Below are 54,876 nucleotides of genomic sequence, written 5' to 3'. Positions count from 1 at the left end.
ACATCTGCTGCATCATGCTGGACAGGAAGGTCGCCTCGAACTTCTGGGCGGTCTCCCTGATCTGGCCGCGCTTGGCGAGCTCGGCGACGCTGGCGGCCGGGGACTGGCCGCTCAGCAGCTGCGGATCGACGAGGACGGGGTTGAAGCCTGCGACGTTCATCACATCACCTCGATGTCGGCCTGGAGGGCGCCGGCCGCCTTGATGGTCTGCAGAATGGAGATCATGTCGCGCGGCGTGACGCCGAGGGCGTTCAGGCCCTGCACCAGGGTGGAGAGCGCAGCCCCGCTGCTCAGGGTGACGAACTGGCGGCCCTTTTCCTCGTCCACCGAGACCGTGCTCTGCGGGACGACGGTGGTCTGCCCGCCCCTGGAGAAGGGCGACGGCTGGCTGACCGCCGGGCTCTCCTGGACGGTGATCGTTAGGTTGCCCTGTTGGATGGCGACGGTGGAGACGCGCACGTTCTCGCCCATCACGATCACGCCGGCGACCTCGTCGATCACCACCTTGGCGGGCGCGTCGGGGTCAACGGCGAGGTTCTCCACCTGGGCCACGAAGCTCATCATGTCCTGGCCGGCGCCCGGGCGGATGGCGACGATGGTCGGGTTTTCGGCCAGGGCCGAGCCCGGATAGCGGGTGTTGATCACGTCGGCGATCCGCCGCGCCGTGGTGAAGTCCGGATTGCGCAGCGTCAGGCGCAGCTTGTCCATGCTGGCCAGCCGGAACTCGATCTCCCGCTCGACCAGGGCGCCGGAGGCGATCCGGCCGGAGGTCGGCACGCCTTTCGAGATCGTGCTGCCCGAAGCGCCGCTGGCGCTGACCGAGCCGGTCTGCACCGTGCCCTGGGCCACCGCATAGGCCTGGCCATCGGCGCCGAGCAGGGGGGTGACCAGCAGGGTGCCGCCCAGCAGGCTCTTGGCGTCGCCCAGGGCCGAGACCGTCACGTCCATCTGCGAGCCGGCCGCGGCGAAGGCGGGCAGGCGGGCGGTGACCATCACCGCGGCCACGTTCTTGGTGTTGAGGTTGGCGTCGCGGGTGTTGACGCCGAGCCGCTCGAGCATGCCCTCGAGGCTCTGCTTCGTCATCGGCGCGTTACGCAGGGCGTCGCCGGTGCCGTTCAGGCCGACGACGATGCCGTAGCCGACCAGCATGTTGTCGCGCACGCCCTCGAATTCGACGATGTCCTTGATACGCGACTTGGCGACGGCCGGCGTCACCGCGAGGCTGGCCCCGAAGCTGGCGATGACGACGGTGGCGGCGAAGAGGCGAAGGACGCGAAGCATGGTTAACCGCAAAGCTGTTCGGGGCTCGCTATGCGACAGCCGTGCCAACTCGCTGCGGGCAGGAAAGATAAGTAAAAACAGTAGGGGTGGGGCGGGGTCGGCCCGGTCTTCGGCGCCCTCGGCAGAAATTGCCCGGCATTAACCATACCGCAAGCGCGCCAGCCGAACCTGCAGCCCTTAGAGTGTGTGGGGGAGTGTGAGTCGCCACATGAAGATCACCGGACCCAACGGAACAGGATCCGCCACCGGCCCCAAGGGGACGCGTGCGGGCGCCAGCGGCGGCTTCAAGCTGCCGGGGATGGACGACGCCGGCGCGGCTGCGCCGACGGGGGGCGTCAACCGCGCGAGCAGCGTGATGGGCGTGGACGCATTGCTGGCCCTGCAGGACGTGGGCGGGCCTTTGGAGCGCAAGCGCCGGGCCGTGCGGCGTGCGAGCCGCATTCTCGACGTTCTCGACGAGGTGAAGCTCGCTCTGCTCGACGGACAGCTCAGCGCAGGGCAGCTCGACCGGCTGCGCCGGGCGGTGCGCGCCGAGCGGGATCTGACCGAGGATCCGATGCTCGAAGGGCTTCTGGACGAAATCGAATTGCGTGCGGCGGTGGAAGTCGCAAAACTGGAGCAAGCCGCGCATGCGGCATAAAAGTACGAATGGGGAGAGCGCCGATTGAAAGCGTTATGCGTTTCGTTGTACACGCAGCACGTGTTTCTAGGCGTCCAGGGGGCGTGAGGTTTTCATGAGCACAGCCACGGTTATGGCTGAGAAGGCCGAGTATCGTCCGACTGAGGACGAAGAGTTTATGAATGAGAGGCAGCTTGAGTATTTCAAGCAGAAGCTTCTCGACTGGAAGGAAGAGATCCTCCGCGAGTCGCGGGAGACGCTCACCCACCTGCAGAGCGAGACCGAGAATCATCCAGATCTGGCCGATCGCGCCTCGTCTGAGACCGATCGGGCTCTGGAGCTCCGCACTCGCGATCGCCAGCGCAAGCTGATCTCCAAGATCGACGAGGCGATCCGGCGAATCGAGGACGGCAGCTACGGCTACTGCGAAGAGACAGGCGAGCCGATCGGCATCGCCCGGCTCGAAGCGCGGCCCATAGCGACGCTGAGCCTCGAGGCCCAGGAGCGGCACGAGCGCCGCGAGCGGGTCCACCGCGACGACTGAGACCCGACGGCCCCGCGAGGGGCCGTTTTGGTTTCGGGGTCGGCGAGGCGGACAAGCCGTTGAACGGCGACGCCCGTGGTCGATGGCGGCGTAGCTTCAGCGTGTCTTCATCCTTTGCCCTTAGAATTCCCGCGGAGTTCGAGCAGGGCGCGTGGGATTGCAGAGAGAGACCTCTGAGTATCGCAGTGTCGCGGCGCTCTTCTGCATCGCCATTCTGCTGATCGTCGTCAGCGGCGCCGCGCTGATCGGCTTTTCCTGGCGCGCTCTGGACCAACAGGAGGCGTCTCGCGAGACGCTGGTCGCGCACCGTTACGTTCAACGGACCCTGCGGCGGATCGGCGCCGAGGTGCTCTCGGGCACGCAGTGGGACGAGGCCTGGCTGCATACGCGCAACGGTCTCGAACCGAAGTGGATCGATGATCATCTCGTGGCCGCCTACTACCAGGGCTCGTTCGGGCACAACCTCGGTCTCATGTGGGATTCGCACGGCAGTCTGGCCTACGCCGCCCGCGAGCGGCGACGCGCGCCGGTCGCTTCCGTCGCAGCCTGCGCGAGCGCGCTTCGTCCGATGGTGCTGCAACTCCAGCGCCAGGAACTGGCCAGGCGCCGCGGGCTCGACGCCTCGGCCTCACCGGCGCCGGCCGTCGGCTACACCAGCTGGCGCACGACCGCCTTGTCGTGCGGGGATGAGGTCTATCTACTGGCGCTTTCGACCCTCGGGCCGTCCGATGGCCGGACCTCCGGCGCTCAGCCCGCCAGCGTGGTGGCCAGCGGCTTGCGGATTGACCGCGAACTGCTGCGGCAGTTCGACGACGATCTCGGCGTGTCCGGGGCGAGGCTTCTCCACGGCGGCGAGCCAGGCATGGGGCGGGTCGTGCTCGTCGACGCCGCGCCGGGACCGTCGCCGGCGATCGCCTGGCGCGTCGCCCGGCCCGGACCGGAGGCGCTTTGGCGGGCGCGGGGATATGTCCTGGCGGCGCTCGTCCTGCTGACCTGCACCTTCGACCTGCTCAGGCGACGAATTCGCCGACTTTTGCGGGCCAGCGAAGCGTACGATCGCGCCCGACGCGTGGCGCTGGCGGAGGCGCAGGCGGCGAGCAAGATGAAGTCGGAGTTCATCGCCAACGTCAGCCACGAAATCCGCACGCCCCTGAACGGCGTGCTCGGCATGGCGCAAGCGCTCGAACGTGAGCCGCTCACCCCAAGGCAGCTCGCCCGGGTCCAGACCATTCGGCGGTCCGGAGAGGTCCTCCTCGACCTTCTCAACGACGTGCTCGACCTGTCAAAGATCGAGGCTGGCCGCCTCGAGATCGAGACGGCCGCTTTCGATGTCGAAAGCATGGTCGCGGATCTGATCACGCTTCATCAGGAGGTCGCGCGGACCAAGGGCGTGCGCCTGAGCGCGAAGGTCGGCGAGGCGGCCGTCGGCCAATGGCGGGGCGACCGGGCGCGGTTGCGACAGATCCTGCAGAACCTGCTTTCGAATGCGGTGAAGTTCACCGCCCACGGCGAGGTCTCCGTCGAGGTGTTCAAGGCGCCTGGCGGCCTCGGCTTCGCCGTCGTTGACCAGGGAATCGGCATTGCGCCGGACCAGCTCGACCGCCTGTTCCAGAAGTTCAGCCAGGCGGACGGGTCGATCACGCGCCGCTACGGCGGCACGGGGCTCGGGCTCGCGATCTCGCGGGAGCTGGCGCAGAGGATGGGCGGGGACATCCAGGTCACCAGCGAGCTGGGTCGAGGCTCCCGTTTCGAAGTGGTCCTGCCGCTGGCGCCGGCGTCGGAGCCGGTTCCGGCGACCGAGGACGAGGCGCCCTTCGAGTTGCGGCCGCGGGATTCCGCCCCCGTGCGCGTGCTGGCGGCCGAAGACAACCCGGTGAACCAGCTGGTCCTCAAGGCCTTGCTCGAGCCTCTGGAGATCGAGCTGACGATGGTCGCCGACGGGCTCGAGGCTGTCGAGGCGGCCAGGCAGGCGCCGTTCGACCTCATTCTCATGGACATGCAGATGCCGGTGATGGACGGCCTCGAGGCCACCCGCCAGATCCGGGCCGACGAAAAGGGCGGCGGCAGGCGCACCCCGATCATCGCGCTGACGGCGGACGCCATGGCGCATCAGATCGAGGCGGCGACGGCCGCGGGCGTGGATGGGCACGTCCCCAAGCCGATCGAAAGTCAGGTCCTTTACGCGGCGCTCGATCTTGCCCTGCGCCTGGGCTCGGGCTCGGCGGACGCCGAATCGACGGTCAGACGGGCGTGACCCAGAGGCAGGCGGGACGCAGGCCTTTTGCGCCGGAGCCGGGGTTCCTCTATATATGCTCAGAGTGAGCATATTTCCGGGCCGGCGGCGCCGCCTGGGCGCCCGGTGAGTTGGGTGATCAAAAGCCGACGGAGCCCGAGCGCGTGACCAGCCCGTTCTACGCCATCCACACTCAAGGCTTCGTCCGCACGGCGGTCTGCACGCCGCGCGTGGCGGTGGGGGATCCCGGGTTCAACGCCGCCGAGACCCTGGCCCTGGCCAAGCAGGGACACGCCCAGGGCGTCGATCTGATGCTGTTCCCGGAGCTCGGGATCTCGGCCTACGCCATCGACGACCTGCTGCTGCAGGACGCCCTGCTGCGCAGGGTGGACGCGGAGCTCGCGGGCCTGGCCGCCGCCAGCGTCCGGCTCGATCCCGTGCTGGTGGTCGGCGCGCCGCTGGAGCATGGCGGGCGGCTCTACAATTGCGCGGTGGCGATCGCCAAGGGCAGGGTGCTGGGCGTCGTCCCCAAGAGCTTCCCGCCCAACTACCGTGAATATTACGAGCTGCGCTGGTTTACCCCGGGCTGGGGGGTGCAGGGCCAGGAGATCGAGGTCGCGGGCCAGCGCGTCCCCTTCGGGACCGACCTGATCTTCGAAGCCGCCGACCTGAAGGACTTCAGCTTCGCCGCCGAGATCTGCGAGGACTTCTGGGCGCCGCAGCCGCCCTCGACCCGGGCCGCGCTCGCCGGCGCCCTGATCCTGTTGAACCTGTCGGCCTCCAACATCGTGGTGGGCAAGGCCGACGAGCGCGAGATCCTCTGCGCCTCCCAGTCGGCCCGCTGCCATGCCGCCTATCTCTATTCCGCCGCCGGTCCCGGCGAGAGCACCACCGATCTCGCCTGGGACGGCCAGGCCAGCATCCACGAGCTGGGCAAGCGGCTGGCGCAGACCGAGCGCTTCCCGACAAAGGGCCAGATGGCGATCGCCGACATCGACGTCGAGCGGCTGCGGCTGGAGCGGATGCGCACGCCGACCTTCAACGCCGCGGCGATGGCGGCGGGCTATCCGGAGAAGGCCTTCCGCTGCGTCCGCTTCGAGCATCGGCCGCACGGCCGCGACGTCGGCCTGACGCGGGCGGTCGAGCGCTTCCCCTTCGTGCCGAGCGACCCGGCCCGCCTCGACAAGGACTGCTACGAGGCCTTCAACATCCAGGTCCAGGGGCTGTCCAAGCGGCTGCAATCGACCGACGCCCAGAAGGTCGTCATCGGGGTCTCGGGCGGGCTCGACTCGACTCACGCCCTGATCGTCGCCTGCCGGGCGTTCGACGCGCTGGGACTGCCGCGCGCCAACATCCTGGGCTTCACCCTGCCGGGCTTCGCCACCAGCGAGGGGACCAAGTCCGCCGCCTGGGGCCTGATGCGGGCGCTGGGCGTCACGGGCCGGGAGATCGACATCCGACCGGCGGCGGAGCGGATGCTGGAGGACATCGGCCACCCGTTCGCCGACGGCAAGCCGGTCTATGACGTGACGTTCGAGAACGTGCAGGCCGGTCTGCGCACCGACTATCTGTTCCGCCTGGCCAACCAGAACAACGGCTTCGTGCTCGGCACCGGCGACCTCTCGGAGCTGGCGCTGGGCTGGTGCACCTATGGCGTCGGCGACCAGATGAGCCACTACAATGTCAACGGCTCGATCTCGAAGACCCTGATCCAGCACCTGATCCGCTGGGTGGCGGAGGGCGGCCATTTCGATCCAGCGGCGGCGAAGATCCTGCTGGAGGTCCTGGACACGGAGATTTCCCCCGAACTGGTGCCGGCCGACGCGACCGGCGCGATCCAGAGCACCCAGGCCATCGTCGGTCCCTACGAGCTGCAGGACTTCAGCCTCTACTACATCACCCGCTACGGCCTGCGGCCCTCGAAGGTCGCCTTCCTCGCCTGGCACGCCTGGAAGGACGCCGGCCGCGAACCCTGGCCGCCGCACTTCCCGGCCGAGGCGCGCCACGCCTACGACCTGGCGACCATCAAGCGCTGGATGGGCGTCTTCCTGTTCCGGTTCTTCCAGACCAGCCAGTACAAGCGCTCGGCCATGCCCAATGGGCCGAAGGTCGTCTCCGGCGGCAGTCTCTCGCCGCGTGGCGACTGGCGCGCGCCCTCGGACGGGACGGCGAAGGTGTGGCTGGAGGAGCTGGACGCCAACGTTCCCTGAGCCGCGGTCGACGCGGCCTTCGCCGGAGCGTTGTCTGCGACGGTACGGCTTGCCCGTATCGGCCTGCGGAATTAAGCCCTGTTATCGATCATGGCCGGCCCGTCGCAAGGATGGAGCCGAGCGATGCGACCCCTGATCAGGCTGGGTTCAACAGCCGAACGTCGGGGCGTCGGTGATCAGCGCGACTTGGAGGAGACGAGCATGGCGAAGACAGCATTGGTGACGGGCGCGGCGGCTGGGATCGGGCGGGCGTGCGCCCTGCGCCTGGCGCAGGACGGGATCGCGATCGGCGTGCTCGACCTCAACATCGAGGACTGCGAGCGCACCGTCGCCGAGATCAAGGCGGCGGGCGGCCAGGCCGTCGCGCTGAAGGCCGACATCACCCAGCGCGGCGAGGTCGTCGCGGCGGTGACGAAGCTGCGCGAGGCGTTCGGCCCGGTGACCATCGTGGTGAACAACGCCGGGATGACGGGCTTCGTCCCGTTCAAGGAGATCACCGACCAGCAGTGGGACCGGATGATGGAGGTCAACCTCAAAGGCACCTTCATCGTCACCCAGGTCGTCCTGCCCGACATGGAGGCGGCCAAGTGGGGCCGCATCATCAACCTCTCGTCCTCCAGCGCCCAGACCGGCGCGATCAATATGGCGGCCTATTCGTCGTCGAAGGGCGCGATCGTCACCCTGACCCGTTCGCTGGCTCAGGAACTGGGTCCGCTGGGCATCACGGTCAACAACATCCCGCCCGGCTCGGTGATGAACACCATCATGTCCGAGGCCAACAAGCAGCGCTTCCAGATCCCGGAAGAGGTTCTGCTGCAGACCATCCCCGTCCGCCGCATGGGCGAGCCGGAAGACATCGCCAACGCCTGCGCCTGGCTGGCGTCGGAAGCCAGCAGCTACGTCACCGGCCAGACCATCGGGGTCAACGGCGGGCGGGTCGTTTCGTAAGACCGCTGGGATCAGCGATGGAAGGCGAGGGGGCGGACGGACGGTCCGCTCGCCGCCGGATCGCTCTCCGACGTCGGGCCCTCGAGCCTCAGTCCGACGCCGGCAGAGTCTTCGGTGTCATCACCTCGAGCGGGACGCCGTCGAGCGCGAGCCGACCGTCGCCCTGGCGCAGGCATAGCAGCTGCAGCCGGCCGTCGGGCGAGCGGTAGCGCTTCCCAAGCAGGGTCCCGCAGGCTTGGCCGCCGGCCGGGGTCGACGCGGCGGCCTCCGACGCCCCGGACGCGGGCGCCATCGGCTTCCCGCCGCAGGTCAGGACGCCCGCGCCGGGCGCGACCACCAGCACCTCGGTCGTGCAGGTCGCGCTGCGAAGCCGCCGCCCCGGCGTCAGAGCCGTCATCAGATGACGTCCCGCTGGCGCAGCGAGGCGACCTCGTCCCAGTCCAGGCCGAGCAGGTCGATGAGGATCTCCTCCGTATGCTCGCCGAACTCGGGCGCCCGGCGCTGGATGCGGGCTGGCGTCTCCGACAGGTCGATGGGGAAGCCCGGGACGCGCACCTGTCCCCACGCCGGATGGTCGAAGTCGGTGATGTAGCCGTTGGCGATCGCCTGCGGGTCGGACGCGGCGTCGGCGGTGGTGTTGATGGCGCAGACCGGCAGGTCGCCCTTGGTCGTGAGCCGCTGGAGCCACGCTTCGCGCGGCCGTGCCGCGAAGATCTCCTCGAGGATGGGGACGCAGGCCTTGGCGTTCTCGCAGCGTCGCAGGTGGTCGACGAAACGTTCGTCCTTGGCCAGGGAGTCGGGGTTCCCCAGCGCCTCCAGCACCGTCGGCCAGTGCGGATCCGACTGCAGGATGGCCAGCGCGATCCATTTTCCGTCGGCGCACTTGTAGGTGTTCCAGAGCGGATTGCCCGGATCGAGCCGGGTCGGCCGCTTCGAGGTGATGTGCTTGGAGAATTGCGAGGAGGCCGCCGCGCCCTTGTGCCTCATGAGCTCCACCGCAACGGGCAGGCCGCGCAGCCAGAGCATGCTGCCGAGCAGCGAGGTGTCCACCTTCTGGCCGACGCCGTGGCGTTCGCGGGCCACCACCGCGGCCAGCACGCCATAGGCCAGCATGATCGCGCCCATCTGGTCGGCCATGCCGCCGTCCGGGATCGCCGGTTCGTCCTCGTGTCCTGGCCGAAGCAGGAGGCCGGATCGCGCCTGGCCCAGCAGGTCATAGGCGCGGGCGGTGCGGTCGGGGCCGCGAGCGCCGAAGGCGCTCGCCGAGGCGTAGATGAGCCGCGGGTTCAGCGCCCGCAGGGTCTCGTAGTCGAGGCCCACCTTCTCCGCGACCGAGGGCCGGAAATTCTGGATGAAGACGTCCGACTGGGCGATGACCTTGCGCACCAGATCGGCGCCCTCCGGCTTCTTCAGGTCGATGGCGAGGCTGCGCTTGTTGCGGTTGTTGACCTCGAAATAGGGCGAGGCCCCGGTCTCGGGGAATACGAAGATCGCCCGGCCGGAATCCCCGCCTTCGCGCTCCTCGATCTTGATCACGTCGGCCCCCAGGTCCCCCAGCATGGCGCCCGCGACCGGCCCCTGCTGCCAGATGGTCCAGTCGACCACGCGGATTCCCTCAAGCGGTCCGGGAAGGGCCGTGCCGGCGGCCGGTTCCATCGTGTCCATGGCTGCGTCGTTCATCTGGAGCCTCCGCCCGGGTTCAGTCGCGCGACCAGATGCCCTGGCGACGGTATTCGTCGGCCAGGGCGGCGATCCCTCGCGGGCCCTCGATGTAGGTCGTCGCCCGCCGTGCGATGTGCTTCGGATTGTCCAGCTCGATCCGGGAGTGAACCTTGGCGGGAACGCCGAGGGCGAAGCTGTAGGGGGGCAGTTCCGCGCCATCCATGAGCACGCTTCCCGCGGCCAGCGTCGAATGGGCGCCCAGCCGGGACATCGGCATCATCGAAGCGGTGTTGCCGAGCATCGAGTCGTGGCCGATGAAGCCCTCGATGCAGCAGCCATGACCGATCATCACATTGTCCTCGATATGGGTCGAGGTGTGGAGAATTGAGTTTTCCTCGATGTGGACATTGGCGCCGATGCGAATTGGCGTGGTGTCTGAACGGATGACGACGCCGGGCCAGATCGAACAGTTCTCGCCGATTTCGACGTCGCCGATGATGATGACATTGTCCGCGATCAGCGCCGACCTGGCGATACGCGGGGTTTTCTCATGGAAGGCGTAGATCTTCATGTGGAGACCTTTCAGGCGATCGGGATGTTGTAGACGCGGGCCGCATTGGTGCTCAGCACCTTGTCCCGCTCCGGCAGGGTGAGGCCGCTCAAGCGGGCGTCGAGGTCGTCGATCGGGAAGAGGCAGGTCGGGTGCGGAAAGTCCGTCTCGAAGAGGACGTTGTCGACGCCGACCTTGCGGATCATCTGGGAGATGTCGTCCTTCTCGAACCAGAAGCAGGCGTAGAAGTTGCGCTTGAAATACTCCGACGGCCGCATCTCGAACCTGCGGTTTCCGGCCATGCCGTCGAGCTGGTGGTCGAGCGACTCCAGCAGGAACGGCACCCAGCCGATGCCGCTCTCCACCGAGACGAACTTGAGCTGCGGATAGCGGTCGAGCGCGCGGCTGTAGATGATGTTGGCCATGACGCGGCCGTTGTTGAAGAACAGCATCGAGCCGCTCAGCGCGCCGCGCAGGGAGGTGTCCAGCGAAGGCCAACCCTGGCCGCCGACCCAGTCCATCGACTGCTCGCTGGCGCCGATGTGGAAGTTGATCGGCATGTCGAGCGCCTGGCAGACTTCCCAGAGGGGATCCCAGCGCGGCGAGCCGAGGTCGGGGATCGGCTGGCCGTCTTCGTCCTTGTGGGTGTGTGGATCGGAGTTGATGTTGACGCCGCGCAGGCCAAGCGTCTTGGCGCGCTCGGTCTCCTTCACCGCCGCCGCGAGGTCCCACCAGGGCAGCAGCGCCATCGGGAACAGCCGCAGGCCGGACTCCGCCTGCATCTCCGCCGTGGCGTCGTTGTAGATCTGGACGCAGGCGAGCCGCAGCGCCGGATCGACCTTGGCGGCGCCCTGGCCGCCGAAGCCCAGGATGTTGGGATAGACGATCTGCGCCCAAACCCCGCACCGGTCCATCTCCGCCAGGCGCGGCTTCACCGCGTAGGAGCCCGGGTGAACGTCGGCATAGGTGAGGGGGCCGAAATCTTCGACGTCCATGACCTTGCCGCCGTCCTTCAGGACCGCGCTGTAGGGGTTGGCGCCCAGGCCGATCGGCTTGTCGCCGTCGATCACCCAGGAGGTCCGGCCGTTGTACTGCTTGATCTGCGGCACCCGGTCGCGCAGCGCCGCCGGCGCATGCTTCAGCCAAAGGTCCGGCGGCTCGGACAGGTGGGTGTCGGCGTCGATGATCTTCAGCCGGGTCTTGCTGTCGCCGTGCTCGAGCGTGGCGGTCGTCATCAGGGCCATCCAGGTCAGCGCCGTCTCGGCAGGCGAGGGGCTTGGGATCGCCCGCCTGCACGGCTTGTCGTTGGCGCTGACTATGTTGATGGCGCGCGGCGGTTACGCGCGCTGTTCGGCCAAAGCCTCGCTCTGAGCGGCCAAACCGGGCGGACTCGGACCGCGCCAGGCGATCATCGGTCGACCGGCGTCCCCGTGACCCGGTTGCGATAGGCGCTCGGGACTTCGCCCATCGCCACGCGGAACGCCTTGGCGAAGGCGGACGGGCTTTCGAAGCCGCAGGTCGCCGCGATCTGGACGATGGTGCCGTCGGTCTCGCTGAGCAGGGAAACCGCCTGCAGCAGACGGCTGCGCTGGCGGTAGGCCTCCCAGGTCATGCCGGTCTCGGCCTTCAGGTGCCGGCGCAGGGAGCGCTCCGACATGCCGGCGTGGCGGCTGACGTCCGAAAGCTTCAGGTCGGCGCGCCTGGCCGTGACGTCGAGCGCACGGGTCAGGCGCGGGTCGTTGCTGGTCGGCAGGAAGAGGTCGGCTTCGCGCTCGATCCACTCGCTGCAGAGCCCGGCCATGGTCTTGAAGAAGCTGGTGCGCAGCGGGCCGTCAGGGCCCTGCAGCGGCCAGCGCATGGCTTCCCGCATCATCTCGCGCATCAGGGCCGAGACGGTCACGGTGCGAATGCGCGTCTCCGGATCGCGGACCATGTCGACGGTGAAGAAGATCGAGCCCGAGCGGACGCGATGGATGCTCGCGCGATGCGGCGCGCCGGCCGGGATCCAGGCGGCGACCTGCCGGGGGATCAGATGCCGGCCACGGTCGCCTTCGAGCTCGACCGCTCCCTCGAACGCGAACAGGAGTTGATGCATGTCGTGGAAATGCCAGTGCGAATCCACGTCCAGTTCGTCGCTGCAGACCGCGCCCGGCCGCGGACGGGCGCCCGGCGCATACATCTGCAGCAAGGCGGCGCTCTGCTGGCAGCCGAAGGCTGGCGTCTGCGGTGGCCCCGGACTGAGCAGATCCCTGAGAGCGGTCAGCTCCTGGGGTTCAAACAGGCTCGGCATGCCCACGTCTCATCCGGTTCCTCCCTGATGAGAGACGTTGCGCCGTCTCCTCGATCTTCCGAACGCAATCTAGTTTGCGGGGGAGGCGGTGGCCAGCGGAAGCCTCAGCCCGTGCGGGCGACCTTGAGGGAGGCGTCGTCGGGTTGGGGCTCGGCGGCGCGCAGCGCCGGGACGACGTCCTCGATGTGGTCGACGGCGGTCCAGGCGTTCATGAATCCGGCCGGGGTGAGGCGGGCGTCGACTGTATGCTGGAACAGGTCGAACAGCGGCTGCCAGAAGCCGTCCGGGTTGTAGAAGATCACCGGCTTGGCGTGCAGGTCGAGACGGCGCCAGGAGAGCAGCTCGACGACCTCCTCCAGCGTGCCGATGCCGCCGGGCAGGACGACGAAGGCGTCGGAGCGATCGAACATCAGCATCTTGCGCTCGTGCATATTGGCCACGACCACGTGCTCGACGCTTTCCAGGGCCTGTTCGCGTCCGACCAGGAAGTCGGGAATGATCCCCAGCACCCGGCCGCCGGCCTCGTGCGCGGCGCGCGCGCAGGCGCCCATCAGGCCCACCCCGCCGCCGCCGTAGACCAGCTTCAGGTCCGCCGCCGCCAGGTCCCGGCCGAGGCTTGCGGCGGCGCGGAGGTAGGCGGGATCGGCGGCGTCCGAAGAACCGCAGAAGACGCACACCGAATCCACGCTATCTGTCGCATGCCTCATAAACCTACTCCGTCAGGCCCAGCTTGCAGCTGCGGGCCGAAGTCATCATTACCTATAGCTAGGGTTTAGGAGTTTGGTTCGCCACGTGTCGTTGGGAAAGGCGCAAATCGCCGCTGCAGTGCTCATCTGCTTAGGCGGCTGCCAGGCGCCGTCGCCGCGCGCCTCGGGCCAGGTCGCGGAGGGCGACGCCGGCTATATTTCGCCGCCGGCTGTGGTCGAGGCGACGCCCTCGGCAGGCCTTGTCCTGTTGCGCGGCCAGGCGGCGGCGGGGGCGGAGGTGCGGCTGGCCACGCCTGGCGGCCCGACGGCGACCACCCGGGCCGACGGCAAGGGCGCGTGGCGGCTGCAGGTGGCGACCGGCGTGGCGGCGCAGATCTTCGGCCTCTCGGCGCAGGACGGCGCGCGGCGCGTGCAGGCCGAGGGCTATGTCCTGGTGGGGCCGCGCGGCGAGACCGCGCTGCTGCGCGCTGGCGCGGCTGCGCTCAGGCTCGACCGGCCGGCCGGCTCGCGGATCGCCGCGCTTGATTTCGACGCCGAGGGGGGAGCGCTGCTCTCCGGCTGGGCGGCCGCCGGCACGGACGTCGCCGTGCGGCTGGACGGCCGGGCGCTGGGCGATGCGCGGACCGATCCGGACGGCCGGTTCAGCTTCGCCATCTCCCGGCTTTCGCCCGGGCCTCACCAGGTCGAAGCGACCGGCGTAGGGTTCACCGATGCCATTGGCCTGGACGCCACCCCAGCGGCGCCCCTTGTCGAGGGACCGCTGCGTAGCCAGTTGACCGGGCGCGGCTTGCGCGCCGACTGGTTGACGCCGGGGGGCGGGGTGCAATCCACCCTTCTCGCCGGTTAGCGGAGCCCTACTTGGCCTTTTTGCACGCACAGGCGGCCCGCCGGTTCGGCGAGACCGACGCGGTTGCGCCGAAGGGCGTCAAGTTCGACTTCTGGACCTCGATGGCCGACCTCGGCCGGCTGGTGCTGCGGTCCGGCGCGCCGAACCTGCGCCTGCGCATCGGGGCCGCCCTGGCCCTGGTCGTCGTCGGCAAGCTGGCCAGCGTCTGGAGCCCGGTGGTGCTGGGCGACGCGGTCAACACCCTGACGCCCCAGGCTGGCGGGATTCTGCCAGGCGGAACCTTGGGAAGCGGCTTCGTCGCCGGCGCCCTGATCTTCGCGGCCCTGAGCTTCATCGCGGCGGGCGCGCCCTACGTTCGGGACGTGATCTTCACCCGCGTGGCGCAGTCGACCATGGCGCGGGCCGCCGTCGAGACCTTCCAGCACGCGCTTAGCCTCTCCCTGGACTTCCACCAGTCCAAGCAGATGGGCTCGCTGTCGCGGATCATCGATCGCGGTTCGCGCTCCACCGACTTCCTGATCCGCAGCGTGGTGTTCAGCATCGGCCCGACGCTGATAGAACTGGTCCTGGGCATGGTGGTGATGATCACCCGGCTCGACTGGCGCTTCGCCCTGACCGCCTTCGTCAGCATCGCCATCTATGTGGTGGTCACCTTCCGCATCACCGATTGGCGGCTGTCGCATCGGCGCGCGCTGAACGATGCGGACAGCCGCACGGCCGGGCTCTCGGTCGACGCCCTGATCAACTATGAGACGGTGAAGACCTTCGGCGCCGAGCGCCGGGTGGTCGGGGCCTATGCCGAGGCGATGGACGCCTATGTCGACGCCAGCGTCCAGGCCAACACCTCGCTCAACCTGCTGAACGCCGCCCAGTCGGTGATCCTCAACCTGGGCCTCGCCGTGATGACGGTGATGGCGGGGCTGGCGGTGATGCACGGCGAGATGCGGGTGGGCCAGGTGGTCACCGCCGTCCTCTTGCTGCGCGGCCTCTACCAGCCGCTCGGCGTCCTGGGCTTCAACTACCGCGAGATCCGCCAGGCCTTCATCGACATGGAGCAGATGGTCGACCTCACCAAGGTCGCGCCGGAGATCGTCGATTCCCCCGACGCGCGCGACCTGCCGCCGGCGAGCGGGCAGGGGGCGGCGGTGGCCTTCGAGCACGTCGGATTCCGTCACGACGCCCGTTCGCTGGGGCTGAACGACGTCAGCTTCGAGGCCCGGCCCGGCCAGACGGTGGCGCTCGTGGGCCCCTCCGGCGCCGGCAAGACCACGGCGGTGCGGCTGGCCATGCGGCTGATCGATCCGCAGGAGGGCCGCATGCGGATCGACGGCGTCGACATGCGCCAGGTGAAGCTGGACGCCCTGCGCGGGGCGGTCGCCCTGGTGCCGCAGGACGTCGCCCTGTTCAACGACACCCTCTACCGCAACATCGCCTTCGCCCGGCCGGACGCCAACCCGCAGGACGTCCGCGCCGCCGCTGACGCCGCCGAGCTGGGCGCCTTCATCGACAGCCTGCCGCAGGGCATGTCGACCCGGGTCGGCGAGCGCGGGCTCAAGCTGTCCGGAGGCGAGCGCCAGCGGGTCGGCATCGCCCGCGCCCTGCTGGCCAATCCGCGGCTGCTGATCCTCGACGAGGCGACGAGCGCGCTTGACGGCCCGACCGAGGCGGCGATCCAGGACACCCTGCGCAAGGCCCGCGCCGGGCGCACCACCCTGGTCATCGCCCACCGGCTCTCGACCATCGTCGACGCCGACCAGATCCTGGTCCTGCGCCGCGGCAAGATCGTCGAGCGCGGCGCCCACGCCGAGCTGCTGGCCAAGGGCGGCGAATACGCCGCCCTGTGGCGGCGTCAGACGCGGGCGGCCTAAGCCTCGCGGTTCCGGACCGCGGCTTCCGGAATCCGCGTCTGCGTCTCGCCGAGGGTGCGGTAGATCAGGACGCCGCGACGCCGGCCCAGGGTGTCCACGCGATTGACAAGGTCCGCAGGCGCATCGGGACCGATCCGCACGCGGATGCGGCCGTCGGCGTCGGCTCTGGCGCTGAGGTCGTGCGTCCCGGCGCTGGGCAGGGACTCGCACCAGTGATTGTAGGCGTGGAGCGACCAGTAGCCCGTCACGGCCGGCGGCATCAGCGCCTCCAGCCATTCGCCGGGCGCCAGGTCGTAATAGGCGAAATAGTAGCCGGTGTCGGGGTCGCCCTGGACCTCCTCGGCGATCCGTTCCGGCGGGGTGATGAAACGGTTGCGGGCCTCGCCGATCAGCGCGCTCCACACCAGGAACTGGCGGACGCTGGCCAGCAGAGTCCGCCCGGCGAGGGTCAGGGCGCCGGCGGTGGTTCCCGTGGCGGGCGTCAGCGGTGGCGGGGCTGCGCCGCCGGAGAAGCTGAGGCAGCAGGGCGCTCCTGCGCTCCGGTGCAGCAGGCGGACGATCAGCACCCGGCCGTTCGGCGGTATCGCCAGGCCCCCGGGGCCCTCGGCGTCGGCGGCGAGGTCGAGGCGAAAGCCGCCGTCGGCGTCGACCTTGCTGCGGTCGAAGGCGGCGTAGCCGGCCAGCAGGACCTTGCCGTCCGCGCCCACGGCGTAGAGGCCCACGCCGGCGCGCTCGCTGTCGTTGAGCCGGCCTTCGAGCCGGTAGCGACGGGCGGGGTCGATGGCCGCGTGCCCCATGATGTAGTCGGGGTTGGGCCCGCCGCGGGTGGGGATGGCGCGGGTCAGGCCGCCGGACCGAAAATGGTCGCCGAGGAAGCCGTCGCCGAGCGCGCTGGCCGCCACCCGCATCAGATAGGCCTCGGCCTCGATGGCGGTCCCGGCGTCAGGGGCGGCGGCCATCAGCTCCGCGCGCGCGGCGGCGATCGCGCCATTGAAGGCCTCCCAGGCTGCAGCGTCCTCGGACTCGGCGGCGGGACTATCGAGCATCGAACCCTCCCGGATGGTCTCTGTCGCGGCGCTGGAGGCCATGCGGCCTTGCGCGGCAGGTTAGGCCGGCGGTCGAAAGGCGGTCGAGCCTATTCCGCCGCGCGCGGAAGATCCTGCGCCACGGTCTCCACGGGCGCCGGGCGGCGGCGCAGCTTGCGCCAAAGCGCGCCGGTCCGCTCCGCCACCACCTTCGGCGCGGCCAGCATGACCGGGGTCAGGACCAGGGTCAGCACGGTGGAGAAGCTCAGTCCCCAGACCACCGCGCCGGAGAGTTGCACCCACCATTCGGAGCCGGGCGCCTTGTACTCGAAGTGGCCGCCGCGGAAGTTGGGGTGGATCTGGAACATCAGCGGCAAGAGACCGGCGATGGTGACCAGCGTCGTCAGCATCACTGGCCGGAACCGCTGGGCGGCGGCGCGCACCGCCGCCTCGTCGGCCGCATGGCCCTGGCGGCGCAGCTGGTAGAAGGTGTCGACCAGCACGATGTTGTGGCCGACGACCACGCCGGCGAGGGCGACCACGCCGGTGCCGAGGAACAGCACCGAGACATAGTCGAAGGTGTGGGCCAGGTTTACCTGCACGCCCAGCAGCACGCCGACGGTCGAGAGCAAGACCGCCGAGAGCGTCACCAGCACCCCGTAGAAGCTGTTGAACTGCCACAGCAGGATCAGCCCCATCAGGAACAGCGAGACCAGCATGGCGATGGCGAAGAAGCCCATCGCCTTCTGGCCCTCCTCGTCGGCGCCGCGGAAATGCACGCGCACCGACGGGTCGATGCCGGCCTTCTGCATCCAGGGCTTCAGCTCGGCGATCTTCTGGTTGGCGGCGACGCCGGGCGCAGCGTTGGCCTGCAGGATGACCACCCGGGCGCTGTCGCGGCGCTGGATGGAGGTGACCTGGGGGGCGGGGGTGCGCGTGATGAAGTAGCTGGCGGGCACCGGGCCCGCGGCGGTCGGGATCTTCAGCTCGTCGAAGGCCGCGACGTTGCGGGCGCTCGCCGGGAACCGGACGCGGATGTCGAGCTCGTCGTCGGAATCGTCGGGCCGGAATCGGCCGGCCAGCACGCCTTCGGTGACGAATTGGATCGCCTGGCCGACGCTCAGCACGTCGACGCCGTAGCGGCCGGCGGCCTCGCGGTCGACGGTCAGGTTCAACTCGATGCCCGGCGAGGTGCGGTTGTCCTCGACGTCTCGCAGTTGCGGATCGGCAGCGAGCCTGGCCTTGATCCTCGAGGCGGCGGCGTCGAGGACGGCGGGGTCGCGCCCGCGCAGCTCGATCTGGATGTCCTTGCCGACTGGCGGCCCGGCCTGGGGCTTGCGCACCTCGGCCTGCAGCCCCGGCAGGCTTTCGACCCGCTTGCGGATCACGCCGACGATGTCCTCGCCGGTGACGCCGAGCGCCCGGCGCGCCTCATAGTCGACGAACTCGACCTGGATCCTGCCGATGGTGTCGTTCGGCGCGCCGTTGAAGCCGCCCGGGCTCATCGGCCCCGAGCGGACATAGATCGCCTCGACGCCGGTGATCGCCCGCAGGCGCCGCTCGACCATGGCGACCAAGAGGTCGTCGGACTGCGGCGTGAGATTGCCGCGAGCCTTCACATAGACGGCGACCTGGTCCGGATCGCTGCGCAGAATGAATTCGGTGGCGTGCGGAGTCTTGGCGAACCAGATGAAGATGGCGACCGTCACCACCAAGGCCGCGCCCAGGCAGGCGAACGGCCGTTTCGCCAGATGGGACAGGGTGCGGGCGTAGCGGCCCATGAAGCCGCTCATGCTGCGCGGATCGCCGTGCTCGGACTTCTCGATCTCGGCCAGCTGTTCGGCGTCGATCGCCGCGGCGCGCCCGAACACCGATCCGATCGCCGGCGTGAAGACCAGCGCCACGAAGATCGAGGTGCCCAGCACGAAGAACAGGGTCAGCGGCACGAAGCTCATGAACTTGCCGACGATCGAGTTCCAGAACAGAAAGGGCAGGAAGGCGCAGAGCGTCGTCAGGGTGCCGTTGACCACCGGCCAGAACATCCGCTTGCCGGCCATGGCGAAGGCCTCGGCCTTGGGGGCGCCTTCGGCCATCTTCCGATCGGCGAATTCGACGACGACGATGCCGCCGTCGACCAGGATGCCCACCGCCAGGATCAGGCCGAACATCACCATCTGGTTCAGGGTCACGCCCTTGGCCTGCAGCATCAGGAAGGCGATCATGAAGCAGACGGGGATGGCGGCGCCGACGATCAGCCCCTGGCGGACGCCCAGGCTGGCGACGACGATCAGCATCACCAGCAGGGTGGCGGTGATCAGGCCGGACTCCAGCACGATCAGGGTGCGGCCGATGAATTCGGAATCGTCGAAGGTGTAGTCGACCTTGATGGTGTTCGGCCAACGCGCCTGCTCGGCCTTCACCATCGCCCGCACCTGGCGGTTGGTCTCGATCACGTTGGCGCCGCTGCGCTTTTGCACCTCGATGGTGAAGGCGGGCTCGCCGTTGAAGCGCGTGATCGAGCCCGCCTCCTTGAAGGCGCGCCGCACCTCGCCGACGTCGCCGATCGTGATCAGCCGGTCGCCGTTCTTCTTCACCGGGAGCGACAGGATGTCGGCGGGCTCGCCGATCACCCCCGGCACCTTGACGGCGAAACGTGCGCCGCCGGACTGCAGGGCGCCGGCCGGGACCAGCTGGTTGTTGCGCGCGATGACGCTCTGCAGGTCGCCGACGGTGACGTTGTAGGCCTCCATCCGGATCGGATCGACCGTCACCTCCATCATCTCGTCGCGGGCGCCGTTGACCTCTGCGCCCAGCACCCCGGGCAGGGTCTCCAGGCGTTCCTTGAGGTCGCGGCTGATGCGGAACAGTTCGCGCTCGGGGGCCGGTCCGTGCAGGACGATGCCGATCACCGGATTGAGCGAGGTGTCGGCCTCCTCGATGATCGGTTGCTCGGCGTCGGGCGGGAAGCGGGCCCGGGCCAGGTCGACCTTGGCGCGGACGTCCGCCAGCGCCTTGTCGCGGTTGAACTCGGGGACGAACTCCAGGTTGACGATCGCCACGTTCTCGCGGGCGACCGCGTTCATCTCCTTGAGGCCTTCGAGGTTCTGCAGCTGCAGCTCGAGCGGCTTGACCAGCAGGCGCTCGGCGTCCTCCGGGCTGACGCCGGGGAAGGGGACCACGACCGAGACGAAGGGAAAGGCGACCTCGGGGTCGGCTTCGCGCGGCATGGCCAGATAGGCGAAGAAGCCGAAGATGGTGGCGATCAGCGCCACTCCCAGGACCACCTTGCGCCGGCGGATGGCGCCGTCGATGAGGGCGTCGATCATCCGCTCAGCCGCCGGTCCGGCCGATCAGGACCTTCTGGCCTTCGCTGACGTAGGACTGGCCGACGGTGATCAGCTGGACTGGACCGTGCAGGCCGCTCACCCAGGCGCCGTCCGCGGTCTGCTCAACCACCTGGACCGGGGCGAAGGCCACCCGGCCGTCGGCCAGGACGTAGCGCACCCCCTGGCGGCCGGCGGCGTCCAGCACCAGGGCCGAGACCGGGGTCAGGTGGGCCGGGCCGACGCCCGCGCCGATCCGCACTTCGGCGGAGAGACCGGAGCGGATGTCCATCCGCGGATTGGCCGCGGCGATCTCCAGGTGATAGGTGCGGGTCTGCGGGTCGGCGTCGCGGGAGATGTAGCGCACCCGGCCCTGGATCACCTCGCCCGACACCAGCCTCGCGCTGGCCGCGGCTCCCACCTTGATCTTCGATGCCTCGGTCTCCGGCAGGTCGCCGACCACCAGCAGGGGGTCGAGCTCGATCATTGTCCCGCACGGGTCGCCGGTCGCCAGATAGGTGCCGATTTCGGCGTCGCGATGGTCGAAGACGCCGGTGAAGGGCGCGCGGATGTCCACCTGGGCGCGGGCGATCTCCGCCTGACGCACCGAGGCCTGGGCGGAATCCAGCGACGCCTGGCTCTCCAGCACCTGGGTCGGCGACCGAAAGCCCTTCTTGCCGAGCTCCACGGCGGCCTGGTGCTGCAGCTGGGCCGAGCGCAGGGCGGCGCGGGCCTGGTCGAGGCTGGCCTGCCGGGCGTCGACCGCCAGGCGGCAGAGCACGGCCCCCTGGGCGACGACCGCGCCCTGCATCACCGGCGCCTGGGCGACCACGCCCGCCGTCTCGGAGCGCACCACCACGGTGCGGGTCGACTGGGTCCGGCCACGCAAGGTCACGTCGTGGGGGCGCAGAACCTCGGGCGTCAGCCGGACCTGGACGCTCGCCGGCGCCGGTCCTGTCGGCAGGGCGTGCGCCGTGCTCGCCGAGGCGCCGCCGACCAGGGTGCGTACGAGGAAATAGAGCATCACCACCGCCACCACGGCGATGACGAAAACGTACCGGGATTTCATACGCATGACATTTCCCCCGAGCCCGCGGCTCGCGGGATCAGCGTCCTCCCTTGTCCTCGTTCCCTTACTTTGGGTTCAGGATTCGCATTTTTGCCACCGCAGCGCGACGGGCAACTTAATTCGGTGTTATGTGGCGTTCGCCTCGGTGTCGTCGCGGCCTTGGGTTGCTATCTCCGCAGTCGGGCCGGGTTTTCGCTGATTTTCCGGTCCCTCAGGAATGGAGAGACCCCTTGCGATACCTCCACACCATGGTCCGCGTCGCCGATCTCGACGCCTCGCTCGACTTCTACTGCGGCAAGCTGGGGCTCGTGGAGATCGCGCGCCACGAGCATTCCCAGGGCCGCTTCACCCTGGTCTTCCTGGCCGCGCCGCAGGACGCGGAGGCGGCGCGGACGAAGCAGGCGCCCACCGTCGAACTGACCTACAACTGGGACCCCGAGGACTACGGCGGCGGCCGCAATTTCGGGCACCTGGCCTATGCGGTCGACGACATCTATGCCGCCTGCCGACGGCTGATGGACGGGGGCGTCGTGATCAACCGCCCGCCGCGCGACGGCCGCATGGCCTTCGTCCGCTCGCCGGACAATATCTCGGTGGAGTTGCTGCAGGCCGGCGAGGCCCTGGCCCCGGCCGAGCCGTGGGTCTCAATGCCCAACATCGGCGTTTGGTGATCATCGTCCTTCAAGGAGAGGCCGCATGTCCGCTTCGTCCGTCCAGAGTCCGCCCAAGCTGGCGTCGCCCGTGGTGACGCTCAACGACGGCCGAGCCATGCCGCAGGTCGGCCTGGGCGTGTGGCGGACGCCGCCGGCCGTCACCGCCGAGGTGGTTTGCACCGCCCTTGAAGCCGGCTATCGCACGATCGACACGGCGGCGGCCTACGTCAACGAGGCCGGCGTGGGCGAGGGGGTGCGCGCCTCCGGCGCGCCGCGCGACGCGGTCTTCGTCATCACCAAGCTGTGGAACCGCGACCACGGCTATGACGAGACCCTGGCCGCCTTCGACAAGAGCCTGGAGCGGCTCGGCCTGGGCTATCTCGACCTCTACATGATCCACTGGCCCGTCCCGTCCCAGGGCCGCTACATCGACAGCTGGCGGGCGATGGTGCGGCTGCAGGAGGAGGGGCGGGTCGGTTCGATCGGGGTCTCCAACTTCATGGTCGAGCACCTTCGGCGGATCATCGGCGAGACCGGGGCGATCCCCGCGGTCAACCAGATCGAGCTGCACCCGAAATTCCAGCAGACCGACCTTCGGGCCTTCCATGCCGGCCAGGGAATCGTCACCCAATCCTGGAGCCCGCTCGGCCAGGGCCAGCTCCTGAAGCACCCGGAGATCGCGCGAATCGCTGCGCGCCACGGCAAGACCCCGGCCCAGGCGGTCATCCGCTGGCACATCGATTCGGGCCTGGCGGTGATTCCCAAGTCGGTCCACGCCGAACGGATCGCCGAAAATTTCGAGGTCTTCGACTTCCGGCTCGACGCAGAGGACATGGCCGCCGTCGCGGCCCTCGACGATCCGACCGGGCGGATCGGCTTCGATCCGCTGACCTTCAGCTGAAACGCGTCTCGGGTCTTGCATTCCGCCCATTGACTTAGAGCGCGCTCGAACTCCTAGGCTCGGGGGCGTCGTGGCGAAGAAGGCGGCTCATGAAGATTGGCGAACTGGCGAAGCGTTCGGGATTGTCGGCCCATACGATCCGCTATTACGAGCGGATCGGGTTGCTTCCCTATGCCGACCGGGACCCGTCGAGCCAACGTGACTACGACGCGTCAATCCTGGTCTGGATCGCGTTTCTCGCTCGTCTGAAGACGACCGGCATGCCGATCCGGGAGATGCTGCGCTACGCAGCCTTGCGGGAGCGCGGCGTCGACACCCAGGCGGAGCGTCGCGAACTGCTGGAACAGCATCGCGAGCGCGTCCGCGCCCATGCGGCCGAACTGACGGCCAGCCTTCTCGTCCTCGACGCCAAGATCGCCGGATACTCCGGCGCGAAACAGGGGACGAAGGATCATGACGCAGCCTTGCCAGAACGACGGCGAAAGTCGGCTGGAGCGCGGCCGGCGGGCGCTCGCTGAGATCGACGGAGAGGCCGGCGAAAATGTCGTCGCCGCCTTGGCCGACATCGCGCCGGATTTCGCCCGCTACGTGTTCGAGTTTCCGTTCGGCGACATCTATTGCCGCCCAGGTCTCGATCTGCGGGCCCGCGAGATCGCGACCATCGCCGCGCTGACGGCGCTCGCCAACGCCGGCCCGCAATTGAAGGTTCACATCGAGGCCGGGCTCAATGTCGGCCTCAGTCGGGAAGAGATCATCGAGGTTATCATGCAGATGGCCGTCTATGCGGGCTTCCCCGCCGCGCTCAACGGACTGTTCGCCGCCAAGGAGGTCTTCGCCCGCCGCTTCCCCATGGCGCCGGCGCAGGCGGAATGACGGAATTACGCCGCGCGGGCCTGTCGCGACGCGGCGTCAGCTTCCACAAAATTTAAGGAGGCGCCCCCAGATTGGGGACGGCTCCCCAATCCAATCAACGCTCTATGGCTCCCCGGGCAGGACTCGAACCTGCGACAAGTCGGTTAACAGCCGACTGCTCTACCAACTGAGCTACCGGGGACCAGAGCCGTTGAGGGCCGGGGCTATACGATACGACCCGCGGCCACGCAAGCGGCTGTGGGCTAACTTTCCCCAGCCATCTGATCGGGCCGCCTGCAGGTCGCTGACGGGATGGAAAAAAAGAGCCCGGCGCGAACGCCGGGCCAAGAAAGTGGTGATGGTGGGTGTCTTCAAGGAAGACAGCTTGAGCCTCCGGCGCGTCGGTGAATCCATCGTTAATCTTGTGCGTCGCCTCCAACTCCGGGTTTACCGAGATGGCCAAAACCCTAACCGCGCCATCCGGGGCCATTCAGCTGGCGTTCAGGCGGAAAGGCCGATTTCAACGGCCGCCTGTCCGATGGCCTATGTTTGGTCGCGTAGTCCGCCAGGCCGCGCGCCCGGTCTCGCGAGGGGCATTTCTCGCGTAGGCCGGGCGCGTGTGACATCTGCGTGTTCCGGAGCGTTTCGCCCAGACGCGCCGTCGCCGCCCCGTTAGGATTGGGCATGCGCGATTATCGGATCTATCCATTGACCCCGTCGGGTCAGATCGACGCCCCGGTGGACGCCGCATGCGCCGACGACGCCGCAGCTCTTCTCGCCGCGCGGGCGCTCGCCGAGCAGGTGCGCAACGGCTGCGAGGTGTGGGAGCTCACGCGTTTCCTGGGCCGCTTCCATTTCCCGGCCCCGCAAGGGGGTTGAACAGGCGCGGCGGCGCACGCTCTTGCCCCTGAGCGGGGCTGGCCCTTGCCGCTGGCCGGGGCAGGGCCCAGATTGGCCGCATGCCGCAGGAGCGACCGCCGATCACCGACGCCGAGTACCGCGTCGTCCATGGCCCCTGGCCGCGCTGGGCGCTGCATCTCGGCCTGATCAAGCTGATCGCCTGGGGCGCGAGCTGCGTCGGCGTGACCATCCTGATCGCGCTCGCGCTGATCGCGGCGATCTTCGGCTAGGTCCGGTCCGGACGTCCGGTGAAGACGCAGAAGCCCTGGGTCTCGGCGATGGCCAGCATTTCGCGATCGCCGGCGGTGTCGCCGTAGGCGGCGGCGAGCCGCAGTCCCTGACCGAAGCGGGCTTCCAGGCGGGCGACCTTTTCCCGCCCGCGGCAATTCGCCGTCGCGAAGCCGCCGCTGACGCGATCTTGGCTGTCATAGGCCATTTCGGTGCCGATCAGCTCGTCGGCCTGCAGCCGCTCGGCGAACGGCCGCACCACCACGGCGGGCGAGGCGGTGACGATCACCCGCCGCGCGCCGCGCTCCCCCCAATCGCGCCAGGTCGCCAGGGCGTCCGGCCGGAACAGGGCCTGGGCCTGCTGGGCCGCGAACTCGGCGGCGAGACCCTCCAGCTCGCGCCGGGGCAGGCCGGCGAGAAATTCCCGGGCGGCCGCCGCCTTGATCCGGCCGCGATCTCTGTCGATCAAATAGCGGATCGCGGCGGGAATGAGACTCGCCATGCCGAGCGCGTAGCGGGTCGGCCCTGCGCGCCACTGCAGAAAGGCCGTGAAACTGTCGCGAACCGTCAGGGTGCCGTCGAAATCGAAGGCCGCGATCGGCCGTTCATCCACAGCTACGCGGCCAACTGTCCCGCTCTGGGGCGCCGAGGGGCCTCTATCTTGTCCCATTTCAGCCCGTCCCCATGTAAGAAGACGGCGCCTGGAGCTTCGGCGCCGTGTCGCCAAATGTCGCTTCGGCGTTCGAAGGCTTGTGATCCCGTCGCGGATCGGGGAATGTCAAGACTTAGACAACCCGCGGCGCATAATCTGCATTGAAGGCGCAGACGCCCGCAGGGGCGGCGAACGCCGGGCCCGACCCGGCCGCCTAGAGAGTGAGAAACGACCATGACCAAGGCCGCCAGCGGAGACTCGAAGAGCACGCTCTATTGCTCTTTCTGCGGCAAGAGCCAGCACGAGGTCCGCAAGCTCATCGCTGGGCCGACCGTGTTCATCTGCGACGAATGCGTCGAGCTGTGCATGGATATCATCCGCGAAGAGCACAAGATCTCGTTCGTGAAGTCCAAGGACGGCGTTCCAACGCCGAAGGAGATCCGTGAGGTCCTCGACGACTACGTCATCGGTCAGGACCACGCGAAGAAGGTCCTCTCGGTCGCCGTCCACAACCACTACAAGCGCCTGAACCACGCGACGAAGAACAACGACGTCGAGCTGGGCAAGGCCAACATTCTGCTGATCGGCCCGACCGGCACCGGCAAGACGCTGCTCGCCCAGACCCTGGCGCGCATCATCGACGTGCCGTTCACCGTGGCCGACGCGACGACCCTGACCGAAGCCGGCTACGTCGGCGAGGACGTCGAGAACATCATCCTGAAGCTGCTGCAGTCGGCCGACTACAACGTCGAGCGGGCCCAGCGCGGCATCGTCTACATCGACGAAGTCGACAAGATCAGCCGTAAGTCGGACAATCCCTCCATCACCCGCGACGTGTCGGGGGAGGGCGTCCAGCAGGCGCTGCTGAAGATCATGGAAGGCACCGTCGCCTCCGTGCCGCCGCAGGGCGGGCGCAAGCATCCGCAGCAGGAATTCCTGCAGGTCGACACGACCAACATCCTGTTCATCTGCGGCGGCGCCTTCGCCGGCCTGGAGAAGATCATCTCCGCGCGCGGCCAGGGCACCTCGATCGGCTTCGGCGCCAAGGTGTCGGACCCGGACGAGCGGCGCACCGGCGAGGTTTTCCGCCAGGTGGAGCCGGACGACCTGCTGCGCTTCGGCCTGATCCCGGAGTTCATCGGCCGTCTGCCGGTGATCGCCACTCTGGACGACCTGGACGAGAAGGCCCTGGTGAAAATTCTCACCGAGCCGAAGAACGCCTTCGTGAAGCAGTACGTCCGCCTGTTCGACATGGAGAACATCGGCCTGACCTTCACCGAGGACGCGCTGAACGCGGTGGCGCGCAAGGCCATCCAGCGCAAGACCGGCGCGCGCGGCCTGCGTTCGATCCTCGAGGCCATCTTGCTCGAAACGATGTACGAGCTGCCGACCTACGACGGCGTCGAGGAAGTGGTGGTCAACGCCGAGGTCGTCGAGGGCCGGGCGCAGCCTCTGCTCATCTACGCCGAGCGCCGCGACAAGGGCGGCGCGGCCTAGAGCTCCGTCGACCGACGAAAAGAGGCCCTGCAGCATGTCTGCGGGGCCTTTTCCTTGGGGGTAGATTCTGCCCCGGACCTGCGGCTGCGCGGCTTGCCAAATGATAAGCGGCTTCCCAGATACCTGGCGTGAACGGGGTAAAACCTTGCGCGGTTGCGTAGCTTCGGACGGTGTGTGTCAAGAATGGACCACGCTGAGACCGAGTGTCGCGCAAGCGTCTTGCTTAGCTTGAACCCCGCGTGAAACCGTCCACATTTAATCAGAACCAGCCGCCGTCCGCCGGCGGGACGGGTCGTCCGACTCAGGCGCATCGTCTGAGTGACCGCGATCCGGCCGTCGAGCCCGTCGCCCAAGCGGGCCGGCAAGGAGTTGAAGCATCATGTCAGAGATAAAGATCCTGCCGATCCTCCCCCTGCGGGACATCGTGGTCTTTCCGCACCAGCCGGTGCCGCTGTTCGTGGGGCGTGAGAAGTCGGTGCGCGCGCTGGAAGAAGCGATGCGCAATGAGGGCAAGGAGATCCTCCTGGCCACGCAGAAGGACAAGGACGACGACGATCCGGCGCCGGCCGCCATCTACGACGTCGGCGTCGTGGCCACCGTCCTGCAGCTCCTGAAGCTGCCGGACGGCACGGTGAAGGTGCTGGTCGAGGGCCGCGCCCGCGCCGGCGTCACCCGCTTCACCGAGCAGAGCGAATATTACGAGGCCGAGATCGCCTATGTGCAGGAAGACGGTTCGGGCTCGCCCGAGGCCGAGGCCCTGTCGCGCGCGGTCGTCGAGCAGTTCGAAAACTATGTGAAGCTGAACAAGAAGGTCCCGCCGGAAGCGCTGGCGGCCATCCCGCAGATCGAGAACCCGGGCGAGCTGGCCGACCGCATCGCCAGCCACCTGTCGGTCAAGATCTCCGAGAAGCAGCAGCTGCTCGAGGTCTTCAACGTCGTGAAGCGCCTGGAGAAGGTCTACGCCCTGATGGAGGGCGAGATCAGCGTCATGCAGACGGAAAAGAAGATCCGTAACCGCGTGAAGCGCCAGATGGAGAAGACCCAGCGCGAGTACTACCTGAACGAGCAGATGAAGGCGATCCAGCGCGAGCTGGGCGAACAGGACGACTCCCGCGACGAGCTGATCGAGCTCGAGAAGCGCATCAAGAAGACCAAGCTCTCCAAGGAGGCCCGCACCAAGGCCGATGCGGAGCTGAAGAAGCTGCGCAACATGAGCCCGATGTCGGCGGAATCCACCGTCGTGCGGAACTACCTCGACTGGCTGCTGTCGATCCCGTGGGGCAAGACCAAGCAGAAGCCGATCGACCTGCAGAAGGCCGAGGACATCCTCAACGAGGACCACTACGGCCTGGAGAAGGTCAAGGAGCGGATCCTGGAGTACCTGGCGGTGCAGAGCCGCGTGGGTTCGCTGAAGGGGCCGATCCTGTGCCTGGTGGGTCCCCCCGGCGTCGGCAAGACCTCGCTCGGCAAGTCGATCGCCAAGGCGACGGCGCGCGAGTTCGTCCGGGTCTCCCTGGGCGGCGTGCGCGACGAGGCCGAGATCCGCGGCCACCGCCGGACCTACATCGGCTCCATGCCCGGCAAGATCATCCAGTCGATGAAGAAGGCCAAGTCGACCAACGCCTTCTTCCTGCTCGATGAGATCGACAAGATGGGCTCGGACTGGCGGGGCGACCCGTCCTCGGCCCTGCTCGAGGTGCTGGATCCGTCGCAGAACTCGACCTTCGCCGACCACTATCTGGAGGTCGACTACGACCTGTCGCCGGTGATGTTCGTCACTACGGCCAACAGCCTGAATATGCCCCAGCCGCTGCTGGACCGCATGGAGATCATCCGCATCCCCGGCTACACCGAGGACGAGAAGCTGGAGATCGCCAAGCGTCACGTCCTGCCGAAGCTGACCAAGGACCATGGGCTGAAGCCGGAGGAGTTCATCGTTCCGGAGGGCGCGATCCGCGACCTGATCCGCTACTACACGCGGGAAGCCGGCGTCCGCTCGCTCGAGCGGGAGCTGGGCAACCTGGCGCGCAAGACGGTGCGCGACCTCGCGCGTGAGAACGTGCTCTCGATCACCATCGACGAGGAGCGGCTGGCCAAGTACGCGGGCGTCAAGAAGCACCGCTACGGGGAGACAGACGAGGAGGATCAGGTCGGCATCATCACCGGCCTGGCCTACACCGAGTTCGGCGGCGACATCCTGACCATCGAAGCGGTCAAGATGCCGGGCAAGGGCCGCATGACGGTGACCGGCAACCTGAAGGACGTGATGAAGGAATCGATCTCGGCGGCGAACTCCTACGTTCGCAGCCGGGCGACGAAGTTCGGGCTCGAGCCGCCGCAGTTCGAGAAGACCGACGTCCACATCCACGTGCCGGACGGCGCGACGCCCAAGGACGGTCCGTCCGCCGGCGCGGCCATGGCCACCGCCATCGTCTCGGTCCTGACCGGGATCCCGATCCGCAAGGAAATCGCCATGACCGGCGAGGTCACCCTGCGCGGCCGGGTCACCGCCATCGGCGGCCTGAAGGAGAAGCTGCTCGCGGCGCTCCGCTCGGGCGTCAAGACGGTGCTGATCCCGGCCGAGAACGAGAAGGACCTGGCGGACATTCCGGCCAAGGTGCGGGAAGGCCTGGAGATCATCCCGGTCTCCACCATGGACGAGGTGCTGGCCAAGGCGCTGACGCATCTGCCGACGGCGATCGAATGGTCTGAAGCCGACCAGCCGGCGGTCGTGGCGGCGGAAGATCCCGACGTCGAGACGGTGGTCACCCACTAGGGACCCTGTCCGATCACATCGTGTGACAGCGGAGCGGCGCGGGAGAGATCCCGCGCCGCTCTCGTTTGACGGGTCCCGCAAGTGGGACATAATCCCCGCAGGCGTGGGGGGCGTCTGCGAACGGCTCCCCCTGCGTCAACAACACGGCGGTGGGAGACAGATGCATGACCAAATCCGAATTGGTCGCGGCGATCGCCGATCGGGCGGGCCTCAATAAGGTGCAGGCCAGGGACGCGCTGGAGGCGTTCATCAGCTCGGTGTCGCACTCGCTGAAGGCCGGCCGGGAGGTGCGTCTGGTCGGCTTCGGCAGCTTCACGCCGGTCTGCCGCCCCGCGGGCGCCGCGCGCAATCCGCGAACCGGCGAGACGGTTCCGCGTCCGGCCTCGCGCACCTGCCGTTTTCGGGCGGGCGAAGCGCTGAAGAACGCGCTGAACGCCTGAAGAGCCCCGGATATGGGAGAAGGGCGGCCGCGCGCGGCCGCTTTTTCATTGCGCCCTTTTTCATTGTGCGGGGGATGAGCGCCGGCTAATCAGCGCTCATCTCGGGGAGTAGCCGTTCGCAAGAGAGCGAAGCCCGCGTCAACAGACTTGCCCGCTTCGGCGGGCATGGCGCGGCGACGGATCCAGGGGCTTTAGGCCCTCGGCCATCCGGATTGGTGAGACCGACGATGCAGACCACGGCGGCGGGCCGGCGTGGGACTGGATCGTCGTGTGTTCGCCTGGCCCGGGAAAGACTGCAGTTCCATGATCCTCGAACCCCTGCTGATCTCCACCGGCGTCGTCGCCGTCGCGGAGATCGGCGACAAGACCCAACTCCTGGCCATCGTGCTGGCCGCCAGGTTCCGCAAGCCGGCGCCGATCATCCTGGGCATCCTCGCCGCGACCCTGCTCAACCATGCCCTGGCTGCGACCCTGGGCTATCTGGTCGCGCAATGGCTGAGCGGCCGGTTCTTCCAGATCCTCGTCGGCGTCGCCTTCGTCGCCATGGCCGCCTGGGCGCTGGTCCCCGACAAGGAGGACGATGGCGCGCTGAACCGCTCGCGCGGCGGCGTCTTCCTGACCACGCTCGTGGCCTTCTTCTTCGTCGAGATCGGCGACAAGACCCAGATCGCCACCTCGCTCCTGGCCGCGCGCTTCCACCAGATCGTCTTGGTCACCGTCGGCACCACCCTGGGCATGATGCTGGCCAATGCGCCGGCGGTGCTGTTGGGCGAGGCGGCCACCCGCATCGTGCCGCTGCACATCGTGCGCAGGGTGGCGGCCGGCATCTTCGCCCTGATCGGCGTCTGGGTGCTGTTGAGCGCCTTCGGCGTCGTCTAGGACCCAGCGCCGCCGCGCTCGGGCGGGGAAGGGGCAAAGCTTGCCTCCCGGCCATTGGTCGAGAAGAGCTCGCTTCCGGGCCTGACCGGTCTCTGGATTTCGGTTAGAAGGCTCGCGCGGGCGGCTAGCTCAGCTGGTCAGAGCACCTGGTTTACACCCAGGGGGTCGGCGGTTCGAACCCGTCGCCGCCCACCATGCCTCTCCTCGAGGGGCGTCGCGATGCGCCCGCAGGCGCTAGTCTTCGTTCCAGGGCGGCGGCAGCTGCCCCGCCTTGAACAGGATCACCGGGTTCTCGTCGTAGTCGCCCATCTCGACGTCGGCGGTCGCGGCGAAGGCGACGACGCCCAGGCGGAGCGGGGCGAGCCGCTCGGCCTTGCGCCGGGCTTCCTCGGCCGTCTTGCAGCCGACCTGCTGCTCCGCCTTCAGCGATTTCCCGCGCCCCTGGACGTAGGTCTGGAGGATGTAGACGGTCTCGATGGCCATGCCTCGGCATAGGGCATGCCAGGCGGCCGCTGGCTATCTCTATCGCGAACAACCCGCGGCCTCGGGAGGTGCGGCCGCCTCGTTGCCAAGACGATCTCCTCCGGCGAAAGTCGGCCTCTTGCGGGAGCTGCCATGGGCGCGATCGGCGCGGATCAAAGGCTGATGTTCGGCGCACCCGTCACGTGACCGAGGTCATCGTCATTGGCGCCGGCCACAACGGCCTGACCTGCGCCGCCTATCTGGCCGCCGCCGGCCTCAAGGTGACCGTCCTGGAGCGGCGCGAGGTCGTTGGTGGGGCGGCGGTGACCGAGGCGTTTCACCCAGGCTTTCGCAACTCGGTGGCCAGCTACACGGTGAGCCTGCTCAATCCGAAGGTCATCAGCGACCTGCAGCTTGCGCGCCATGGCCTGAAGATCGTGGAACGGCGGATGTCCAACTTCCTGCCCCTGGACGGAGACTATCTCGCGGTAGGCGAGGGGCGGACGAAGGCCGAGGTGGCCCGTTTCTCAGCGGCGGACGCCGAGCGGCTGGACGCCTACGGGCGGCGCCTGGAGGCGATCGCCGCGCTGCTGCGCGACCTCGTGCTGCAGACGCCGCCGAACCTCTCGGAGGGCGGCCAGGCCGAGGTCATCCCCGAGCTCCTGAAGAGCGTCAGCGTTGGCCGCCGGCTCGGGAAGCTGGACCTCACCGCCAAACGCGACCTGCTGGCCCTGTTCTCCCAGTCAGCCGGCGACTGGCTCGACGGCTGGTTCGAGAGCGACCCGATCAAGGCGGCGTACGGCTTCGACGGCGTGGTGGGCAACTACGCCAGCCCCTATACGCCGGGCTCGGCCTATGTGCTGCTGCACCACGTCTTCGGCGAGGTGAACGGCAAGAAGGGCGCCTGGGGTCATGCGATCGGCGGCATGGGGGCGATCACCCAGGCGATGGCCGCCTGCTGCCGCGAGCGCGGGGTGGAGATCCGCACCGGCTGCGGCGTCGTCGAAGTCATCACTGAAAAGGGGCGGGCCACCGCAGTGGTCACCGAGGGCGGCGAGCGCCTGCCGGCGCGGATGGTGGTCTCGAACCTCCACCCGCAGCGGCTGTTCGGGAATCTGGTCGATCCCGCCGTACAACCGGCCGACTTCGCTGAGCGCATCCGCCGCTACCGCTCGGGCTCCGGGACCTTCCGGATGAATGTGGCTCTGTCCGAGCTCCCGCGCTTCACCTGCCTGCCGGCGCCGGGCGACCATCTGACGGCCGGCATCATCATCGCCCCGAGCCTCGCCTATATGGAGCGGGCCTATATGGACGCGCGGGCTCATGGGTGGTCGCGCGAGCCCATCGTGGAGATGATGATCCCGTCGACCCTCGACGATAGCCTGGCCCCGCCCGGCCGGCACGTGGCGAGCCTGTTCTGCCAGCACGTGGCGCCGACGCTGCCGGACGGCCGCGCCTGGGACGACCATCGTGACGAGGTGGCCGACCTGATGATCGCCACGGTCGACCGCCATGCGCCGGGCTTCGCCGCCTCGGTGATCGGCCGCCAGCTGCTGTCGCCGCTCGACCTGGAGCGCACCTTCGGCCTGGTGGCGGGCGACATCTTCCACGGCCGCCTGTCGCTCGATCAGCTGTTTTCGGCGCGGCCGGTGCTGGGCGCCGGCGACTACCGCACGCCGATCCGGGGGCTCTACCAGTGCGGCGCGGGCACGCATCCGGGCGGCGGGGTCACCGGCGCGCCTGGCCACAACGCCGCCCGCGAGGTGCTGCGCGACGCCCGCCGGCGCAGGGTATGAGAGCAGCCGTACAGTTGTGGAGCGCGGCCCTGGGTTATAGATCGGCGCGCGCAGGCAAGGATGAGCTGAACATAGATGAGTCTCCACCGCGTCCCTGAGCCGGTCCTGGTGCTGGGCGCGACCAGCCTGATCGGGCGCTATCTGTTGCCGAGGCTCGCGGACATGCGCTCGGTGACCGCCGCGGTCAGCCGGCGCGACCAGGGCGAAGGTCCTGGCGGCGTGCGCTGGATCCGGGGCGACCTGACCGCCCCGGAGACGATCGCCTTTCCCTATGCCGAGATGGTGTTCGGGCTTTGCCCGATCTGGACGCTGACGGCGGCCCTGCCGGCGCTGAAGGCGGCGGGGGTGAAGCGGCTGGTGGCTTTCTCCTCCACCAGCGTCTCGGTGAAGGCCTCGTCCTCCGATAGGGACGAGCGGCGCGTGGCGGCCCAACTCGCCGAGGCCGAGGCGGCGGTGCGCCGCTTCTGCGAGGCGAACGACGTCGCCTGGACCCTGCTGCGCCCGACCCTGATCTATTCCGAAGGCCTGGACGGCAATGTCAGCCGGCTCGCCCGGATGGCCGAGCGCTTCGGCGTGCTGCCGCTGGCCGGCAAGGGGCGGGGGCTTCGCCAGCCGGTCCATGCCGAGGATCTCGCCTGGGCGGCGACGGCCGCCGCCGCCTCGCCGCTGGCGGCCGGCCGCGCCTACGACCTGCCGGGCGGGGAGACCCTGACCTACAAGCAGATGGTGGAGCGGATCTTCTTCGGGATGGATCGTACGCCGCGGATCCTCTGCGCGCCGCTGCCGCTCTGGCGGCTGGGGTTCCGGCTGGCCGGAGACCGCCTGCCGGGCGCGACGGCGGCCATGGGCGAACGGATGAACCAGGACCTGACCTTCGATGGGGCTCCCGCTGCGCGGGACTTTGGCTGGGCGCCGCGGATGTTCAAGCCGGTCTTCCCTCACGTCGAAACCGCGCCGGCCGGCTGAGGGTTGATCCGCCGAGCGGGCTGGATGGCCCGCGAGCACGACAACCAGGGGCAAAGACGAAATCATGCGCCGAGCCGGTCTCGTCCTGTTGCTCCTCCTGGGGGCGTGCGAGCGCCCCGGAGACCCCGCCTCCGCCGCGCCGCCGAAGGCGCCCGCGGTCGCCGCGCCGGTGAACCCCGATCCCGGCGTGCGCACCTATCGCTGCGACGACGGCCGCAGCGTGCAGGCCGGCTATCCGGACCGTGACACCGCCGTGGTCGACGTCGACGGCCACGCCTACACCCTGAAGGCCCAGGCGGCGGCGAGCGGCGTCCGCTATGTGGGCTTCGGCCTGCAGTGGTGGACCAAGGGGATGGACGAGGCGCGGCTCTCGCGGCTCAAGGACGGCGAGACGGTGGCCAGCGAGGCTGGAGTCGTCTGTCGGACCGGTCCCGAGGTTCCCGTTCAGCCGCCGTCGCCAGGCGCGCCCGGCGGCCTGGCCGACGACCGGACGCCGCTGGCCGAAGGAACGATCGCGCCGACCAGCGCCCAGGGCGCAGCGCAGGTCGTCCAGAGCTACTACGCCCTGCTGGAGGCCGGCCGGCGTGCGGAGGCGTGGCGGCTCTGGTCCGAGGGCTCCCCGGACCGCGCGGCGAATGCTGCGGCCTTCGCCCATCAGTTCGACCGCTACGCGGACTACCACGCCCAGGTCGGCGCGCCCGGGGCGATCGAGGGGGCGGCCGGCTCGCTCTACGTCGAGGTCCCGGTGGTGATCTACGGCCGGCGGACCTCCGGCGGTGAACTGCATCAGTCGGGCAAGGTCACGCTGCGGCGCGTCAACGACGTGCCGGGATCGACGCCGGACCAGCGGCGCTGGCGGATCCACCGGATCGAGCTGAAGGGGTAAGGACGGGTTCGGCGTGCCAAAGGGGGCGAGCGCTGGGCGCTCCGGCCATCTCGACGAGATGGCGCGAGTGACGGGACTCGAACCCGCGACCTCCGGCGTGACAGGCCGGCGCTCTAACCAACTGAGCTACACCCGCTTGCGAGGCCCCGTGGGGCCGTGCGAGGGGCGCCTGATACGTCCCCCCCGGAATCGTGTCAACGCCTGAGTGCGTCGGAGCCGCGGAGTCTGTGGATAGTGCGCGTTCGCGCCGCGCTCTACGAGATCACCCGGCCGGTGCGCGTCCGTCGATCGACCGCCTCGCTGAAGGCGCCCGCGGCTCCGACCCCTTGCACCTCCGCACCGAGTTCATCACCTTGATGGGCGCGGCCGCCGAAGCCCGCCCGTTGAACGACACTGGCGACTAGGCCGCTGCAGCTCACAGGCGATCTTGCGCCGCAAAAATGGCATCGAGCCGGCGCCGGCGGCCATGGCCGGCGTCAGGATCAAAGCGCTGTTTGAATCGGCGAGAGCGCTGGTCTAGAAGGGCCCGCGACTCCCTCCGAGGACTCCATGAACGCCTTCCTTCTGCAGTACCTGCCCATCGTGATCTTTCTCGGGATCGCGGCGGCGCTGGGTATCGCCTTCATCCTGGCCGCGGCGGTGCTCGCACCGAAGGCGCCGGACCCTGAGAAGCTCTCCTCCTACGAGTGCGGCTTCAACGCCTTCGACGACGCCCGCATGAAGTTCGACGTCAGGTTCTACCTGGTGTCGATTCTCTTCATCATTTTCGACCTTGAAGTGGCCTTCCTGTTTCCCTGGGCGGTGACCCTGATGAAGCTGCCGCCGGCCGTGTCCCACTTCGCCTTCTGGTCGATGATGTCCTTCCTGGGCGTGCTCACCGTCGGTTTCATCTACGAATGGAAAAAGGGAGCCCTGGAATGGGAGTGATCGTTCCTGCGGGCGCTGGCGGCCGGACCACGGTCGAAGGTTACGACCCCAAGAAGCACGACCCCTATTTCGACGGCGTCTCTCAGCAGCTGGCGGACAAGGGCTTCGTCACCGCCGCGGCCGACGACCTGATCACCTGGGCGCGCACCGGCTCGCTGATGTGGATGACCTTCGGCCTCGCATGTTGCGCGGTGGAGATGATTCAGGCGGCCATGCCGCGCTATGACGTCGAGCGCTTCGGCTTCGCCCCGCGCGCCAGTCCGCGGCAGTCGGACGTGATGATCGTCGCCGGCACCCTAGTGAACAAGATGGCCCCGGCGCTACGCAAGGTCTACGACCAGATGCCGGAGCCGCGTTACGTCATCTCCATGGGCAGCTGCGCCAACGGCGGCGGCTACTACTACTTCAGCTATTCGACCGTCCGCGGCTGCGACCGCGTGCTGCCGGTGGACATCTATGTCCCGGGCTGCCCGCCGACCGCCGAGTCGCTGGTCTACGGGATCCTGCAGCTGCAGAAGAAGATCCGCCGCACCGGGACCATCGTGCGATGAGCTGGCCGACCCCCCACGCCGAGCTGGAGCAGTTCGGCCAGACCCTGGTCGCCAACAGCGCCGGCGTCTTCACCGCCTATGAGGTGGCGTTCGGCGACCTCTCGGTCACCGCCCAGCTGCCGCAGATCGTCGGGGCCATGCGCCTGTTGCGCGACGCCGAGGGCTTCCAGCAGCTGATCGACCTCTGCGGGGCGGACTATCCGGAGCGCGAGCGGCGCTTCGACGTGGTCTACCACCTGCTGTCGATGACCCGGAACCTGCGGATCCGGGTGAAGATCCAGGTCGACGAGGACACCGCCGTGCCCTCGATCACGCCGGTCTATCCGAACGCCGACTGGTACGAGCGCGAGGCGTTCGACATGTACGGCGTCTTCTTCGACGGCCACCCGGACCTGCGCCGGATCCTCACCGATTACGGCTTCCACGGCCACCCACTCCGCAAGGACTTCCCGATGACGGGCCATGTGGAGGTCCGCTACGACGACGAGCTCAAGCGCGTCGTCTACGAGCCGGTGAAGTCAGTGGAGTGGCGCAACTGGGACTTCCAGTCGCCCTGGGAAGGCGTGGAGCGGGGCTTCGGTCCGCTGCTGCCGGGCGACGAGAAGGCCACGCCGGACGCCGCCAAGGGGGCCAAGTGATGGCCCCTGCCGAACGGCTGCGGCAGCTGCCCGGCTATCTCGCCTTCAACTCGGGCGTGATGTTCTTCATCGGCCTGGCCAGCAAGCTGACCAGCGAAGGCGAGGGCGCCACCCTGGGCGCCGGCCAGCTGCGGGTGATGGGCTTTGCCGTGCTGCTGGCGGTGCTGGCCATGGCCGCAGGCTTCGCCTCGGTGGCGCGGGTCGAGTTCGCCAAGCGCGAAGGCAAGCGCTTCTCGCTCGTCTGGATCGCGCCCTCGGTGGCCATCGGCCTGCCGCTGGGTCGCGCCGTCGGCGCCGGCGGGCTGACCCAGGCCGCGCTCATCGCCGCCGGCGCGGGCGCGCTGGCGGCGCTTCTTGGCATGACGTGGCTGGCGTTGCGCGCCCGCCAGGAGATCAAGGCATGACCGGCGCAACCACGCCTGCCGTTCCGCTCGACGAAAGCGTCGAAGGCGGCGAGACCAAGATCCGCAGGTTCAACATCAACTTCGGCCCGCAGCACCCGGCGGCCCACGGCGTGCTGCGCCTGGTCCTGGAGCTGGACGGCGAGGTGGTCGAGCGGGTCGACCCGCACATCGGCCTCCTGCACCGCGGCACCGAGAAGTTGATGGAAGCGCGGCCCTACGCCCAGTGCATCCCCTATTTCGACCGGCTGGACTACGTCGCGCCGATGAACCAGGAGCACGCCTTCGTGCTCGCCATCGAGCGGATGATCGGCATCGAGGCCCCGATCCGCGGCCAGCTGATCCGGGTGCTCTATTCCGAGATGGGCCGGATCCTCAGCCACCTGCTGAACGTCACCACCCAGGCGATGGACGTGGGCGCGCTGACCCCGCCGCTGTGGGGCTTCGAGCAGCGCGAGAAGCTGATGGTCTTCTACGAGCGCGCCTCGGGCGCGCGCCTGCACGCCAACTACTTCCGCGTCGGCGGCGTGCGCCAGGACCTGCCGCCGGAACTGGTGCAGGACATCTCCGACTGGTGCGACCAATTTCCGAAGATCCTCGACGACATCGAGGGTCTGATCACCGACAACCGCATCTTCAAGCAGCGCAACGTCGACATCGGCGTGGTGACCAAGGACGAGGCCCTGGCCTGGGGCTTCTCCGGCGTGATGGTGCGCGGCTCGGGCGTCCCCTGGGACCTGCGCCGCAGCCAGCCGTACGAGTGCTACTCGGACTTCGAATTCGACGTGCCGCTGGGCCTGAACGGCGACTGCTACGACCGCTACCTCTGCCGGATGGAAGAGATGCGGCAATCGACCAAGATCATGAAGGAAGCCTGCCTGCGCCTGCAGAAGACGCCTGGCCTGGTGCTGTCCGACGATCACAAGGTCTCCCCGCCCAGGCGGGGCGAGATGAAGCGCTCGATGGAGGCGCTCATCCACCACTTCAAGCTCTATACCGAGGGCTACCGCACGCCGGCCGGCGAGATCTACGCCGCCGTCGAGGCGCCCAAGGGCGAGTTCGGCGTCTATCTGGTCAGCGACGGCACCAATAAGCCGTACCGCTGCAAGATCCGCGCGCCGGGCTATCCGCACCTGCAGGCGATGGACTGGATGAACCGCGGCCACATGCTGGCTGACGTCTCCGCCATCCTCGGTTCGCTCGATATCGTGTTCGGGGAGATCGACCGTTGACCGCTGCCGGCAAGCTTTCCAACGTCGACCTGATCCAGGCGCAGCTCGAAGCCTACAACGCTCAGGATCTGGACGCCTACTGCGCCTACTTCGCCGACGACATCCAGGTCGGCGACCTGAACCGGCCGCCGCACACCTCGGACATCGAGACCTACCGGAAGAACTACGCGGGCGTGTTCGCGAAATTCCCGGAGAACAAGGCCGAGCTGCTGAACCGCATCGCCGTGGGCTCGACCGTGATCGACCACGAGAAGGTCATCCGCAGCCCCGGCGGCGAGACCTTCGAGGTGATCGCCATCTACACCATCGCGGACGGCAAGGTCGCCCGCGTCGACTTCGTGAAGTGAGGCCGAGTTGAGCGTCCGACGCCTTTCGCCGAACCAGCCGGAAAGCTTCGCCTTCAGCGCCGAGACGCTGAAGCAGGTGAAGAGCTGGATCGCCAACTATCCGCCCGGCAAGCAGCAGTCGGCGGTGATCCCGCTGTTGTGGCTGGTCCAGAAGCAGGAGGGCTGGGTCTCCGAGCCGGCGATCCGCGTGGTCGCCGAGACGCTCGGCATGCCGGTCATCCGGGTGCTGGAGAACGCCACCTTCTACACCATGTTCATGCTGGAGCCGGTCGGCGACGTCGCGCTCGTTCAAGTCTGTGGAACGACGCCCTGCATGCTCCGCGGCGCGGGCGACCTCATCAAGGTCTGCAAGTCGAAGATCGGCCCGCACGACCACCGCTCGGCGGACGGCAAGTTCTACTGGCAGGAAGTGGAGTGCCTGGGCGCCTGCTCGAGCGCGCCCATGGCGGCCATCAACGACTACTACTACGAGGACCTGACGGCGGAGAGCTTCGGGAAGATCCTCGACGACTTCGCCGCCGGCAAGAAGCCCAAGCCGGGCTCGGCCATCGGCCGGCAGTGCGCGGCGCCAGAAGGTGGTCCGCTGACGCTGACCGATCCGTCGCTCTACGACGGCTCGCGCGCCAAGAAGATCAAGATTCCCAACCTCCCGGCGCCCAATCCGCCGCAAAAGGAGAAGGCGTGATGGTCGGGATCCTGCAGGATCAGGACCGCATCTTCACCAACCTCTATGGCGTCCACGACTGGGGCCTGGAGGGCGCGAAGAAGCGTGGCGCGTGGAACGGCACGAAGGACATCATCGCCCAGACGCCGGAATGGATCTGCGACCAGGTCAAGGCTTCCGGCCTGCGCGGCCGGGGCGGTGCGGGGTTCTCCACCGGGCTGAAGTGGACCTTCATGCCCAAGCAGGAGAGCGAGCGGCCGCACTACCTCGTCGTCAACGCCGACGAGTCCGAACCGGGCGCCTGCAAGGACCGCGAGATCCTGCGCAACGACCCGCACCTGCTGATCGAAGGCTGCCTGATCGCCTGCCGGGCGATCCGCGCCCATACCGCCTACATCTACGTGCGCGGTGAGTACGTGCACGAGCGTGAGCGGCTGCAGGCGGCGATCAAACAGGCCTATGAGGCCAAGCTGGTCGGCCCGGGCAACGTCCACGGCTGGGATTGCGACATCCGCGTCCACCACGGCGGCGGGGCCTACATCTGCGGCGACGAGACCGCGCTGATGGAGAGCCTGGAAGGCAAGAAGGGCCAACCTCGGCTCAAGCCGCCGTTCCCGGCCGGCGCCGGCATCTGGGGCGCGCCCACCACCATCAACAACGTCGAATCGATCTCGGTCGTCGGCACGATCCTGCGCCGCGGCGCGGGCTGGTTCGCCGGCTTCGGCACCGAGAAGTCGACGGGGACCAAGCTGTTCGCGGCGTCTGGCCATGTGAACAAGCCCTGCGTCGTCGAAGAGGCCGTCGGCATCTCCGTCAAGCAGCTGATCGAAGACCACTTCGGCGGCGTGCGCGGCGGCTGGAGCAACCTCAAGGCCGTCATCCCCGGCGGCATCTCCGTGCGCATGATCCCCGCCGCCGAGTGCGAAGAGGCGGTCATGACCTACGAGGACCTGCAGGCGCGCGGCTCCGGCCTCGGCACCGGCACCATGATCGTCATGGACAAGGACGCCGACCTGGTGAAGGCGATCGCCCGGGCCTCCTACTTCTACAAGCACGAGAGCTGCGGCCAGTGCACCCCGTGCCGCGAAGGCACCGGCTGGATGTGGCGGGTGATGGAGCGGATGGTCACCGGCGAGGCGGAGATGTCGGAGATCGACCTCCTGCTCGACGTGGCCTCCCAGGTCGAAGGCCACACCATCTGCGGCCTCGGCGACGCGGCGGCCTGGCCGATCCAGGGCCTGTTCCGCCACTTCCGCCACGAGGTGGAAGACCGCATCACCCAATATCGCGCGCGCCCGGGCGTCTACGCCGGCGCCAAGGTCGCGGCGGAGTAACCGGCATGCCTAAAGCCAAGGTCGACGGGGTCGAAGTCGAATTCGAGCCCGGCATGAACGTGCTTCAGGTGGCGGAGCTGGCGGGGAAGGAGATCCCGCGCTTCTGCTACCATGAGCGGCTGTCCATCGCCGGCAACTGCCGGATGTGCCTGGTCGAGGTGAAGCCCGGCCCGCCGAAGCCGCAGGCCTCCTGCGCCCTGCCGGCCGCCGAGAACATGGAGATCTTCACCGACACGCCGATGGTGAAGAAGGCGCGTCACGGGGTGATGGAGTTCCTGCTCATCAACCACCCGCTGGACTGCCCGATCTGCGACCAGGGCGGCGAGTGCGATCTGCAGGACCAGGCCATGGGCTATGGCCGCGACGACAGCCGCTATGGCGAGAACAAGCGGGCTGTCGAAGAAAAGTACATGGGCCCGCTCATCAAGACGGTGATGACGCGGTGCATCCAGTGCACCCGCTGCGTGCGCTTCATCACCGAGGTCGCCGGCGTGCCGGATATCGGCCTGATCTCGCGCGGCGAAGACGTCGAGATCACCACCTATCTCGACAAGGCGGTGAGCTCGGAGCTCTCGGCCAACGTCATCGACCTCTGCCCGGTCGGCGCCCTGACCCACAAACCCTGGGCGTTCAACTACCGCCCGTGGGAGCTGAAGAAGACCGAGACCGTCGACGTGATGGACGCCCTGGGCTCGGCGATCCGCGTCGACAGCCGCGGTCCCGCGGTGCTGCGCGTGCTCCCGCGCATCAACGACGACGTCAACGAAGAGTGGATCAGCGACAAGACCCGCTATGTCGTCGACGGCCTGGCGCGCCAGCGGCTCGACCGTCCCTTCGTCCGCGAGAACGGCAAGCTTCGCCCGGCGAGCTGGAACGAGGCGCTCGACGCCGTCGCGGCGCGCCTGAAGGCCGCCAAGCCTGAGCGGATCGGCGTGATCGCCGGCGACGTGCAGGACGCGGAGTCGATGAAGGCCGCCCTCGACCTGTTCCGCGGCCTGGGCGTGCAGAGCACCGACTGCCGCCAGGACGGCATGGCCCTGGGCGCCGGTCCGCGCGAGAGCTGGCTGTTCAACTCGACCATCGCCGGGGTCGAAGAGGCCGACGTGGTGCTGCTGGTCGGCGTCAATCCGCGCCTCGAGGCCCCGGTGCTGAACGCCCGCCTGCGCAAGCGCTGGCTGGCGGGCGCCTTGCGCGTCGGCGTGATCGGCGAGCAGGCGGATCTCACCTATAGCTACGACTACCTGGGCGCAGGCGCCCAGACCCTGACCGGCCTGTCGCGTCAGCGCAGCGACTTCGTCAAGGCGCTCAAGGAGGCCAAGGCCCCGGCGATCATCGTCGGCGCCGGCGCCCTGGCCCGCGCGGACGGGCCGGCGGTGCTGAAGGCCGCGGCGGGCGTCGCCAAGAGCTTCGGCCTGCGCTGGAACGTGCTGCACTCGGCTGCCAGCCGGGTCGGCGGCCTCGACCTCGGCTTCATTCCGGGGGAGGGCGGCAAGACCGCCGGCGAGCTGGTCCAGAAGAGCGCGGCCGACGTGCTTTTCCTGCTGGGTGCGGACGAGACCGACCTTTCGAAGACCGACGCCTTCGTCGTCTACCTGGGCACCCATGGCGACGCCGGAGCGCACCGCGCCGACGTCATCCTGCCGGGCGCGGCCTACACCGAGAAGAACGGCCTCTACGTCAACACCGAGGGCCGGGTTCAGCTCGGCGCCCGGGCGGTCTTCCCCAAGGGCGAGGCCAAGGAGGACTGGGCGATCCTGCGCGCGCTCTCCGAGCGGCTGGGCGCCAAGCTGCCCTACGACACCCTCGACCAGCTGCGCGCCAAGCTGTTCGCCGACCATCCGACCTTCGGGCGGATCGACTATGTGGCCGATCCCGCCGGCGTCTCGCTGGACTTCGGCGCGCTGGGCGGGGCGGGCGAGGTCTCCGAGGAGCCCTTCGCCAGCCCGATCAAGAACTTCTACCTGACCAACCCCATCGCGCGCGCCAGCGTCACGATGGCCGAATGCGCGGCCCTGGTTTCGGGCGCCGCCAAGATCGCCGCGGAGTAGGGGATGCAGCCTGCTGTGACTAGCTTCTGGGCCACGCCGGGCGGTTGGACCCTCATCACCGTCGGCCAGGTCCTGGCGGTGACGATCTGGATCCTGCTGTCGCTGGCCTTCCTGCTGCTGGCCGACCGGAAGATCTGGGCCGGCGTGCAGATGCGCAAGGGCCCCAACGTGGTGGGCCCCTTCGGCCTGCTGCAGTCCTTCGCCGACTTCCTCAAGTTCGTGCTGAAGGAGATCGTCATTCCGGCGGGCGCCGACAAGGCGGTCTTCCTGCTGGCGCCCCTGATTAGCTTCGTCCTGGCCTTCGGCGCCTGGGCGGTCGTGCCTCTGGCCCCGGGCTGGGTGGTCGCCGACCTCAACGTCGGCATCCTCTACCTGCTCGCCATTTCCTCGCTCGGCGTCTACGGCATCATCATGGGCGGCTGGGCGTCCAACTCGAAATATCCCTTCCTGGGGTCGCTCCGCTCGGCGGCGCAGATGGTGTCCTACGAGGTCTCCATCGGCTTCATCATCATCACCGTGATCCTGCTGGCCGGAACCATGAACCTGCAGCAGATCGTCGAGAGCCAGAAGGGCGGCTTCTGGAACTGGTACGTGTTCGGCGGGCCCGGCGGCCTGGCCAAGCTGCCGCTGATCCTGGTGATGGTTCCGATGACGGGGATGTTCTTCATCTCCGCCCTGGCCGAGACCAACCGTCCGCCCTTCGACCTGCCCGAGGCGGAGTCGGAGCTGGTCGCCGGCTATCAGGTCGAATACTCCTCCACCCCCTACCTGCTGTTCATGATCGGCGAGTATTCGAACATCGTCCTGATGTGCGCGATGATCGCCGTCCTGTTCTTCGGCGGATGGCAGGCCCCGTTCCCGACGGACTTCACGGCCACCTGGGCGCCGACGGCTGTGAGCTTCTTCGGGTTCATGTGGTTCTTCCTGAAGATCATTTTCTTCTTCTTCCTGTTCGCCATGGTCAAAGCGATCGTGCCTCGCTACCGCTACGACCAGCTGATGCGGCTGGGCTGGAAGGTCTTCCTGCCGACCTCGCTGGTCGCCGTGGTGGCCGTCTCGGCCTGGCGCGTGTTCGGGCCGGCGGCGTGATGCGGGCCCTGGCCTTCGCCCTGATCGTGGTCTCGCTCGGGGCCTGCGCCGGCCCGGCGCGGCGCGACGGGGGCGTGGCCACCCTGGACGCGCTTCGCGACGTGCAGGCCGCCTGCGCAGCGCAGGGCAGGACGATGAAACTCAAACCCGAAGGCGATGCGCAGTCGATCGACGCGTACGCCTGCGAGAGGAACTAGGATGTTCAATCGGATCGGACAGGCCGCGAAAGGCGCGGCCCTCATGGACTTCGCCGGGGCCTTCGGCCTGGCGATGAAGTACATGATGAAGCCGAAGATGACCGTGCAATATCCGCACGAGCGCAATCCGCAGAGCCCGCGCTTCCGCGGCGAGCACGCGCTTCGCCGCTATCCCAACGGGGAAGAGCGCTGCATCGCCTGCAAGCTTTGCGAAGCGGTCTGCCCGGCCCAGGCCATCACCATCGAGGCCGAGCCGCGCGCCGACGGCAGCCGCCGCACGACCCGCTACGACATCGACATGGTCAAGTGCATCTACTGCGGCCTGTGCCAGGAGGCCTGCCCGGTGGACGCCATCGTCGAAGGGCCGAACCTGGAGTTCGCCGTCGAGACCCGCGAGGAGCTCTACTACGACAAGGAGCGGTTGCTGGACAACGGCGACCGCTGGGAGCGGGAGATCGCGAAGAACCTGGAACTCGACGCGCCCTACCGATAAGAGACGGGCGCGATTCCAAGCGCCGCCATTAGCTGTCGCGCCGGTTCCTGTGGACATGGGCCGATCGGCGCCCACACGCCGTCGGGAAGACCGGCGGAACGAGTGAAACCGAGGGGTTGAGAAGAGCCTTATGGCCCTGCAGGCGATCGCATTTTACCTGATGGCGGTGACCACCGTCGTGGCCGGCTTGGCCGTCGTCTCGGCGCGCAACCCGGTGCACTCGGTGCTGTTCCTGATCCTCGCCTTCTTCTCGGCGGCGGGCCTCTTCGTGTTGATGGGCGCGGAGTTCCTGGCGATGCTGCTGGTGGTGGTCTACGTGGGCGCGGTCGCCGTGCTCTTCCTGTTCGTCGTGATGATGCTCGACGTCGATTTCACGGCGCTGCGGCAAGGCTTCGCCCAGTACCTGCCGATCGGCGGACTGATCGCGATCGTCCTGGCCGCGGAGATGGTCTTCGTCTCCGTCACGGTCGCCACCAACGGCGCGGCCCGGCTCAACGACACGCCGATGGCCTCGGGCCTGTCCTCGGTCACCAACGCCGAGGCGATCGGCCGGGTGCTCTACACCGACTACGTCTACTTCTTCCAAGCCGCGGGCCTGGTGCTGCTGGTGGCCATGATCGGCGCCATCGTCCTGACCCTGCGCCACAAGCCAGGCGTCAAGCGCCAGATCGTGGCGGACCAGGTGCTGCGCTCGCCCAGGACCGGCATGCGCGTCGTCAGCCTCAAGCCCGGCCAGGGAATCGACCAATGACCATCGGGCTCGCCCACTATCTCGCGGTCGCCGCGATCCTGTTCACCATCGGGGTCTTTGGCATCTTCGTGAACCGCAAGAACATCATCGTCATCCTGATGTCGATCGAGCTGATCCTGCTGGCCGTGAACATCAACCTGGTGGCCTTCTCGGTCTATCTGCACAACGTGGTCGGGCAGATCTTCGCCATGTTCGTGCTCACCGTCGCCGCCGCCGAGGCCGCCGTCGGCCTGGCCATCCTGGTGACCTTCTTCCGCAACCGCGGCGATATCTCCGTCGACGACGCCTCGATGATGAAGGGCTGAGGACGCGAACATGGATCCCAAGTCCCTCGTCACCGTCATCCTGTTCGGGCCGCTGATCGGCGCGCTCGTCGCCGGCCTGTTCGGTCGCCGGATCGGAAACACCGCCTCGATGGCGGTCACCACCGGCTTCCTGTTCCTGGCGGCGATCCTGTCCTGGACCGTCTTCGCCCAATGGACCTGGGGCGGGCTCGAGCCCTTCACCCTGACCTATCTGCCGTTCATCCATGTGGGCGAGTTCGTCTCCAACTGGTCGTTCCGCCTGGACGGCCTGTCGGCGGTGATGCTGGTCGTGGTGACCTCGGTCTCGAGCCTCGTGCACCTCTATTCCTGGGGGTACATGGCTGAGGACGACTCAAAGCCGCGGTTCTTCGCCTATCTGTCGCTGTTCACCTTCGCCATGCTGGCGCTGATCAGCGCCGCCGACTTCATGCAGCTGTTCTTCGGCTGGGAAGGCGTGGGCCTGGCGAGCTACCTGTTGATCGGCTTCTGGTTCAAGAAGCCCACCGCCAACGCCGCCTCGATCAAGGCCTTCGTCGTCAACCGCGTCGGCGACTTCGGCTTCGCGCTCGGCATCCTGACGGTCTTCTGGGCCTTCGGCTCGATCCAGTTCGCCGAGATCTTCCCGCAGGTCGCCAGCGGGGCCGCCCGCACCTGGGCGTTCGCCGGGCAGAACTGGAAGCTGGTCGACCTGGCCTGTGCGCTGCTTTTCGTCGGCGCCATGGGCAAGTCGGCGCAGTTCTTCCTGCACACCTGGCTGCCGGACGCCATGGAAGGCCCGACCCCGGTCTCGGCCCTGATCCACGCCGCCACCATGGTGACGGCGGGCGTCTACATGGTCTGCCTGCTGTCGCCGATGTTCGAGTTCGCGCCGACCGCCAAGCACATCGTGGTCTTCATCGGCGCCATCACCGCCCTGTTCGCCGCCACGGTCGGCATGACCCAGAACGACATCAAGCGGGTGATCGCCTATTCGACCTGCTCGCAGCTGGGCTACATGTTCATGGCCGCGGGCGTCGGCGCCTACCAGGCCGGCATGTTCCACCTCTTCACCCACGCCTTCTTCAAGGCGCTGCTGTTCCTGGGCGCAGGGTCGGTGATCCACGCCATGGCCCACGAGCAGGACATGCGCCGCTACGGGGGCTTGGCCAAATACCTGCCGGTGACCTTCGCGGTGATGACCATCGGCACCATCGCCATCACCGGCCTGGGCATCCCCGGCGTCGAGCTGGGCTTCGCCGGCTTCTATTCCAAGGACTCGATCATCCACGCCGCCTACACGGCCGGCGCGGCCGGCGATCCCATGGGCTATTTCGCCTTCGTGATCGGCGTCTTCGTCGCCGGCCTGACCGCCTTCTATTCGTGGCGGGTGGCCTTCTTCACCTTCAACGGCCACGCCCGCTGGACGAGCGAGGACCTCGAGCACCACTGGCACAACCGCGACCATGACGCCCATGGCCACGGCCGCCTCGACAACCATGCGAGCGACGCCCAGATCGAGACCCATGACGAGCCGCTGGCGGACCATGCTGCCCACGGGCACGACCATGGCCACCATGGCCCGGCGCTGCCGCACGAGAGCCCCTGGACCATGCGCCTGCCGCTGATCCTGCTGTCGCTCGGGGCGATCGGCGCGGGCTTCGCCTTCCACGAGAAATTCATCGGCGCCGAGCAGCACGAGTTCTGGAAGGGCGCGATCTTCACCGCCGCCAACAACCATGTGCTGGGCGAGCATCATGCGCCGCTGTGGGTGGTCTGGGCGCCGCTGGTGGTGTCGGTGCTGGGCCTGCTGGTCGCGGCCTACGTCTATATCGCCCGCGAAGGCCTGGGCGAACGGCTCGCCGCGCGCCGCGGCCCGCTCTACGTCTTCTTCTACAACAAGTGGTTCTTCGACGAGATCTACCAGGCGACCTTCGTCCGCGGGGCGCAGCTGCTGGGGGATCTGTTCTGGAAGGGCGGCGACCAGAAGATCATCGACGGGCTGGGCCCGGACGGCGTCTCGGCGGTGTCCTACGCGATCGGCCGCAACGGCAGCCGGCTGCAGACCGGCTACCTCTACCACTACGCCTTCGTGATGCTCCTGGGGGTGGCGGGTCTTCTGACCTACGCCCTCTGGGCCTGGGCCCGCTGAGGGGAGACTGACCGATGCCGATACTCTCCCTCATCACCTACGCGCCGCTCGTCGGCGTCGCGGCCATCCTGGCGCTGCGGTTCACCGGCCGTCCGGACGACGCCAAGGCGGTCGCCGCGGCCAAGTGGATCGCCCTGATCACCACGCTGGCGACCCTGGCGCTCTCGGTGCTGCTGGTCGTCCAGTTCGACCCGAACACCGCAGCCTTCCAGTTCGTCGAGGACCACGCCTGGTTCGCCAGCCTGCATTACCGGATGGGCGTCGACGGCATCTCGGTGCTGTTCGTGCTGCTGACCGCCTTCCTGATGCCGATCTGCATCGCGGCCTCGTGGCGCTCGATCGAGACCCGGGTGCTGGAGTACCTGATCGCCTTCCTGGTCCTGGAGACCCTGGTCATCGGCGTCTTCTGCGCGCTCGACCTGGTGCTCTTCTACATCTTCTTCGAATTCGGCCTGGTGCCGATGTTCCTGATCATCGGCATCTGGGGCGGGAAGCGGCGGGTCTACGCGGCCTTCAAGTTCTTCCTCTACACCCTGCTGGGCTCGGTGCTGATGCTGGCCGCCATCCTGGCGATGATCAACATCTCCGGCACCAGCTCGATCCCCGAGCTGATGACCTATCACTTCGATCCGGCGATCCAGACCTGGCTGTGGCTGGCCTTCTTCGCCTCCTTCGCGGTGAAGATGCCAATGTGGCCGGTGCACACCTGGCTGCCCGACGCCCACGTCGAGGCGCCCACCGCGGGCTCGGTCTTCCTGGCCGGGATCCTGCTGAAGATGGGCGGCTACGGCTTCATGCGCTTCAGCCTGCCGATGTTCCCGCAGGCCTCGCACCTGTTCACGCCGCTGGTGTTCGCCCTGTCGGTGATCGCCATCGTCTACACCTCGCTGGTCGCCTTCCGGCAGGTCGATATCAAGAAGCTGATCGCCTATTCGTCCGTCGCCCACATGGGCTTCGTCACCATGGGCATTTTCTCCGGCAACGTGCAGGGCGAGCAGGGCGCGCTCTTCCAGATGCTGAGCCACGGCCTGATCTCGGGCGCGCTCTTCCTCTGCGTCGGCGTGGTCTACGACCGCATGCACACCCGCGAGATCGCCTTCTACGGCGGGCTGGTGACCCGCATGCCGGTGTACGCCGCGATCTTCCTGCTGTTCACCATGGGGAACGTCGGCCTGCCGGGAACCTCCGGTTTCGTCGGGGAGATCCTGACCATGGCCGGGGCCTACGGCGCCTCCACCTGGACGGCGCTGATCGCCGCCACCGGCGTCATCCTGTCGGCGGTCTATGCGCTCAGCCTCTATCGGCGCGTGGTCTTCGGCGATCTGACCAATCCGAAGCTGGCCGGCATCACCGACCTGGACTGGCGGGAAACAGCGATCTTCGTGCCGCTGATCGCCGGCACGCTGATCCTCGGCGTCTATCCGAATTATGTGTTCAACCTGACCCAGACCTCGGTCGACCATCTCGTGACGGTCTACCAGACGGCTGTCGGCGGGTGAGGGGCTCGACCTTTAGATGAACGTCTCCGCCGACCTTAGTCTGGTGTTTCCGCAGCTGATCCTCGCGATCGGCGCGCTGCTGCTGCTCGTCGTGGGCGCCTTCACGCCGAAGTCGACGACGGCGATCTGCGGCGCCTCTGTCGTCACCCTGCTGGTTGCGGCCTACGCCGCGGCCACCGCTCCGTTCGGGCACGCCTTCGCCGGCGGCCTGGTCTCCGACCAGGCCTCGGCCTTCGCCCAGGTGGCGATCTATGTCGCCTCGGCGATCGCCATTCCGCTCGGCCAGCCCTGGTTCGAGCGCCGCGGCGTGCGGGTTTTCGAGTTCCCAATCCTGATCCTGCTGGCAGCCCTCGGCATGGGCATGATGGCCGGTTCCGGCGACCTGATTTCGCTCTACATCGGCGTCGAGCTGCACTCGCTGGCGCTCTATGTGCTGGCCGCCATGCACCGGGACAACGCCAAGGCCTCGGAAGCCGGGCTGAAGTATTTCGTGCTGGGCGCGCTCTCGTCCGGCCTGCTGCTCTATGGCGCCAGCCTGATCTACGGCTTCGCCGGCTCGACCGTCTTCAGCGACATCGCGGTCGCGGTGACGCACGGCGCCGACACCGGGGTGCTGTTCGGCCTGGTCTTCCTGATCTGCGGCCTGGCCTTCAAGGTCTCCGCCGCGCCCTTCCACATGTGGACGCCGGACGTCTACGAGGGCGCGCCGACCCCGGTCGTGGCCTTCTTCGCCGCTGCGCCCAAGATGGCCGCCATGGTGCTCTTCGCCCGCGCCCTGGCGCAGGGCTTCGGCGGCGCCGCCGAGCAGTGGCAGCAGGTGCTGGTGATCATTGCCCTGACCTCGGTCGTGGTCGGCGCCTTCTGGGGCCTGGCGCAGAAGAACCTCAAGCGCCTGTGGGCCTATTCCTCGATCGCCAACATCGGCTACGCCCTCCTGGGCCTGGCGTCGGGCGACGCCCAGGGCATCCAGGCCATGCTGGTCTTCATGGTCCTCTATATGGTCGATGTGACCGGCTTCTTCGCCTGCCTCGCGGCGCTCTCGCGCCAGGGCCGGTCGATGGAGACGATCGACGACATGGCGGGCCTCATCAAGGAACAGCCCGGCATCGCGCTGGCCATGACCGCCTTCTCGCTCTCGGCGCTCGGCCTGCCGCCCTTCTCGGGCTTCTGGGCGAAATACTATGTCTTCAAGGCCGCCCTGGGCGCCGGGCTCGATTTCGCCGCCGTCGCCGGCCTGGTGGGTTCGGTCGTCGCCGCCTTCTACTATCTGCGCCTGATCAAGGTGATGTGGTTCGACGCCAGCGAGGGCGTCACCGACCATCCGCCGGTCGAGGCGCGCGCCATCGGCATGGTGCTGGCGCTCTTCTCCTTCCCGGTCGTCATGGTGGCGCTGATCTGGATTGATCCGCTGGCCCACGCAGCCGCCGCCGCCTTCGGTCTCGCCTGATTTGGCCGCCCACCCGCCGATCGAGAATTACCACGAGCTCGATTCTACGAACGCCGAAGCGCGCCGCCGAGCCGAGGCGGGGGAGGCGGGGCCCGTCTGGATCGCCGCCAGGTCGCAGACCGCCGGCCGCGGCCGCAGGGGCCGCGTCTGGGTGTCCGACGAGGGTAACCTCGCCGCCACGCTCCTGATGACCACCGCGGCGCCCGCCGCGGAGGCCGCCCAGGTCTCCTTTCTGGCGGCGCTCGCCGCCGCCGACCTGGCCGACACCTGCCTGGGGCCCGGCGCGGCCCGGTTGAAATGGCCCAACGACGTCCTCCTCTACGGCAAGAAGGCGGTCGGCATCCTGGTGGAGTCCGGCCCCCGAGCCGACAAGCAGCTGTGGCTGGCGGTCGGCGTCGGCGTGAACCTCGCCCGTCATCCCATCGACGTGGACCGGCCGGCGACCAGCTTCGCCGAGCACCGGGCCGGGCCCGCGCCCGAGCCGCGCGAAGCGCTGGAGATCCTGGCTGCACGGTTTGAGAGCTGGCGCGCGCTTTGGGCCGCCCAGGGATTCGCGCCGATCGCCCAGGCCTGGACCGATCGCGCCCATGGGCTCGGACAGGTCTGCGAGGCGCGGCTGCCCAATGGTACCATCACCGGCGTCGCGGAGGGCCTTGAGCCGGACGGCGCGCTCCGGCTGCGGCTGGAGAGCGGGGCCGTGGAACGGATCACCGCGGGCGACGTCTTCTTCGGTGGAGCATGACCGGCATGCTGCTGGCGATCGAACAAGGCAACACCAACACCATGTTCGCCGTCCATGACGGCGAGCGGTGGATCGCGCAGTGGCGGGCGGCGACGGAGAGCACGCGCACCGCCGACGAATACGCCGTCTGGCTGTCGCAGCTGCTGGCCATGGCCGGGCTGCAGATGGGCGCCTTCAACGGCTGCATCATTTCGAGCGTGGTGCCGCAGTCGATCTTCAACCTGCGCAACCTGGCGCGCCGCTATCTGCACGTCGAACCGCTGGTGATCGGCGAGAACGCCGAGCTGGGCATCGAGGTGCGCATCGACAAGCCGTCCGAGGCCGGCGCCGACCGGCTGGTCAACGCCATCGGGGCGCACATCGCCTATCCCGGCGAGCTGATCGTCATCGACAGCGGCACGGCCACCACCTTCGACGTGATTGCCGCGGACGGCGCCTTCGAGGGCGGGGTCATCGCGCCGGGGATCAACCTTTCCATGGAGGCGTTGCATAACGCCGCCGCAAAACTTCCGAGAGTCGCGATCCAGAGACCGCAGCGCGTGGTGGGCACGGACACCGTGGGCGCCATGCAGTCCGGCGTATTCTGGGGCTATATTGGTCTCATCGAAGGGCTTATCGCGCGCATCAAGGGCGAGCGAGACGCGCCCCTGACGGTCGTCGCGACCGGCGGGGTGGCTTCGCTGTTCCACGGCGCCACCACTGCGATCGATCACTTCGACTCGGATCTGACAATCCGCGGCATGCTGGAAATCTGGCGCCGCAATACGAAAGCCGGGTGAGGCTGATGGCGTCCCAAATCGACGAACTCGTTTTCCTGCCGCTGGGCGGGTCCAACGAGATCGGCATGAACTTCAACCTGTACGGCTTCGGTCCACCGCACGACCGGCGCTGGATCGTGGTCGACCTCGGCGTGACCTTCGGCGACCAGCTGACGCCGGGCGTCGACATCATCCTGCCGGACCCGAGCTACATCGAGGAATACGCCGACCGCATCCTCGGGATCGTGCTGACCCACGCCCACGAGGATCACCTGGGCGCGGTGGCCTGGCTGTGGCCCCGGCTCAAGGCTCCGGTCTACGCCACGCCCTTCACCGCCTTCCTCCTGCGCGAGAAGCTGCGCGAGGCCGACCTGCTGGACGAGGTCGAGATCCACGTGGTGCCGCTCGGCGGGCGCATTGAACTCGGTCCCTTCGACATCGAGCTGATCACGCTCACCCACTCCATCCCCGAGCCCAACGGCCTGGCGATCAAGACGCCGCTGGGCACGATCCTGCACACCGGCGACTGGAAGATCGACCCCGATCCGCTGCTGGGCGCCGTCACCGACCAGGATGCGATCCGCAAGCTGGGCGACGAGGGCATCCTCGCCATGGTCTGCGACAGCACCAACGTCTTCGTCGACGGGACGGCGGGGTCGGAAGCCGACGTGCGCAAGACGCTGATCCCGCTGATCGGCCAGATGAAGGGCAAGGTCGCTGTGGCCTGCTTCGCGTCGAACGTCGCGAGAATGGATTCCGCGGCCCGCGCCGCGGAGGCCAACGGCCGTCGCGTCTGCCTGGTCGGCCGGTCCATGCACCGCATGGCGGCGGCGGCGAAGTCGGTGGGCATGATGCAGGACCTGCAGCCCTTCATCACCGAGCAGGACGCCCGGAACTTCCCGGCGCACGGCATTCTCTATCTCTGCACCGGCAGCCAGGGCGAACCGCGCGCGGCGCTCTCGCGCATCGCCGAGGGCACCCATCCGCATGTCGCCCTGGGCGCCGGCGACGCCTGCGTCTTCTCCTCGCGGGTGATCCCGGGCAACGAGATCCCGATCCGCAACCTGCAGAACAAGCTCGCTGACCGCGGCGTGCGCCTCTACACCGAGCGCGACCACCCGGGCATCCATGTCTCCGGCCACCCCTGCCGCGACGAGCTGGCCGAGATGTACAGCTGGGCCCGGCCGACGATCGCGGTGCCGACCCACGGCGAGCGCCGCCACCTGCTGGAGCACCTGGCCTTCGCCCGCGACCTGCAGGTTCCGCAACAGGTCGCGCCGCGCAACGGCGACATGGTGCGCCTGGCGCCCGGCCGCGCCGAGATCATCGACGAAGTGCCGGCGGGGCGGCTGTACGTCGACGCCGGCGTGGTGACGCCGGAGAACGGCGACGCCCTGCGCGAGCGCCGCCACGCCGCGCAGAACGGCATGGTCGCGGTCTCCGTGGTCCTGGACGGGCGCAGCCGCATCGTCGCCGGCCCCGCGGTCAAGGCGGTGGGCCTGCCGACCGACGAGGACTATCCGCTGGACGAGGCGCTCGACGATCTCTCGGAAGCCGCTGAGGAGGCGCTGAACCGGCTCTCCGGCGATGATCGCGACCTCGACGACAAGATCGAGACGGCGCTCTCCCGCGCCGTCAAGAAGGCCAGCCAGCGCATCTGGGGCCGCCGCCCGGTCGTCGAGACAACGGTGCTGCGGGTCTAGGGCGGCAATCCCCATCCGTCATGGCCGGGCCCCGTCCCGGCCATCCATGAACGTCGAAGGCGCAGGAGGGTCTCCGTCTCGCCGTGTGCATGGGTTCCCGGCACAGGGCCGGGAATGACGGTGGGGAAGGGTGGCCGAGGGACAGGCGAAGGAGGCGCGGGGTGTAGGCCTCTTCCCCCTCTCGCGCTTCGCCGCGCAAAGCGGTATAGCGGCGGCCATGATCGGGAAGCTCAATCACGTCGGCGTCGCCACGCCCTCCATCACAGACGCCATCGCGCTCTACCGCGACATGCTGGGCGCGACCTCCATCACCGAACCCTTCATCATGGAGGAGCAGGGCGTGCGGGTCTGTTTCGTCAACCTGCCGAACAGCCAGATCGAGCTCCTCGAGCCCTATGGCGACAAGTCGCCGGTCCGCGCCTTCCTGGAAAAGAACCCCAAGGGCGGCCAGCACCACGTCTGCTTCGAAGTCGAGGACATCATCGTCGCCCGCGACGACATGGTGGCCAAGGGCGCCACGGTGCTGAACGACGGCAAGCCGCGCATCGGCGCCCATGG

At 68.3% G+C, this 54,876-nt stretch carries 54 protein-coding genes and 3 tRNA genes (2 of these 57 only partly in view); 42 read left to right on the top strand and 15 right to left on the bottom strand.

What is annotated here, in order from left to right; all coding sequences use genetic code 11:
* Positions 1 to 160 carry the start of a rod-binding protein gene (locus ACSQ2B_RS05410; RefSeq protein WP_436048014.1) on the bottom strand. Its footprint begins 164 nt before the window's first position, so 160 of the gene's 324 nt are visible here — the first part of the coding sequence; its start codon is at positions 158 to 160; the stop codon falls past the left edge of the window.
* On the bottom strand, positions 160 to 1,281 hold the full coding sequence (locus ACSQ2B_RS05405; protein WP_436048012.1) for a flagellar basal body P-ring protein FlgI: 1,122 nt from the start codon (positions 1,279 to 1,281) through the stop codon (positions 160 to 162). The genes ACSQ2B_RS05410 and ACSQ2B_RS05405 overlap by 1 nt, the downstream gene beginning before the upstream one ends.
* Positions 1,282 to 1,489: 208 nt before the next feature.
* On the opposite strand from ACSQ2B_RS05405, the gene fliX reads away from it, so the two are divergent.
* The 5 genes from fliX to ACSQ2B_RS05380 all read left to right on the top strand — a co-directional run bounded on the left by fliX (position 1,490) and on the right by ACSQ2B_RS05380 (position 7,835).
* On the top strand, positions 1,490 to 1,921 hold the full coding sequence (gene fliX / locus ACSQ2B_RS05400; RefSeq protein ID WP_436048011.1) for a flagellar assembly regulator FliX: 432 nt from the start codon (positions 1,490 to 1,492) through the stop codon (positions 1,919 to 1,921).
* A 94-nt stretch (positions 1,922 to 2,015) separates the two neighbouring features.
* Entirely contained in the window at positions 2,016 to 2,444 is a 429-nt protein-coding gene (dksA, locus tag ACSQ2B_RS05395; protein ID WP_436048009.1) for an RNA polymerase-binding protein DksA, read from the top strand.
* Between the two features lie 151 nt (positions 2,445 to 2,595).
* Positions 2,596 to 4,698 carry an ATP-binding protein gene (locus ACSQ2B_RS05390; RefSeq protein ID WP_436048007.1) on the top strand — a complete coding sequence of 701 codons (2,103 nt, stop codon included), beginning with the start codon at positions 2,596 to 2,598 and terminating at the stop codon, positions 4,696 to 4,698.
* A gap of 143 nt (positions 4,699 to 4,841) precedes the next feature.
* Positions 4,842 to 6,887, top strand: a complete 2,046-nt coding sequence (locus tag ACSQ2B_RS05385) for an NAD(+) synthase (protein WP_436048005.1) — start codon at positions 4,842 to 4,844, stop codon at positions 6,885 to 6,887.
* A 201-nt stretch (positions 6,888 to 7,088) separates the two neighbouring features.
* Positions 7,089 to 7,835 (top strand): SDR family NAD(P)-dependent oxidoreductase, encoded by a 747-nt coding sequence (locus tag ACSQ2B_RS05380; RefSeq protein ID WP_436048003.1) that lies wholly within the window; start codon positions 7,089 to 7,091, stop codon positions 7,833 to 7,835.
* A gap of 88 nt (positions 7,836 to 7,923) precedes the next feature.
* Here the strand turns inward: ACSQ2B_RS05380 and ACSQ2B_RS05375 are convergent, their stop codons facing one another.
* The 6 genes from ACSQ2B_RS05375 to ACSQ2B_RS05350 form a co-directional block, all read right to left on the bottom strand.
* Positions 7,924 to 8,232, bottom strand: a complete 309-nt coding sequence (locus ACSQ2B_RS05375) for a hypothetical protein (protein ID WP_436048001.1) — start codon at positions 8,230 to 8,232, stop codon at positions 7,924 to 7,926.
* The gene (locus ACSQ2B_RS05370; protein ID WP_436047999.1) at positions 8,232 to 9,515 is read right to left on the bottom strand and encodes a CaiB/BaiF CoA transferase family protein; all 1,284 of its coding nucleotides are present in this window, start codon (positions 9,513 to 9,515) and stop codon (positions 8,232 to 8,234) included. Before ACSQ2B_RS05370 ends, ACSQ2B_RS05375 begins: the two co-directional genes overlap by 1 nt.
* A 19-nt stretch (positions 9,516 to 9,534) precedes the next feature.
* Positions 9,535 to 10,068: a gamma carbonic anhydrase family protein gene (locus ACSQ2B_RS05365; protein ID WP_436047997.1), complete on the bottom strand. Its 534-nt coding sequence runs from the start codon at positions 10,066 to 10,068 to the stop codon at positions 9,535 to 9,537.
* An 11-nt stretch (positions 10,069 to 10,079) separates the two neighbouring features.
* On the bottom strand, positions 10,080 to 11,282 hold the full coding sequence (locus ACSQ2B_RS05360; RefSeq protein WP_436047995.1) for an amidohydrolase family protein: 1,203 nt from the start codon (positions 11,280 to 11,282) through the stop codon (positions 10,080 to 10,082).
* 173 nt (positions 11,283 to 11,455) lie between these two features.
* Positions 11,456 to 12,337 carry an AraC family transcriptional regulator gene (locus ACSQ2B_RS05355; RefSeq protein WP_436047992.1) on the bottom strand — a complete coding sequence of 294 codons (882 nt, stop codon included), beginning with the start codon at positions 12,335 to 12,337 and terminating at the stop codon, positions 11,456 to 11,458.
* 104 nt (positions 12,338 to 12,441) lie between these two features.
* Positions 12,442 to 13,044, bottom strand: a complete 603-nt coding sequence (locus tag ACSQ2B_RS05350) for a TIGR00730 family Rossman fold protein (protein WP_436047990.1) — start codon at positions 13,042 to 13,044, stop codon at positions 12,442 to 12,444.
* An 85-nt stretch (positions 13,045 to 13,129) separates the two neighbouring features.
* On the opposite strand from ACSQ2B_RS05350, the gene ACSQ2B_RS05345 reads away from it, so the two are divergent.
* Together ACSQ2B_RS05345 and ACSQ2B_RS05340 are read left to right on the top strand one after the other, a co-directional pair.
* Positions 13,130 to 13,891, top strand: coding sequence for a hypothetical protein (locus ACSQ2B_RS05345; RefSeq protein WP_436047988.1), 762 nt, complete (start codon positions 13,130 to 13,132; stop codon positions 13,889 to 13,891).
* Between the two features lie 101 nt (positions 13,892 to 13,992).
* Positions 13,993 to 15,759, top strand: coding sequence for an ABCB family ABC transporter ATP-binding protein/permease (locus ACSQ2B_RS05340; protein WP_436049592.1), 1,767 nt, complete (start codon positions 13,993 to 13,995; stop codon positions 15,757 to 15,759).
* On the opposite strand, the gene ACSQ2B_RS05335 is transcribed toward ACSQ2B_RS05340, so the two are convergent.
* From ACSQ2B_RS05335 to ACSQ2B_RS05325, 3 genes are all read right to left on the bottom strand, one after another.
* Positions 15,756 to 16,805, bottom strand: coding sequence for a hypothetical protein (locus ACSQ2B_RS05335; RefSeq protein ID WP_436047986.1), 1,050 nt, complete (start codon positions 16,803 to 16,805; stop codon positions 15,756 to 15,758). The genes ACSQ2B_RS05340 and ACSQ2B_RS05335 overlap by 4 nt on opposite strands.
* 89 nt (positions 16,806 to 16,894) lie before the next feature.
* Positions 16,895 to 20,110 carry an efflux RND transporter permease subunit gene (locus ACSQ2B_RS05330; RefSeq protein WP_436047985.1) on the bottom strand — a complete coding sequence of 1,072 codons (3,216 nt, stop codon included), beginning with the start codon at positions 20,108 to 20,110 and terminating at the stop codon, positions 16,895 to 16,897.
* Positions 20,111 to 20,114: 4 nt separating this feature from the next.
* Positions 20,115 to 21,182 carry an efflux RND transporter periplasmic adaptor subunit gene (locus ACSQ2B_RS05325; protein ID WP_436047983.1) on the bottom strand — a complete coding sequence of 356 codons (1,068 nt, stop codon included), beginning with the start codon at positions 21,180 to 21,182 and terminating at the stop codon, positions 20,115 to 20,117.
* A 224-nt stretch (positions 21,183 to 21,406) separates the two neighbouring features.
* On the opposite strand from ACSQ2B_RS05325, the gene ACSQ2B_RS05320 reads away from it, so the two are divergent.
* From ACSQ2B_RS05320 to ACSQ2B_RS05305, 4 genes are all read left to right on the top strand, one after another.
* A complete protein-coding gene (locus tag ACSQ2B_RS05320; RefSeq protein WP_436047981.1) occupies positions 21,407 to 21,847 on the top strand; it encodes a VOC family protein in 441 nt (146 codons plus the stop codon).
* Positions 21,848 to 21,872: 25 nt separating this feature from the next.
* Positions 21,873 to 22,730, top strand: coding sequence for an aldo/keto reductase (locus ACSQ2B_RS05315; RefSeq protein WP_436047980.1), 858 nt, complete (start codon positions 21,873 to 21,875; stop codon positions 22,728 to 22,730).
* Between the two features lie 89 nt (positions 22,731 to 22,819).
* On the top strand, positions 22,820 to 23,248 hold the full coding sequence (locus tag ACSQ2B_RS05310) for a MerR family transcriptional regulator (protein WP_436047978.1): 429 nt from the start codon (positions 22,820 to 22,822) through the stop codon (positions 23,246 to 23,248).
* A 37-nt stretch (positions 23,249 to 23,285) separates the two neighbouring features.
* The gene (locus tag ACSQ2B_RS05305) at positions 23,286 to 23,603 is read left to right on the top strand and encodes a carboxymuconolactone decarboxylase family protein (RefSeq protein WP_436047976.1); all 318 of its coding nucleotides are present in this window, start codon (positions 23,286 to 23,288) and stop codon (positions 23,601 to 23,603) included.
* Between the two features lie 105 nt (positions 23,604 to 23,708).
* Here ACSQ2B_RS05305 and ACSQ2B_RS05300 read toward each other — a convergent pair.
* Positions 23,709 to 23,784, bottom strand: a tRNA-Asn gene (locus tag ACSQ2B_RS05300).
* 482 nt (positions 23,785 to 24,266) lie between these two features.
* Between ACSQ2B_RS05300 and ACSQ2B_RS05295 the strand changes: the two genes are divergently transcribed.
* Positions 24,267 to 24,461 carry a hypothetical protein gene (locus tag ACSQ2B_RS05295; RefSeq protein WP_436047974.1) on the top strand — a complete coding sequence of 65 codons (195 nt, stop codon included), beginning with the start codon at positions 24,267 to 24,269 and terminating at the stop codon, positions 24,459 to 24,461.
* Between the two features lie 80 nt (positions 24,462 to 24,541).
* Positions 24,542 to 24,712: a hypothetical protein gene (locus ACSQ2B_RS05290; RefSeq protein ID WP_436047972.1), complete on the top strand. Its 171-nt coding sequence runs from the start codon at positions 24,542 to 24,544 to the stop codon at positions 24,710 to 24,712.
* Here ACSQ2B_RS05290 and ACSQ2B_RS05285 read toward each other — a convergent pair.
* Complete coding sequence (locus ACSQ2B_RS05285) at positions 24,709 to 25,323, bottom strand: HAD-IB family hydrolase (RefSeq protein ID WP_436047971.1); 615 nt, start codon at positions 25,321 to 25,323, stop codon at positions 24,709 to 24,711. The genes ACSQ2B_RS05290 and ACSQ2B_RS05285 overlap by 4 nt on opposite strands.
* A 273-nt stretch (positions 25,324 to 25,596) precedes the next feature.
* Between ACSQ2B_RS05285 and clpX the strand changes: the two genes are divergently transcribed.
* The 5 genes from clpX to ACSQ2B_RS05260 all read left to right on the top strand — a co-directional run bounded on the left by clpX (position 25,597) and on the right by ACSQ2B_RS05260 (position 31,149).
* A complete protein-coding gene (gene clpX, locus ACSQ2B_RS05280) occupies positions 25,597 to 26,859 on the top strand; it encodes an ATP-dependent Clp protease ATP-binding subunit ClpX (protein ID WP_436047969.1) in 1,263 nt (420 codons plus the stop codon).
* Between the two features lie 379 nt (positions 26,860 to 27,238).
* Positions 27,239 to 29,635 (top strand): endopeptidase La, encoded by a 2,397-nt coding sequence (lon, locus tag ACSQ2B_RS05275; protein WP_436047968.1) that lies wholly within the window; start codon positions 27,239 to 27,241, stop codon positions 29,633 to 29,635.
* Between the two features lie 164 nt (positions 29,636 to 29,799).
* Positions 29,800 to 30,075 (top strand): HU family DNA-binding protein, encoded by a 276-nt coding sequence (locus ACSQ2B_RS05270; protein WP_436047966.1) that lies wholly within the window; start codon positions 29,800 to 29,802, stop codon positions 30,073 to 30,075.
* 303 nt (positions 30,076 to 30,378) lie between these two features.
* Entirely contained in the window at positions 30,379 to 30,954 is a 576-nt protein-coding gene (locus ACSQ2B_RS05265; protein ID WP_436047964.1) for a TMEM165/GDT1 family protein, read from the top strand.
* A gap of 118 nt (positions 30,955 to 31,072) precedes the next feature.
* Positions 31,073 to 31,149 (top strand) — tRNA-Val (locus ACSQ2B_RS05260).
* 39 nt (positions 31,150 to 31,188) lie between these two features.
* Here ACSQ2B_RS05260 and ACSQ2B_RS05255 read toward each other — a convergent pair.
* A complete protein-coding gene (locus tag ACSQ2B_RS05255; RefSeq protein ID WP_436047963.1) occupies positions 31,189 to 31,437 on the bottom strand; it encodes a hypothetical protein in 249 nt (82 codons plus the stop codon).
* Between the two features lie 182 nt (positions 31,438 to 31,619).
* Between ACSQ2B_RS05255 and ACSQ2B_RS05250 the strand changes: the two genes are divergently transcribed.
* From ACSQ2B_RS05250 to ACSQ2B_RS05240, 3 genes are all read left to right on the top strand, one after another.
* Positions 31,620 to 33,212, top strand: coding sequence for a phytoene desaturase family protein (locus tag ACSQ2B_RS05250; RefSeq protein ID WP_436047962.1), 1,593 nt, complete (start codon positions 31,620 to 31,622; stop codon positions 33,210 to 33,212).
* A 75-nt stretch (positions 33,213 to 33,287) separates the two neighbouring features.
* Entirely contained in the window at positions 33,288 to 34,178 is an 891-nt protein-coding gene (locus ACSQ2B_RS05245) for an SDR family oxidoreductase (protein WP_436047960.1), read from the top strand.
* A gap of 64 nt (positions 34,179 to 34,242) precedes the next feature.
* Entirely contained in the window at positions 34,243 to 35,064 is an 822-nt protein-coding gene (locus ACSQ2B_RS05240) for an MliC family protein (protein ID WP_436047959.1), read from the top strand.
* 59 nt (positions 35,065 to 35,123) lie between these two features.
* Here the strand turns inward: ACSQ2B_RS05240 and ACSQ2B_RS05235 are convergent.
* Positions 35,124 to 35,200, bottom strand: a tRNA-Asp gene (locus tag ACSQ2B_RS05235).
* Between the two features lie 413 nt (positions 35,201 to 35,613).
* Here ACSQ2B_RS05235 and ACSQ2B_RS05230 point away from each other — a divergent pair.
* The 21 genes from ACSQ2B_RS05230 to mce all read left to right on the top strand — a co-directional run.
* Positions 35,614 to 35,991 (top strand): NADH-quinone oxidoreductase subunit A, encoded by a 378-nt coding sequence (locus ACSQ2B_RS05230; RefSeq protein ID WP_436047958.1) that lies wholly within the window; start codon positions 35,614 to 35,616, stop codon positions 35,989 to 35,991.
* On the top strand, positions 35,961 to 36,542 hold the full coding sequence (locus ACSQ2B_RS05225; protein WP_436047957.1) for a NuoB/complex I 20 kDa subunit family protein: 582 nt from the start codon (positions 35,961 to 35,963) through the stop codon (positions 36,540 to 36,542). Before ACSQ2B_RS05230 ends, ACSQ2B_RS05225 begins: the two co-directional genes overlap by 31 nt.
* Entirely contained in the window at positions 36,539 to 37,180 is a 642-nt protein-coding gene (locus ACSQ2B_RS05220; RefSeq protein ID WP_436047955.1) for an NADH-quinone oxidoreductase subunit C, read from the top strand. The genes ACSQ2B_RS05225 and ACSQ2B_RS05220 overlap by 4 nt, the downstream gene beginning before the upstream one ends.
* On the top strand, positions 37,180 to 37,584 hold the full coding sequence (locus ACSQ2B_RS05215) for a hypothetical protein (RefSeq protein WP_436047954.1): 405 nt from the start codon (positions 37,180 to 37,182) through the stop codon (positions 37,582 to 37,584). The genes ACSQ2B_RS05220 and ACSQ2B_RS05215 overlap by 1 nt, the downstream gene beginning before the upstream one ends.
* Positions 37,581 to 38,813 (top strand): NADH-quinone oxidoreductase subunit D, encoded by a 1,233-nt coding sequence (locus ACSQ2B_RS05210; protein WP_436047952.1) that lies wholly within the window; start codon positions 37,581 to 37,583, stop codon positions 38,811 to 38,813. Before ACSQ2B_RS05215 ends, ACSQ2B_RS05210 begins: the two co-directional genes overlap by 4 nt.
* Positions 38,810 to 39,160: a nuclear transport factor 2 family protein gene (locus ACSQ2B_RS05205; RefSeq protein WP_436047950.1), complete on the top strand. Its 351-nt coding sequence runs from the start codon at positions 38,810 to 38,812 to the stop codon at positions 39,158 to 39,160. Before ACSQ2B_RS05210 ends, ACSQ2B_RS05205 begins: the two co-directional genes overlap by 4 nt.
* A gap of 7 nt (positions 39,161 to 39,167) precedes the next feature.
* Positions 39,168 to 39,845, top strand: coding sequence for an NADH-quinone oxidoreductase subunit NuoE (nuoE, locus tag ACSQ2B_RS05200; protein ID WP_436047948.1), 678 nt, complete (start codon positions 39,168 to 39,170; stop codon positions 39,843 to 39,845).
* A complete protein-coding gene (nuoF, locus tag ACSQ2B_RS05195) occupies positions 39,845 to 41,158 on the top strand; it encodes an NADH-quinone oxidoreductase subunit NuoF (RefSeq protein WP_436047946.1) in 1,314 nt (437 codons plus the stop codon). The genes nuoE and nuoF overlap by 1 nt, the downstream gene beginning before the upstream one ends.
* Positions 41,159 to 41,163: 5 nt before the next feature.
* Positions 41,164 to 43,206: an NADH-quinone oxidoreductase subunit NuoG gene (gene nuoG / locus ACSQ2B_RS05190; RefSeq protein ID WP_436047945.1), complete on the top strand. Its 2,043-nt coding sequence runs from the start codon at positions 41,164 to 41,166 to the stop codon at positions 43,204 to 43,206.
* 3 nt (positions 43,207 to 43,209) lie between these two features.
* A complete protein-coding gene (nuoH, locus tag ACSQ2B_RS05185; protein ID WP_436047944.1) occupies positions 43,210 to 44,295 on the top strand; it encodes an NADH-quinone oxidoreductase subunit NuoH in 1,086 nt (361 codons plus the stop codon).
* Complete coding sequence (locus tag ACSQ2B_RS05180) at positions 44,295 to 44,492, top strand: hypothetical protein (RefSeq protein ID WP_436047942.1); 198 nt, start codon at positions 44,295 to 44,297, stop codon at positions 44,490 to 44,492. Before nuoH ends, ACSQ2B_RS05180 begins: the two co-directional genes overlap by 1 nt.
* A 1-nt stretch (position 44,493) precedes the next feature.
* Positions 44,494 to 44,985 carry an NADH-quinone oxidoreductase subunit NuoI gene (gene nuoI / locus ACSQ2B_RS05175; protein ID WP_436047940.1) on the top strand — a complete coding sequence of 164 codons (492 nt, stop codon included), beginning with the start codon at positions 44,494 to 44,496 and terminating at the stop codon, positions 44,983 to 44,985.
* Positions 44,986 to 45,115: 130 nt separating this feature from the next.
* Complete coding sequence (locus ACSQ2B_RS05170) at positions 45,116 to 45,736, top strand: NADH-quinone oxidoreductase subunit J (RefSeq protein ID WP_436047938.1); 621 nt, start codon at positions 45,116 to 45,118, stop codon at positions 45,734 to 45,736.
* Positions 45,733 to 46,041 carry an NADH-quinone oxidoreductase subunit NuoK gene (nuoK, locus tag ACSQ2B_RS05165; protein WP_436047937.1) on the top strand — a complete coding sequence of 103 codons (309 nt, stop codon included), beginning with the start codon at positions 45,733 to 45,735 and terminating at the stop codon, positions 46,039 to 46,041. Before ACSQ2B_RS05170 ends, nuoK begins: the two co-directional genes overlap by 4 nt.
* Before the next feature lie 10 nt (positions 46,042 to 46,051).
* Positions 46,052 to 48,169, top strand: coding sequence for an NADH-quinone oxidoreductase subunit L (gene nuoL, locus ACSQ2B_RS05160; protein ID WP_436047936.1), 2,118 nt, complete (start codon positions 46,052 to 46,054; stop codon positions 48,167 to 48,169).
* 14 nt (positions 48,170 to 48,183) lie between these two features.
* Complete coding sequence (locus ACSQ2B_RS05155) at positions 48,184 to 49,668, top strand: NADH-quinone oxidoreductase subunit M (RefSeq protein ID WP_436047935.1); 1,485 nt, start codon at positions 48,184 to 48,186, stop codon at positions 49,666 to 49,668.
* A gap of 16 nt (positions 49,669 to 49,684) precedes the next feature.
* Positions 49,685 to 51,115, top strand: a complete 1,431-nt coding sequence (nuoN, locus tag ACSQ2B_RS05150) for an NADH-quinone oxidoreductase subunit NuoN (protein WP_436047933.1) — start codon at positions 49,685 to 49,687, stop codon at positions 51,113 to 51,115.
* Positions 51,072 to 51,857: a biotin--[acetyl-CoA-carboxylase] ligase gene (locus ACSQ2B_RS05145; RefSeq protein WP_436049590.1), complete on the top strand. Its 786-nt coding sequence runs from the start codon at positions 51,072 to 51,074 to the stop codon at positions 51,855 to 51,857. The genes nuoN and ACSQ2B_RS05145 overlap by 44 nt, the downstream gene beginning before the upstream one ends.
* Positions 51,858 to 51,862: 5 nt before the next feature.
* Positions 51,863 to 52,636: a type III pantothenate kinase gene (locus tag ACSQ2B_RS05140; protein WP_436047931.1), complete on the top strand. Its 774-nt coding sequence runs from the start codon at positions 51,863 to 51,865 to the stop codon at positions 52,634 to 52,636.
* A gap of 5 nt (positions 52,637 to 52,641) precedes the next feature.
* Positions 52,642 to 54,318 carry a ribonuclease J gene (locus tag ACSQ2B_RS05135; RefSeq protein WP_436047930.1) on the top strand — a complete coding sequence of 559 codons (1,677 nt, stop codon included), beginning with the start codon at positions 52,642 to 52,644 and terminating at the stop codon, positions 54,316 to 54,318.
* 217 nt (positions 54,319 to 54,535) lie between these two features.
* Positions 54,536 to 54,876 carry the 5' portion of a methylmalonyl-CoA epimerase gene (mce, locus tag ACSQ2B_RS05130; protein WP_436047928.1) on the top strand. Its footprint extends 82 nt past the window's final position, so 341 of the gene's 423 nt are visible here — the first part of the coding sequence; the start codon lies at positions 54,536 to 54,538; its stop codon lies beyond the right edge, outside the window.

The organism is Phenylobacterium sp. LjRoot225 (genome assembly GCF_964252855.1).
In the GTDB taxonomy this organism is placed as follows: domain Bacteria; phylum Pseudomonadota; class Alphaproteobacteria; order Caulobacterales; family Caulobacteraceae; genus Phenylobacterium.
The sequence above is the reverse complement of the archived record's forward strand: the minus strand, read 5'-3'. Positions and strand labels throughout refer to the sequence as shown.

What these genes read in the sequence shown, in the direction of transcription:
- ACSQ2B_RS05405 (WP_436048012.1), bottom strand. Translation starts at nt 1,281, where the DNA reads ATGCTTCGCGTCCTTCGCCTCTTCGCCGCCACCGTCGTCATCGCCAGC.
- ACSQ2B_RS05170 (WP_436047938.1), top strand. Translation starts at nt 45,116, where the DNA reads ATGGCCCTGCAGGCGATCGCATTTTACCTGATGGCGGTGACCACCGTC.
- fliX (WP_436048011.1), top strand. Translation starts at nt 1,490, where the DNA reads ATGAAGATCACCGGACCCAACGGAACAGGATCCGCCACCGGCCCCAAG.
- ACSQ2B_RS05335 (WP_436047986.1), bottom strand. Translation starts at nt 16,805, where the DNA reads ATGCTCGATAGTCCCGCCGCCGAGTCCGAGGACGCTGCAGCCTGGGAG.
- ACSQ2B_RS05255 (WP_436047963.1), bottom strand. Translation starts at nt 31,437, where the DNA reads ATGGCCATCGAGACCGTCTACATCCTCCAGACCTACGTCCAGGGGCGC.
- ACSQ2B_RS05315 (WP_436047980.1), top strand. Translation starts at nt 21,873, where the DNA reads ATGTCCGCTTCGTCCGTCCAGAGTCCGCCCAAGCTGGCGTCGCCCGTG.
- ACSQ2B_RS05355 (WP_436047992.1), bottom strand. Translation starts at nt 12,337, where the DNA reads ATGCCGAGCCTGTTTGAACCCCAGGAGCTGACCGCTCTCAGGGATCTG.
- ACSQ2B_RS05295 (WP_436047974.1), top strand. Translation starts at nt 24,267, where the DNA reads ATGCGCGATTATCGGATCTATCCATTGACCCCGTCGGGTCAGATCGAC.
- nuoG (WP_436047945.1), top strand. Translation starts at nt 41,164, where the DNA reads ATGCCTAAAGCCAAGGTCGACGGGGTCGAAGTCGAATTCGAGCCCGGC.
- nuoL (WP_436047936.1), top strand. Translation starts at nt 46,052, where the DNA reads ATGGATCCCAAGTCCCTCGTCACCGTCATCCTGTTCGGGCCGCTGATC.
- ACSQ2B_RS05340 (WP_436049592.1), top strand. Translation starts at nt 13,993, where the DNA reads ATGGCCGACCTCGGCCGGCTGGTGCTGCGGTCCGGCGCGCCGAACCTG.
- ACSQ2B_RS05270 (WP_436047966.1), top strand. Translation starts at nt 29,800, where the DNA reads ATGACCAAATCCGAATTGGTCGCGGCGATCGCCGATCGGGCGGGCCTC.
- ACSQ2B_RS05210 (WP_436047952.1), top strand. Translation starts at nt 37,581, where the DNA reads ATGACCGGCGCAACCACGCCTGCCGTTCCGCTCGACGAAAGCGTCGAA.
- ACSQ2B_RS05290 (WP_436047972.1), top strand. Translation starts at nt 24,542, where the DNA reads ATGCCGCAGGAGCGACCGCCGATCACCGACGCCGAGTACCGCGTCGTC.
- nuoH (WP_436047944.1), top strand. Translation starts at nt 43,210, where the DNA reads ATGCAGCCTGCTGTGACTAGCTTCTGGGCCACGCCGGGCGGTTGGACC.
- ACSQ2B_RS05155 (WP_436047935.1), top strand. Translation starts at nt 48,184, where the DNA reads ATGCCGATACTCTCCCTCATCACCTACGCGCCGCTCGTCGGCGTCGCG.
- ACSQ2B_RS05365 (WP_436047997.1), bottom strand. Translation starts at nt 10,068, where the DNA reads ATGAAGATCTACGCCTTCCATGAGAAAACCCCGCGTATCGCCAGGTCG.
- dksA (WP_436048009.1), top strand. Translation starts at nt 2,016, where the DNA reads ATGAGCACAGCCACGGTTATGGCTGAGAAGGCCGAGTATCGTCCGACT.
- nuoF (WP_436047946.1), top strand. Translation starts at nt 39,845, where the DNA reads ATGGTCGGGATCCTGCAGGATCAGGACCGCATCTTCACCAACCTCTAT.
- ACSQ2B_RS05310 (WP_436047978.1), top strand. Translation starts at nt 22,820, where the DNA reads ATGAAGATTGGCGAACTGGCGAAGCGTTCGGGATTGTCGGCCCATACG.
- ACSQ2B_RS05325 (WP_436047983.1), bottom strand. Translation starts at nt 21,182, where the DNA reads ATGCGTATGAAATCCCGGTACGTTTTCGTCATCGCCGTGGTGGCGGTG.
- ACSQ2B_RS05265 (WP_436047964.1), top strand. Translation starts at nt 30,379, where the DNA reads ATGATCCTCGAACCCCTGCTGATCTCCACCGGCGTCGTCGCCGTCGCG.
- ACSQ2B_RS05225 (WP_436047957.1), top strand. Translation starts at nt 35,961, where the DNA reads ATGGAAAAAGGGAGCCCTGGAATGGGAGTGATCGTTCCTGCGGGCGCT.
- nuoI (WP_436047940.1), top strand. Translation starts at nt 44,494, where the DNA reads ATGTTCAATCGGATCGGACAGGCCGCGAAAGGCGCGGCCCTCATGGAC.
- ACSQ2B_RS05140 (WP_436047931.1), top strand. Translation starts at nt 51,863, where the DNA reads ATGCTGCTGGCGATCGAACAAGGCAACACCAACACCATGTTCGCCGTC.
- ACSQ2B_RS05245 (WP_436047960.1), top strand. Translation starts at nt 33,288, where the DNA reads ATGAGTCTCCACCGCGTCCCTGAGCCGGTCCTGGTGCTGGGCGCGACC.
- ACSQ2B_RS05230 (WP_436047958.1), top strand. Translation starts at nt 35,614, where the DNA reads ATGAACGCCTTCCTTCTGCAGTACCTGCCCATCGTGATCTTTCTCGGG.
- ACSQ2B_RS05215 (WP_436047954.1), top strand. Translation starts at nt 37,180, where the DNA reads ATGGCCCCTGCCGAACGGCTGCGGCAGCTGCCCGGCTATCTCGCCTTC.
- ACSQ2B_RS05380 (WP_436048003.1), top strand. Translation starts at nt 7,089, where the DNA reads ATGGCGAAGACAGCATTGGTGACGGGCGCGGCGGCTGGGATCGGGCGG.
- ACSQ2B_RS05220 (WP_436047955.1), top strand. Translation starts at nt 36,539, where the DNA reads ATGAGCTGGCCGACCCCCCACGCCGAGCTGGAGCAGTTCGGCCAGACC.
- ACSQ2B_RS05370 (WP_436047999.1), bottom strand. Translation starts at nt 9,515, where the DNA reads ATGAACGACGCAGCCATGGACACGATGGAACCGGCCGCCGGCACGGCC.
- ACSQ2B_RS05375 (WP_436048001.1), bottom strand. Translation starts at nt 8,232, where the DNA reads ATGACGGCTCTGACGCCGGGGCGGCGGCTTCGCAGCGCGACCTGCACG.
- ACSQ2B_RS05240 (WP_436047959.1), top strand. Translation starts at nt 34,243, where the DNA reads ATGCGCCGAGCCGGTCTCGTCCTGTTGCTCCTCCTGGGGGCGTGCGAG.
- ACSQ2B_RS05135 (WP_436047930.1), top strand. Translation starts at nt 52,642, where the DNA reads ATGGCGTCCCAAATCGACGAACTCGTTTTCCTGCCGCTGGGCGGGTCC.
- clpX (WP_436047969.1), top strand. Translation starts at nt 25,597, where the DNA reads ATGACCAAGGCCGCCAGCGGAGACTCGAAGAGCACGCTCTATTGCTCT.
- ACSQ2B_RS05350 (WP_436047990.1), bottom strand. Translation starts at nt 13,044, where the DNA reads ATGAGGCATGCGACAGATAGCGTGGATTCGGTGTGCGTCTTCTGCGGT.
- nuoN (WP_436047933.1), top strand. Translation starts at nt 49,685, where the DNA reads ATGAACGTCTCCGCCGACCTTAGTCTGGTGTTTCCGCAGCTGATCCTC.
- ACSQ2B_RS05330 (WP_436047985.1), bottom strand. Translation starts at nt 20,110, where the DNA reads ATGATCGACGCCCTCATCGACGGCGCCATCCGCCGGCGCAAGGTGGTC.
- nuoK (WP_436047937.1), top strand. Translation starts at nt 45,733, where the DNA reads ATGACCATCGGGCTCGCCCACTATCTCGCGGTCGCCGCGATCCTGTTC.
- lon (WP_436047968.1), top strand. Translation starts at nt 27,239, where the DNA reads ATGTCAGAGATAAAGATCCTGCCGATCCTCCCCCTGCGGGACATCGTG.
- ACSQ2B_RS05360 (WP_436047995.1), bottom strand. Translation starts at nt 11,282, where the DNA reads ATGACGACCGCCACGCTCGAGCACGGCGACAGCAAGACCCGGCTGAAG.
- ACSQ2B_RS05180 (WP_436047942.1), top strand. Translation starts at nt 44,295, where the DNA reads ATGCGGGCCCTGGCCTTCGCCCTGATCGTGGTCTCGCTCGGGGCCTGC.